This window comes from Gottschalkia purinilytica (assembly GCF_001190785.1).
GTDB classification, from domain to species: Bacteria; Bacillota; Clostridia; order Tissierellales; family Gottschalkiaceae; genus Gottschalkia_A; species Gottschalkia_A purinilytica.
This window is the reverse complement of the sequence record NZ_LGSS01000008.1, coordinates 1-57,671: the sequence shown is the minus strand read 5'-3', so window position 1 is coordinate 57,671 and position 57,671 is coordinate 1. Positions and strand designations below refer to the sequence as shown.

Below are 57,671 nucleotides of genomic sequence, written 5' to 3'. Positions count from 1 at the left end.
TTAATAGTGCAGAATAAATACTTTCCATTAGAAAAACACAGAGCCATGATGATGCAATATTTGGAGTAATGCCTAATATAAAATTCAATATTTGAATACTATTTGCTGTTGTTCCTCTTAAAATAATTGTTCCAGCCCATGAAATTGCACCAATAACACCTAAAGTTTTAGTTGTTAAAAAACTTTTCATATGAATTATATCTTCTTTCACTCAATCAGTAATATATAGTGAACATTAGTTAGTTTATATATTATACATAATTTATGGATAATTAATCTATAAATTATTTTAATAGATCATTATGCTTATGCAAATATTAGTTGCCTGTTCTTAAAATTTCTTATTATAAAAAATATCCTTTTATCAATTCACAGAGGTTATTTTCTTATTATACTATCTTTATATACTGAATAATGATATATTGTGTGTAAACAAATCAAGGGGGTTATGCTATGAAAATAAAATGTAGTAACTCAGTTTTTTGTATGTCATATAAGAATAAACCAGTAGAAACTATAAACTCTGGGGATACAATAACTTTTGAAACTTATGATTGCTTTAATAATCAGATACAAAATGAAAGTCATCTACTTGGAGAGTTAAACTGGGATCTTATAAATCCTGCTACAGGACCGGTTTATGTACAAGATGCAAAAGCAGGAGATATCTTAAAAGTTGAGATTGTAGATATAAAGATTGCAGATAAAGGAGTAATGGTTACTATTCCTAACCTTGGACCTATTGGTGAAGATACGACAAAAGAAAAAACAAAGATTGTACCTATTAGAGATGGTAAGGCAATATTCAATGATAAAATACATATACCTATAAATCCAATGATAGGAGTTATAGGCACAGCACCTAAGGAAGAAGAAATACCTACAGGAACTCCAAAAGAACATGGAGGAAATATGGATTGTAAAAGAATAGTTAAAGGAGCTATTTTGTATTTACCTATAAATGTAGATGGGGCATTACTAGCTATAGGTGATCTCCATGCAGTAATGGGAGATGGAGAAACAGGATGTTGTGGTGTTGAGATACCAGGAGAAGCTACTGTTAAGGTAGAAGTTATCAAAGGAAAAGACTTACCTCTTCCTATGCTTATAGAAGGTAAAGACATTATAACCATAGCTTCAGCAGAAACATTAGATGAGGCATCAGTTATTGCAACTAAAAATATGCATAAATTTTTAATAGATAATCTTAAAATAGAAGCCAATGAAGCAACCATGCTTTTATCAATAATAGGGGATTTAAGAATTTGCCAAATAGTAGATCCTTTAAAAACTGCGAGAATGGAATTACCATTATGGGTAGTTGAAAAATATAATTATAATATAGATTAAAAGAAACTCTTTTCTGTTAAAAATATTAGATTTAACAGAAAAGAGTTTTTTTATATAAACTAATATATTTTGAGATCAAAGTTAACTTTTATAAAAAAATAGTGAATTTTTATAAATAAAAAAATGGTAGTATTATATAATAGTCAAGTGATTGATAATAATTATCAATATCAAAATAAGAAGTATTTGTGTGGGAGGTATAATTAAATGAAAAAAATCTTAGCTTTTATTCTAACAGCAATCTTAGCAATAAGTTTTGTTGGTTGTAGTAGCAAAGAAAGTAATAAAGAGAGTGATGAAGCTACAAAGACAAGTAAAGAAGAAAAGAAAGTAGTTGTTTCAGGAACAGTAGCATTAAGTCAGGTTTTAGAATCACTAAATGTGGAGCTTGCGGGAAGACCTACAACTAAAGAACCTATTTCAGAAAGTCTTAAAAAGTTACCTGAAATAGGCGATCCGATGAATCCAGACATGGAGAAGATAAAGGCTTTAAATCCAGATGTATTTGTATCTACAGGAGCATTGAAGGATTCATTAGGCAAAAATCTTGAAGAAAACGGAATAAAGACAGAGTTCTATGATCTTAACTCTTTTGATGGTGTAAAAAATACTATAAAAGAATTATCACAAAAATTTGATAAAGAAGAAGAAGGTAAAAAGATCTTAGATGATTTTAACACAAGAGAAGAAAAAATATTAAAAAGTATAGAAGGAAAAGAAAAACCAAAAGTTATGATTATATTTGGAACTCCAGGAAACTTTATGTTAGCTACAGAAAAATCGTTTACAGGAGACTTAGCTAAAAAGCTTGGCGGAGAAAATGTAACAAATGCATTTGGTAATGCTCCTTCTCCATATATACCATTTAATATTGAAGAAGCACTAAAACAAAACCCTGATGTTATATTAAGACTTACTCATGTAGAGAGAGAAAAAAGTAAGGCTATGTTTGATAAAGAATTTGAAGGAAACAAACAATGGGGGAATTTTGAAGCAGTAAAAAATAATAAAGTATATGATTTAGATAAAAATTACTTTGGAGTAACAGGAACTTTAAAGTCTATAGATGCTCTTGAAAAAATGAGTGAATATTTATATGAAAAATAGAACTAAAGTATTGATTATTCTATCCTTATTAGTAGTTTTAATATTCTTGTCTTTAATATCAATAAAGATGGGAAGTGTTGATATAGGGCTAAAAGACATTATAGACATTATAAAAGGACAGGGAGATTCTATTAATAGAGGAATCATAATTGATATGAGAATGCCAAGAATTATTCTTGCTATCTTTGTAGGAGCAAACCTAGCTATATCTGGTGCCCTTTTACAGGCAGTAATGAAAAACCCACTTGCTGATCCAGGGGTAACAGGAGTTTCTTCAGGAGCAAGTTTAGCAGCTATTCTTATAATGATGTATTTTCCAGAAATGTATGGTATTTTACCTTTGGTTGCTTTTATAGGAGGAATAATAGCTTGTAGTCTAATATATCTTCTAGCATGGAAAGACGGAATAGATCCTATGAGAATAATCTTATCGGGAGTAGCAGTAAACGCTATGCTTGGAGGAGCTACATCTTTTATATCAATAATGAACAGTGAAAGTATACAAGGAGTATTAATGTGGCTTAATGGAAGTTTAGCTGCAAGAGGATGGAAAGAAGTACAGTTCTTTATACCATATACTATTTTAGGTTTGATACTTTCAATTGTATGTATAAAAGGAGCTAATCTCTTAGGTTTAGGAGATGAAGCTGCATCAAATCTAGGTCTTAGTGTAAACAAGACTAGAGTACTTATTTCGTTAGTAGCGGTATTTTTAGCTGCAATATCGACTTCAGCAGTGGGAGTTATAGGATTTGTTGGGCTTGTAGTTCCTCATATAAGTAGAATGATAATAGGTTCAGACTATAAGTTTTTGATTCCGATGAGTTGTGTTTTAGGAGCTATAGTTCTCTTACTAGCTGATTCCTTTGCTAGAACTTTAATAAGACCTATAGAACTTCCAGTAGGAATAATAATGGCTATTATTGGAGGACCATTTTTCCTTTTCTTATTAAGGAGGAATAAGAGAAATGCTTAAAATAAATGATTTGAGTGTAGGTTATGGAAACAGAACTATTGTTCAAAACTTTAATACAAATATTAAAAAGGGTGACATAGTTACTATAATTGGACCTAATGGATCGGGAAAATCTACTGTTTTAAAAGCAATAGGCAGACTGTTAAAGTGGCAAAACGGATGTATATATTTAGATGGAAAATCAGTTATGGATATGAACAATAAAGAGATAGCAAGAACTATGGCATGTCTTTCTCAACATAATAGTTGTCCTTCTGATATGACAGTGAGACAATTAGTTACATTTGGAAGGCATCCACATAAAGGCTGGTTTCAATCTATAAAAGAAGATGATGAAGATATAATAAATTGGGCTTTAGAAAGTACCAATATACTTAAATTACAAGAAAAGAAATTAATAAATCTTTCTGGTGGAGAAAGACAAAGAGCATGGATAGCTATGGCACTTGCTCAAAAACCTAAAGTGTTACTTTTAGACGAACCTACAACTTATTTAGATGTTAGTAATCAAATAGAAATATTAGAGCTTGTTCAACAGCTAAATAAAAGTATGGATTTAACAGTAGTTATGGTTCTCCATGATTTGAACCAAGCTGCTAAATATAGCCATAGAGTTTTAGTAGTTAAAAATGGTGATATACAAGTAGAAGGCTCACCTAAAGCTGTTTTAAGTAGAGAGCTTATACGACATGTTTATAAAGTAGATATGGATATATTACAAGGAGTAAGTGGAGAAGAATTGATCTTTATACCAAAAAGAGTTTATAAATAGGTTTAATTTAAAAGGAGGAGTAATGATGAAAATATTATTAACATATTCAAGTAAAACAGGAAATACTGAAAAAGTAGCAGAAGCAATAAAAGATATAATACCTGAGGATTTTCACTTCTGTAAAGTTCAAGATGCACCGAGTCCAGAAGAATTTGATGTAATACTTATAGGATTTTGGGTAGATAGAGCTATGCCAGATAGAGATGCTTTAGAATATATGCAAAAGATAAAAGGTAAGAAGGTAGGAATTTTCGCAACATTAGGAGCATATCCAGATTCACCACATGGAAGAGAAAGTATGCAAAATGCAAGAGATATAGTTAAAGAAAATGAAATAATAGGGGATTTCATCTGTCAAGGAAAAATAGATGAGAAGCTAGTAGAAATGTTTAAATCATTACCTGACAATCATCCTCATGCTATAACTGAAGAAAAGCTAAAGAGATATGAAATAGCAAGTCGCCATCCTAATGAGGAAGACTTTGAAAGAGCTAAACATATATTTAAACTAGCTTTTAAAAGTTTAGCTGTGGAAGTGTAAATATGTTTAAAGAAAGAGCAAAATCACATCATGCTTCTCATGGAATGATGATGTCTTATTTTAGAGGTAAAAAAAGTATTGGAGAGCATCTGCAAGAGGCTCAAACTGGTGACAAAGAAAATGCTATATATCTACATGTACCATTTTGTAATAAAATATGTACTTTTTGCACAATGAGAAGAAGCTTATGTAAACCATCAGAAGACTATGCAGATTTAGTTGTAAGAGAAATAGAGTATTATGCAAAACAAGAATATATAAAAAGCTCTAAGTATAAATCTGTATATTTTGGAGGAGGCACCCCAACAACTCTTGATGCAGATGAATTAGAAAAGATATTAAAAGCTCTTAATAACAACCTTAATATTGAAGATAATGCAGAAGTAAGTATAGAAACCACAATAACAGAATTAACAGAGGACAAGCTCAATGTGTTTAAAGAAAATGGAGTTAATAGATTTAGTATAGGAATTCAGACTTTTAATGATAGAGGAAGAATATTTTTAGGTAGAAAAGGTACTGGAAAAACTGCATGTGAAAAGATACAGAATATGAAAGAGATGGGCTTTAAAAATATAAACGTAGACCTTATATATAACTATCCAGATGAGGATACTAGTGAACTATTATATGATTTAGATACAATATTTTCTTTAGATTTAGGTGGATTTTCGTTTTATTCACTAATAATGATGGAAAACTCGCTACTTAAAAATAAAAATGTAAATGAAAATGATAAAGATTTAGAATTTTTCAACACTATATACAATAAATCATTATCTAATGGATTTTCATTATTAGAACTTACTAAGTTAGTCAATCATGATAATTATGAATATATAAGAGCACGTCATAAAGGAGCAGATACACTAGCTATAGGTGCCGCTGCTGGAGGAAATTTTGGAAATTTAGTATATGCAAATCCAGGAGATATAGATAAATATAGAGAGTATGTAGAAAACATTGAGAAAAATAATGCTGAAGGAATGCTTATGGATAGTAAGTATAAAAAAATATCTCAACTAGTTGGATGTATACAAGAATGTTATATTCCTATATGTGAATATGAAGATATATTAAAAGAAGAAGTTAGAGGCTTTTTGGATGAATTATTAGAAAAAGAATATTTAGTAAAGAAAAATAATAAATACAACATGACTCCAAAAGGTGTCTATTGGGGTAATAACATATGTGTTGAAATAATGAAATATATAAAATAGATAATATTTATAAAGACTGATTCTCAAAAATAGTGGATTATTTTTGAAAATCAGTCTTTTTTGTAATAATATTTTCTTATAATGCAAAATACATACAAATTTAACATTATTCTATTTAAAAATTGTATATACGTGCTATAATTACCTTGAGGTGGTAAAGTGGAAAAACTAGCCATACTATTGGTAGAAGATGACAAGGAAATAAATAACTTAATTTTCAAAGCACTACAAGAAGAAGGATATAATGTTATTCAAGCTTTTGATGGGCTAGAAGGATTTAAAATGTTTAATGAAGATGTAAGCTTAGTTTTGCTAGATGTAATGTTACCTTATATAAACGGGATAGAAGTTATGAAAAAAATAAGACAGGAAAGCAATGTTCCTATTATACTTTTATCTGCAAAAGATGAGGAGAGTGATATAGTTCGTGGACTAGAATTCGGAGGAGATGACTATATTTCTAAGCCATTTTCTATATTAGAGTTAAAAGCAAGAGTAAATTCTCGGCTTAGAAGAAATACAAACTATAATATTTCGCTAAATAAAGAGAAACAAATAAAAATAGGTAATGTTATTTTGGATTTAGATAGATATATTTTAATTAGAAATAATGAGAAAATAGGATTAACACCTAAAGAACTCAAAACTCTGAAACTACTAATGAATAATCCTAAAAAAGTTTTTACAAAAACTGAATTATTTGAATTAGTATGGAATGAGCCTTACTACGATAATGATAATATAATAAACGTGCATATAAGAAGATTAAGAAAAAAAATAGAAAATAATCCAGATAATCCAGAAATAATTACTACACTTTGGGGAATAGGATATAGGTTAGGAGATTTGATATGATTTTATTTTTATTTGCATCTATTTGCTTAAACATAATTTTGTTAATAGTAATTACTAGATTAATGGCACAATTTGAAAATATATCACATGATATAGATATATCTAAAAAAGAAGATTTTAAAGGAAGAATTCTCACACAAACACGATCTAAAACAATTAATGAATTGGTAGCAAAAATAAATAATATAATAGATCACTATGGAGAAATGAAGAGTCTGAAGATAGAGTATGAAAGAAACTTAAAAACTCTAATATCAAATATATCACATGACTTAAGAACTCCTTTAACCTCACTTATTGGGTATATGGAGCTAATTAAAACATCTAAAACTATGACAAAAGAGGACTTGAATGAATATTTAAATATTATAGAAGTAAAAGCATTATATCTAAAAAATCTAGTTAACAACTTTTTTATATTATCAAAATTAGAAACTTTGGAGTTACTTATAAATAATAAAGAATTTAACCTATCAGAAGCTATAAGAAAAAATGTAATACTATTTTCAGATAAAATAACTCTTTTAAATTTAACGCCAACAGTTACTTTACCGGAAAAAGATGTATTTATAACTTCTGATAAAGATATTGTTGATAGAATACTTAGTAATCTAATATCTAACAGTATAAAGTATGGTCGTGAAGGAAAAGTTATAGGATTATCATTAGAAGTGGAAGATGGACATGTATTAATAAAGGTATGGGATAAAGGTATAGGGATAGATGAAAAAGATGTTCCATATATATTTGACAAAGGATATAGGGTAGTAAAAGGCTATGACGATCTCGAAAGTAGTGGTATAGGACTTAATATCGTGAAGAAATTGGTAGAACAGGTAGGAGGAGAAATATCTGTTTTTAGTAAGCCTTATGAAAAAACAGTTTTTGAAGTGAAATTAAAAATGTAATTTTAATGTAAGTTTTGGGTAATATAGGTGAAATATTTATATTATACAATGGAACCATAAAATAATAGTAAGGGGTATAAAAATTATGGTTTCTGTACTTAGAACTTTTAATCTTACTAAAGAGTATAGGGGAATAGAGGTCGTCAAGGATTTAAATCTAAGTATAAATCAGGGGGAAATATATAGTTTTGTAGGTCGTAAGGGTTCCGGGAAAACAACAACCCTTAAAATGATATTAGGGTTAACCAAACCTAGTTATGGGGAAGTAGAGATTTTCGGAGAAAAAACTTTTTCAAGTAAAATGTATCCAAAGGTAGGATCTATAATAGAATTTCCAGGGTTTTATCTTAATTTAACAGCACAGGAAAATTTAGAAATACACAGAAGACTTATGGGAATCCCTAACAAAAGCTATGTAAAAGATGCTTTAGATATGGTTGGATTAAAGCTATCAGATATAGAAGATAAGAAAGTAAAGTTTTTTTCTTTAGGAATGAAACAAAGATTGGGAATAGCAAGAGCATTAATTCATAAGCCACAATTTCTAATATTAGATGAACCTACAAATGGACTAGATCCAATAGAAATAATAGAGGTTAGAGAGTTACTATTGAACTTATGTAGGAAAAGAGAAATTACTATACTAGTTTCTAGTCATACGTTGAATGAAATTCAACAGATTTCTTCTAAAATTGGAATTATACATAAAGGAGAGCTTTTAGAAGAGCTAGATTTTGAAACACTTCAAAATGGAAGTAAAGATTACTTAGAATTGAAGGTTAATAATATATATAGGTCTAGCTACATACTAGAGAATAACTTTAGCATAACAGATTATAATGTTTTGGGAAACAATAATATAAGGATCTATGAAAAGTTAGATTTAAGAGAAAAGATAAATAAAGAGTTAGTTTCAAATGATGTTGAAGTAAAAGAGATCTCGCTAAAAAGTAATAACTTAGAAGACTACTTTGTTAGGTTGACTGGGGGTAGTAGTGATGATTAACTTAATATACTCAGAGATATTAAAGTTAAAACGGCTTCACTTAACTATACTACTAGTAATAACAGCTATGCTTAATACGATATTTTTATCTGACGGTATGGGAATATTTTATGGACAAAGTATTAAATTAGAAAAATATTTATATCAAGTTGAGTTCATTTCATTCGCATTAATATTTTCTTTATTATTTATAAACATTTGCTCTTACATATTTTCAAGAGAATTTACTGATGGAACTGTTAATACTTTATATACATATCCTTTTTCTAAATATAAAGTATTTGTAGGAAAGATAATAACTATGTCTTTAATAATATCTATAGTTTACATAGTTCAATTTATCATTATGTTTATATTAATAGCATTATTTTCAAATGATACTATTACTAAAGAAATACTAAGATATCATATTAACGTTAACTTGTTTTCATTAATATTTCAAATTGTGCTAATTCCTATTAGTGCTTTCTTAGGTCTAGTAAGTAAAAACTTAGTTATACCTTTTATTTATTCCATAATAGTTTCAGTATTAAATATATATTTGCAGGTAAAATTACCAGAAAATCTAATCTACTATATTCCAACTCTATTTCCAACATTGAATGTACTAAAAACAGAAGCACTTCATAATAACGTACTATCTAACATTATCTCTGGAATTTTTCCTATATATACTTTGATAATAGCTATATTTACTTTTATATTATCTATGACTATGTGCTTAATATATTTACATAATAGTGATACTTATTAGGCTGTAATTTTATATGATTATTTCAAGTAATACATAAAGAGACAATCTTAATCACAAGGATATGGATTAAAATGGTTAATATGATATAATATACATAATGTGACTTATACTACAATCTAAATTAAAACTACATAGGAGGATATACAGATAATGAAAATTAGGAAGAGATTAGTAGCTGGTATTATATGTTTTATTTTTATATTTTCAACTTTTACTTCTCATACAGTGAGTGCTCAAAATGGAATATCTAGCTTACCAAGGTTAGTTGCTCACGCTGGTGGAGCTATATACGGATTTCAATATACTAACTCGATGGAAGCTCTTAATGAAAGTTATAAAAATGGATTTAGGTTTATAGAACTAGATTTTGATCTAACAACTGATGGCTATCCAGTGCTAATACACGATTGGAGCCATATGTCTGGTAGACTATTTATGGAAAAACCAAAATTATATTCATTACAGGAATTCATGACTAAACCAAAATTTTTGAATTTGACATTAATGAATGTGGACATGCTTGCAGGTTGGTTAGCCAATCATAGTGATGTTTTTATAGTCACAGATATTAAGAATAGTAATCTTAGTGTACTTAAATTAATAAAAGAACGTTATCCAAGTTTACAAAAACAGTTTATACCACAAATATACTCATTTGGTGAGTATAATGAAGTTAGAAAAATGGGATATGAAAATATTATTTTAACACTTTATCTTTCTCATGCAACTGATGATCAGATAGTAGAATTTGCTAGGGCAAACAGATTATTAGGAATTACAATGCCATCAAATAGAGGATTTACTACTTTGCCTAAAAGACTTTCAGAAATAGGGGTTCCAACTTATGTTCATACTATTAACGAATTAGCAACATATGAAAACTTGAGAAAACATAGTGTATACGGAATTTATACAGATTATTTTCAACCAAACCGTTGGGTTGAATAGATAAATTAAACAAGCTATCTTTAAAGTATACTTTTAATATATTTTAGAGATAGCTTATTTAAAATTTCTTAAAACGAAACATATGAGACGAAGATTTATATATAAAAGGAGAGATAGCAGTGCAGTGGGAAATTAAAACATTTCAAGATTTAGAGATATTAGAACTATATAATATCATCAAAGAAAGAATAGATGTATTTGTGGTAGAACAAAACTGTCCTTATACAGAGTGCGACAATAAAGATATTGAAGCTTTTCATCTCATGCTTAAAGATAAGGATAACATAATAGCTTACTTACGTATATTACCAAAGGGAGTATCATATGAAGAAGTTTCTTTAGGAAGAATAATGGTTTCGGATGGTTATCGTGGAGAGGGATATGCAAAAGAAATGATGTTAAAAGCTATAAAGTTTGTAGAAGAGGAAATGGAAGAAACAAAAATAAGGATATCAGCTCAAAATTATCTTGTAGATTTTTATAAGAGCTTTGGATTTAATATTGTATCAGATATTTATCTAGAGGATTCTATACCACATGTTGAAATGTTTTACGAAAAGTAAGAATAACTTAGATTTTTACCAAAATGTAACTTTTTGAATCTAAATTGCATAGATTACCCAGTAGAAGATATATATAAATATGTGATATAGTAAATTAATAAGCTACAAGTAGACTTAGTATTCTATATTAAGTACTATTTGTAGTTTTTTTAATTTAGGACGATTTATAGTATTATACTTTTATCAACATATTGGAGGTCGATATAGTTGAAGAAAACAGTTTTGATTGGAATATTAGGATTATTCTTATGTGGATTAGTGGGAGTAGGTATAGGCTATGGTATTAGTGTCTATATGACAGCTGATGATGAGTCTCAAGACACTATAGCTTCAGAAGCTATAAATAATGAAAGAAAAGCTTATAGTCCTAAAGAAATTGAAAAAATTTATAAGGAAAAACATAAAGATGTCATAGATATAGAAGTATATGGTGATGAGAAAAAGAAAAATAATAATACTTATTATTTATTAGAATACATATTTTTCTCTAAACCTAATAAGCCTAAAATAAATCAAATATGGGTGAATTCTAAAACACTTCAAACGTATAGCTATAAAGATTGGGAGTACTTAGAAAACTTAAAATAAACTAATATAATATGATGTTTTAAAATAAATAATGTTAAGCTTAAAAAACCTTTAGAGTAGATAGATAATGAATTTTTAATCTACTTTAAAGGTTTTTTATATTAGTAATGTTAATGAGATAAATGGTAATTATATACTATGAAAATAAGGCCTAAATCATAGCATGAGACTTTAATACTACTAGTTAATTAGGACAAGCAACTTATTGTCTAAAAATGTAAAAGATTATAAAATTTACATGAGCAACATAAAAATAAATTTTATTAGGGGGTAGTATTGTGAGAAAGAAGATTAGATTAACTTCAATTCTTATGGCTGTTATTTTTTCATTCATCTCTGTTTTTGGGACAACCTCTACAAATTTTGTAGAAGCTACTGGAGATGGAAGTAGTACAGGCTCTAAAAAAGTAGTGGCATATTTTCCTAACTGGGGAACATATAACTCAGCTCACCAAAGCTTTGAAGTTAAAGACATACCATGGGATAGAGTGACTCATATAAACCATGCATTTTTTACAATAGACAGAAACTTCAAACTAACATCATTAGATACATACGCAGATTATGAGAAACAGTTTGCTCATTCAGAAGGATGGGGTAAGTTGTCAGGTCATATGGGAGAATACAAATATTATAAAAACGTATACCCAAATGTAAAAGTATTAATATCTGTAGGTGGATGGACTAGAGGAGAAAACTTCCACGACATGGCTAAGACTAAAGAGACGAGAAAAGTATTTATAGATAGTGCAATACAATTTTTAAAACAATATCCTTTCATGGATGGTATAGACTTAGATTGGGAGTATCCAGGAGTAGATAGACCGAGGGATACTAATGACCAATATGATAGAGGATGTCCTGGAGGTCCAGAAGATAAAGAAAACTTCACACTTCTATTAAAAGAAATGAGAGAAGCATATAACGCAAATGGACTTAAAAATAAATTATTAACTATAGCAGCTCCTTCTGGATATGATAAATTACAATATCAGGAGCCTGATAAGTATCATCAATATTTAGATTTTATAAACGTAATGACTTATGATATGCATGGTGCTTGGGAAAAAGTTACTAATCATCATTCACCTTTATATCAAAATCCAAATGATCCATCTGGAACATCACCAGTAAATATAAAAGAAAAATACAATGTAGATACAGCAATGAAAATATTTGAGAATGAATATAATATTCCTGCTGAAAAACTGAATGTAGGAACTCCTTTCTACTCAAGAGGATGGTCTGGAATAGTAAAAGAAACAGGGGAAAATGGATTATTTGCAAAAGCTAATGGAAATCACTTAGGGGATTGGGATGATCCAGCTAATCCTTATCCTGGAGGACAAGAACCATGGTTTAAGTTGAAAAAATTAGAAACTACATCAGGATGGAAAAAATATAGAGATCCATATGCTAAAGCGCCTTATTTATATAATGAGTCTAAAGGTATAATGCTTACATATGAGGATGAAGAGTCTCTAAGGGAAAAAAGTAATTATGTAAAAGAAAATGGTTATGGTGGTTTGATAATATGGGAAATTTCAGGTGACGATAAATATAGTAATTTTCCTATGACTACTATAGCTTACAAAGAAATGACAAGTGGTAAAGTAGACTCTGTACTTAAAGAAGGTATTTTAAGTGTAGACAACAGTAAAAATACTGGTGAATATAAGTTAAAAGTAGCTATACCAAGATTAAATACAGCAAATAAATTTAAATTGTATGAAAATGATAAAGTTATAGAAGAGAAATCTATACAGCAAGAATCAAAAGAAGATCAAGTATTTGAATTTGACTTTAAAAAGGAAAAAGGAACTTACATATATAAATTAGAAACTTTAGACAATAAATCATCTTTAATAAGTAGAGATTTAAAAGTAGAGGTTACTGATCCATCATCTGGTGGTGGTAACAATGGAGGAGAAGAAGATCCTAATAGGCTTCCATTACATTCGTTTGTACCTTATGTAGATTTTACAGCTTGGCCACTTTTTGATATATCTCAAGTTGAAAAAACAGGTGCAAATAAATACGTTCTAGCTTTCATAGTATCAGAAGGTGGAACAAAACCTGTACCACGTTGGGGTGGATTCAGTGAATATAATTTGAACCATCAAAAAGATGTTATAAACAAGTTAAGAGCAAAAGATGGAGAAGTAATGGTTTCTTTTGGTGGAGCAAATGGAACTCCATTAGCGGTTACAGCTTCTACACCAGAACAACTTAAAGATATATATGCTCAAGTAATAGATGCTTACAATTTAAAATATATAGATTTTGATATAGAAGGAAGTTGGGTAGCTCATAAAGAGTCTATAGAGAGAAGATCAAAGGCACTAGCCCTACTTCAAAAAGATGAAAAATATAAAGATGTAAAAGTATGGTATACACTACCTGTATTGCCTACAGGTCTTACTAATGATGGTATAGAAGTAGTAAAATCAGCTTTAAAACATGGTGTAAAACTTGAGGGTGTAAATGTTATGACTATGGAATTTGGTCCATACTATGTACCATCTAAGCTTCAACCAGGAGAATTAGCTAAACATTCAATTTCAGCAGGAGAAAATCTAGTAAGAAACTTAAAAGATGCTTACAAATCAGTAGGAATAACAAAAACTGATGAAGAACTTTGGCCTATGGTAGGTATAACTCCTATGGTAGGACAGAACTTCAATAAAAATGAAGTATTCTATCAAGAAGATGCAAGAATTTTAACAAAGTTTGCTAGAGAAAAGAAGATAGGGCTTTTATCAATGTGGTCTATCAATAGAGACAAGGAAGATCCTAACGGACCTTGGAATCCTAATCCTTCTCACGACTTTAGTGGAATAGCACAGAAGGAATACGAATTTGCATCTATATTTAAACAATTTGAAGAAAAGGATGATGGTGGAGTAGTAATAGAACCTACACTTAAAGCTCCTAATATAGACGTGTTAAAAGGTCAAAAAGAAGGTGACTATACTATAAATGTAAAAGTGCCTTCTAACAATAAAGGAAACAATGTTAAAATATATGAAAATAACAAAGTTGTAAAAGAAGTAAATATAGAAGAAAATAAAGATGTACTTCAAGAAGTGAAATATTCAGTGGTAGGTAACAAAGTAGGAGAATATGTATATAAAGCTGTTTTAAGTGATGGATTAAGCTCAGTTGAAAGTCAAACTATTACTGTAAATGTAAAAGAAATAGATACTAGTTTACCCCAATGGGACCCAAGTAAAGTTTATCTTGGTGGAGAAAGAGTAATCTATAATGGATTAGAGTATGAGGCTAAATATTGGACACAAGGAAACAATCCAGAAGAATCTGACGCATGGAAACTACTAAGTGATGTGGCTGTAGAATGGAACAAAGATAAAGCTTACAATGGTGGAGATAAAGTAACTTATAAAGGAAATACTTATGAAGCAAAGTATTGGACAAAAGGTAATGTACCAGGGGAATCAGATGTTTGGATATTAATTAAATAAAGTGTAAAAAAAATCTAAACCGTACACCAAGACTTGATTGGTGTACGGTTTTAACATGTTCTTAAAATTCTATTTATAAGATTGTATTAAATCATCTTATATGGTAACTTTATGATAATCTATATAAAAATATATAAGTAGGTGATATGGTGACTAATATCTTATTAGTAGAAGATGATGAGTCTTTAAATAGAGGGATTAGCTTTAGACTGACTAAAGAAGGATTTAAGATATTTACAGCTGAAACAGTGAATAAAGCTAGAGAACTATTTTATAACGAAAACATAGATCTTATAATAATGGATGTAGGATTACCAGATGGTAGTGGTTTTGAACTTTGTAATGAAATAAGAAAAAATAGTGATGTGCTAGTACTTTTTTTAACAGCATGTAATCAAGAAATAGATATAGTTAGAGGATATGATGTAGGTGGAGATGATTATGTTACAAAGCCCTTCAGTCTTATGGTACTCATATCTAAGATAAACGCAATATTAAGAAGAAGTAACAAGGAGATACATGAAACAATAGTTTCTAGGGATATAGTCTTTTATCCTCAAGAAATGAAGGTTACTAAAAATGAAGAAGAAATTTGCTTAAGTAAAACAGAGTTAAAATTGATGAAATATTTAATAGATAATGCCCAACAAATAGTAACAAAAGAGCAGCTTTTATCACAGATTTGGGATAGCGATGGAATATTTATAGATCAAAACACTATTGCAGTTAATATAAGAAGATTAAGAGAAAAGATAGAAGATGACCCCTCAGAAGCTAAGTATATAAAGAATGTTAGAGGACTTGGGTATATATGGGCGGAGAGGTGTATGAATAGATGATTGAATATATTAGAAGGGATCCCCTTTTTAAAAAGATATTACTTATATTAACAATGATTTTATTGATATTAACTATACTTATTTTAGCCGTACACTATTATATAGTAGGAGACATACATAGAGAAAATGCGAGATTAACGTATAGCATTGTAGGTAGACTTACAACTATTTATCCAGAGGCCGAATTAGATATAGTCAAAAATGCAATATATACTCAGAGTGAAGAAGATATTAAAAAAGGTGAAGGAATATTAAATAAATATGGATACGATAAAAGTATAAATATATTTCATGATAATAATTTTAAAAAATACTCTTATAAACTTTTAAATATAGACATAGTACTTATGCTAACCATAATGACAATCAGTTATGTCTTCTACATGAAGTTTGTTAAAGCTTTTGTAGATAAAATAGAAATACTTTCTACTGCTATAGATAATATAGACAACAATAATTTCAAAATAGATATGGATTATGATGAAGAAGGTATATTATCTAGTCTGAATATTAGGTTTAAACAGATGACAAGAAGACTAGAATTAACCTTGAAAGAATTAACAAAGGAAAAAGAAAATATCAAGTCTCTTGTAACAGATATATCACATCAAATAAAAACTCCTTTGTCTTCAATAAAATTATTTAACTTTATATTATTAGAAAATGTTACTAATGAGGAAGAAAGAAGAGAATTCTTGGAAAGAAGTAAAAAAGAAATAAATAAATTACAATGGCTTACAGATTCACTTATGAAAATTTCTGCATTAGAAGCTGGAATGATTACACTTAATATAAAGAAAAGAGATATAAAAGAAACTATACTTGAAGCTATAAATGGAATATATATAAAGGCATTAGACAAGAACATTAGTATTAATACAGATATTAAAAACGTGGAAGTTTGCCATGACATTAAGTGGACTAAAGAAGCCATATTTAATGTTCTAGAAAACTCCATTAAATATACAAATAAAGATGGGCAAGTTAACATATCTACAATAGAAACAGAATTTTATTTACAAATAAATATAGAAGATAACGGTATAGGTATTCCCAGTAAAGAATTCAATGATATCTTTAAAAGATTTTATAGAGGTAAGTCAAAAGAAATCAATCAAATAGAAGGGTCAGGGGTTGGACTCTATCTTACTAGAAAGATACTTGAAGATCAAAAAGGAAGTATATTGGTAGATTCTAAAGAAAGGGTTGGAACAAAGTTTAGCATACTCTTACAAAAGAGTAAGTAGTTTATAAGGTTATAATTAAAGGCTACTCAATATTGAGTAGCCTTGTATATATTATATAGTATTTAGTATACAAGAAAAAGTATAATTAATTTATACGTTAACTTTTAATTCAAGGTTATCTTCAATATCACTTTGTAATGTACTATATTTATGAGAATAAGTAAAATAAACAATTGAACCTAAAGTTAACCAAATACCAAAGTATACCCACGTTATCTTTGATAGATTAAACATCAAAAATAAACATGCAAATGCTGCTATAGCAGGTAATACTGGCACTAATGGAACTCTAAAGCTTCTTTTTAAGTCAGGATGTGTTTTTCTAAGTACAATTACAGATACTGCTACAAGTAAAAATGTTCCTATAAGAACCATATTTGCAAGATCTGCTAACTGTTTTAAATCTACAACTCCTGCCATTAAAGATCCTATAATTCCTATTATCCATGTTGAAATTGTTGGTACATTTGTTTCTTTGTTTACTTTAGAAAAAGCTTTTGGAAGTAATCCATCACGGCTCATTGAGAATAATATACGTGATGCACCAAAACTATATGCGAACATAACAGCCATAATCCCTATTACTGCACCAACTGAAAGAATAGAAGCTGCCCAACCTTGTCCTACCGTACTTAGTGCATATGCCATAGCATCTCCTACATTTAGCTCAGAGTATGGTACAACACCAGTTAAAACTAATGAAACTATAATATATATAATTGTACAAACAACTAATGATGAAACAATTCCTATTGGTAAATTTCTTTGAGGATTTTTCACTTCCTCAGCTGATGTTGAAACTGCGTCAAATCCTGTAAATGCAAAGAATACAGATGCAGCTCCTGAAAATACGCCTTTCCATCCAAATGGCATAAAAGGTGTTAGATTTTTAGGTTTTATATAAAACGCACCTACTGCTAAGAATAAAACTATAACACCAATTTTCACAATAACCATTAAATTATTTATCTTTTTACTTTCCTTTGTTCCTCGGGAAAGTAGATAAGTAACAAATAATACTATAATAACAGCTGGAAGATTGATTATTCCTCCTTGACTAGGAATACTTATAAGTTTATGAGGTAAATGTAGTCCAAACTCATTTAATAGTCCATTAAAGTACGCAGACCATCCTCCAGCAACAGTTGCGGTACTTAATGTGTATCCTATCATAAGAGACCATCCAACTAAATGGGCAATGAATTCCCCTAAGGATACATAAATGTATGCATATGCACTACCTGAACTTGGTATTGAGGATGCGAATTCAGCATAACATAAAGCAACAAGTATACATACAATTGCAGAAGCAATAAAAGATAGTACAACGGCTGGTCCTGCATCTCTTGATGCTACAAGCCCTGCTAAAACCATTACTCCTGTTCCAATTACTGCACCGATACTCATTAGAGTTAGATCAAATGCACCTAAAGTCTTTTCTAGAGATGTAGAGCTACTAGCATTTAAGATTGAAGCCACATCTTTTTTTCTTAATATAGATTTCATTAACAATTTTCCTTTCCATATATGAATTATTTATGAGTAAATTTTTAAGTATATTTCTGAAGACATCATCCCCTTTAATACTGCAAAATTGGTTAAAATCCTAACAAAGTTTAATTAAACTATATTGATATTAGAGGAAATACATACAATCGTCAAACTACCAATTTTATAGATTAGTAAAGAATTCAATGAATTTAACGGAAATTTCCAAGAAATCGTTAACTATCTCACTAATTTAATTAATCTTATATAAAATATGGTAATGTATGTGAAACAAGGTATTTGGTGAACTGTAAAGTTATTGTTAAACTTTTTTAACAGTAGTATAGGAGTAGTATTATATACTTTATATCGTTATAGTAGAATTAGGGTAGAACCTATAATTCTTTGTGAAGAATTTAATAACAGTTTTACAATATTTTATGAAAAAGTAAAAATAAACTAATTAAGTAAAATCATAATTGTATACTTACAAAAGTGTAAGTAACATTGAAAGTCATTTGTAATAAAAAGATGATATTCTCTAAGTATACGGAACAATTTTTGAAATTAGGAGGTAATGATTTGAAAATATTAGAAACAAAGTCATTAAAAAAACACTATGGGAAAAAAACGAATATAGTGAAAGCTATAGATGGAGTTAATATAAGTATAGAAGAAGGAGAGTTTGTAGCTATAGTTGGAACATCAGGATCTGGGAAAAGTACTCTTTTACATATGATAGGAGGTTTGGATAGACCTACAGATGGAGAAGTAATAATTGATGGAAAGAATATATTCGAAATGGATGATAATAAACTAGCTATATTTAGAAGAAGAAAAATAGGATTTATATTTCAATCATATAATCTAGTTCCTGTTTTAAACGTTTGGGAGAATATAACGTTACCTATAGGGCTAGATGAAAAGAAGGTAGATAAAGATTATGTAAAAAACATAATGGATATGCTAGGTATATATGATAAGAGAGATTCACTACCTAGTGAATTATCAGGAGGCCAACAACAAAGAACAGCTATAGCAAGAGCTCTTGCAACAAAGCCCTCAATAATACTTGCAGATGAACCTACAGGAAATCTTGACTCTAAAACAGAACAAGAAGTAATGTCTTTAATAAAACTATCTGTAAAGAACTATCATCAAACTATTATTATGATTACTCATAATGAGAAAATAGCTCAAATGGCAGATAGAGTAATTAGAATTGAAGATGGGCAAGTAAAAGAAAACGGGGGTTTGAAAGATGAACACTATATCAAACCTTGTTAGAAAGAATTTAAAATCATATAAAATTAGAAACACTTTGGTATTGCTGACAATAATATTTGCTACATGTTTAATAACATCTATAGGTATCTTGTCAAAGAGTATTAATCAAATGATGATTAATCAAATTGTAAGACAAACAGGAAGTGCTCATGGTAAGTACAAGAACTTAAATGATAAGCAATTTGGTATCATAAAAAATAATCTTAAATTTGAAAAAGTAGGAGAGTATATAAAGTTAGGAAATAGTAGAATTAAAGAATCTGAAGATGGATATATTAGTTTAATTTATGCTGATAAAAATACAGCACACCTTATGAATATGGACTTAGAAAAAGGTAAATTACCACAGAAAAGCAATGAAGTGGCTTTAGAAAAATGGGTTATTAAAGAACTTAATTTAAAACCCAAAATTGGAGAAACTATTAAATTAAAATATGGAAAGTCTTTAAATGATGATAGTGATAGAAAGATAAGTGATGAAAAGGAATTAACATTTATTTTAACTGGGATTTTAAAAGATAATATAAATTCAAAACAATCATATAATTCACTTGGAATTGTTTCGAGGGATTTAGTTTTAAGAGAAAATCGTAATGAGGATATAAAAAGTACTGCTTATGTCAAGTTGAAAAGTAATAAAAACATTGAAGAAAATATAAATATGATAGGTCGTAGTATAGCGCTTGATAAAAAAAATATAAGTGTTAATACCGACTATATAAATATATTAAAAACAGATTTTGAAAGTCTTATTCCTTTTATAATAGTAGGGGTTATAGTGATATTTGCAACAATTATAGTTATATATAATATATTCAATATTTCCATAGTAGAAAGAGTTAATCAGCTAGGACTATTATCAGCTCTAGGATCAACTAAAGGGCAACTTAGGAAAATTATTTTCAAAGAAGGAATAATACTTTCAGTAATAAGTATACCAATAGGAATCATACTAGGTCATGTTATAAGTTTTTTATTAATTCCTTTATTAAATCTAGATGAACTAAAAGGAACATTTTCACCATATATTATTTTAGTATCAGCTTTGGTAAGCTTCATAACAGTATTTTTGGCTTTAATAAAGCCAAGTAAAATTGCTTCTAGAATATCTCCAATAGAATCTATAAGATATAATAATGTTGATATAAAAAGAAAAAGAAAAAAAGGATACGATAAAGTTAGTATAAAAAATATAGCTTATCTAAACTTATGGAGAAATAAAAAACGTACTATAATAACTATTCTATCACTTACAATGAGTGGGGTATTATTCATATTATTTTCAACTGTTCTTAATAGTATGAATGTGGACAGCTTGACTAAAGGCTATATAAATAATGATTTTCATCTAACATCAGATAGAGTACATTTAGATGATAAAAGTGATCCATTAAATGAGACTTTGATAAATTATATAAAAGGATTAGAAGGAATAAAAAAGATGGAAACACTGAAATATTATTGGGTATATGTTAAAAACAATAAAGGGTTAATTAAATTATCAGACGGCAGCACTACGGATAAATTAAATAGTGTTTTATATGGATATGAAGAATCAGCATTGAAAGAGTTAAGAGATTATCTTATAGAAGGTGAAATTTCTATAGAAAATCTAAAAAGTAAAAATGAGGTTTTAGCTGTAGCTAGAAGTGAAGGAGAAAGTAGTTATAAAGTAGGAGATAAAGTTATTCTAGAAATTACTGAAAGAGATGAGAAAGGAACAATTATTAAAGAAATAAAAAAAGAAGTCCTAATAAGTGGTATAGTTAACTCAAATGTAAGATGGATAGGATATAGCGGACTTGGTGATGATTTCATAACACATCAAGATACATTCGGTAAAATTACAGAGGACGAGAGAGTAGGCAGATTATATATAGATGTTAATAAAGATAAATATGAAGAAGTAAATAATGCTTTAAAAAGTATTGTAGATAAAAATGATAAAATTAAATACATGTCTTATAAGGAATATAGAGAAGAACGTGAAAAAGAGTTAAGAGGTGTAAAAGTAATTTCTATGAGTCTCGTATCTATAATAGGTTTGATAGGTATGTTTAATCTTGTAAACACTATGATAACTAGTATTTTTACAAGAAGAAAAGAGCTAGGAATGCTACAAGCAGTTGGACTCTCAAATACTCAAATGAGAAAGATGCTACAGATAGAAGGACTTTACTATGCAGCTATAAGTACTATATTGTCAGTGCCTACAGGAATAGGATTAGGATATGCATTTTATATATTATTTAAAAAGTCAGCAACGTATGCTACGTATAAGTTTCCACTAATACAAACTATATTAGTTATTATTATGTTTACTCTAACTCAGATTCTAGTTACTTATATAATAGAAAAGAATATTAGAAAAGACTCTATAGTAGATAGAATTAGATACAATGAATAACTAATACTAATGCCCTCATGTTTAACATGAGGGCATTAAATATATAATATTTAAATGATAAGACCTTGTAGTGCTCCTAATAGTTTTACATAACCTATATTTTTACTACTAAATAATAAAATATTGAGCTTTACTAGAATTGTAAAGATTAATATGTCCCTTATATGATAAAATTAATTCTATATATTTTTATTCAAAGCTTATATTAAAAATAAAAGTAATATCGAACTTATATTATATTACTAATTTTTATGATTATTAGATTAATAAATTAAGTGACTATACAAAAAGTAGCTAAGATAAGGAGAAGTATTATGAAATGGTATATTAAAAAATTTAATGAATTAAACTCAATAGAACTATATAATATTTTGAAAGAAAGAGTAGATACTTTTGTAGTTGGACAAAATCATTTATTCCAAGATTGTGATGATAAAGATATAGAGGCTTTTCATGTTATGCTTAAAGAAGGTGATAATGTATTAGCTTACTTGAGAATTTTACCACCAGGAATTTCTTATGAAGAATGTTCTTTTGGAAGGGTACTCGTTTCTAAAGACTATCGTGGTAGAGGATTTGCAAAAGAGCTGATATCTAAAACTATGGAATTCATTGATAAAGAAATTAAATTGAATAAAGTTAGAATTTCAGCACAAGAGTATCTTATTGATTTTTATAAAAATTTTGGATTCAAGGTAACTTCAGAGTTATACTATATAGATAATATTCCACATGTAGATATGTTATATAAGAGATAAATAGAAAAAATGTACTTATGACAATTATACTATTACAGCGCATAATTTTATAATCATAATATGCGTATCACTTTTAAATATAATCAAGCCTCATAAAGTAAATTTAATATACTTTTAATTTTGTATGATACTTTATGAGGTTTGATATTTAAACTTTATTTCAAATATAATGACTATGAAGTTAAACTAAAGGATAACTTTAAATTAACTATAAAATAGGTGAAAAGAGTCTTGAAAAAGATTCTTTAAATTTCATACCATTTGACCTAGAAATATATTCATCAAAGGTAATCCTTTTACAATAATTTAAATCATTTTCAAAAATATCTTTTAGCTTTAAAGAGATATCTTTATTATAAATAAATGCATTGACTTCAAAATTTAATTTGAAGCTCCTAACATCAAAGTTTGCAGTACCAACAGAAGATATACTGCTATCAACAACTATTGATTTAGCATGTAAAAAACCTTTTTTATACACATAGACTTTAGCTCCATACCCTAACAATTCTCCTGCATATGAATAAGTACTCCAATCTACAAAGGCACTGTCAGATTTGAAAGGTATCATTATCTTAACGTCGACTCCTGATATGGCAGCTATTTTAAGACATTCTAAGCTAGTTTTATCAGGTATAAAGTAAGGAGTTTGAATATATATATATTTCTTTGCAGAGTTTATCATTTTAAGAAGACCGTTTCTTACATGTTTTTCATCAGAATCAGGACCACTAGTAACAATCTGAATTCCTATGTTCTTATCTACATCTATTTTGGGATAATACCTTTTCTGATAGTTAACTTGTTCATCTGATACAAATCTCCAATCAAGTAAGAACCTTATTTGCATATCATGTACCGCATCTCCTGTTATTTTAAGGTGTGTATCTCTCCAATAACCGTTTTTTTCGTCTATACCAATACATTGATTTTCAATATTGAAACCACCAATAAATCCATAGGTACCATCAACTATGACTAATTTTCTATGATTTCTATAGTTAAGTCTAAGGCTAAAAGAATGAATTTTTGAAGGAAAGAAAGGCATAGCTTTTCCACCTGCTTCTATTAGGCTTTTAAAAAATTCTTTATTTAAATTTTTACTTCCTATAGAGTCATAAAGTAATCTTACTTTAACACCACTTTTAGCTTTTCTAGTTAAAATATCCACTATTTTTTTGGCCAAATCGTCGTTTTCTATTATGTAGTACATTAAGTGAATATGATCTTTTGCTTTTTCCAATGTATCAATAAGACTTTTAAACTTTTCCTTACCATCAACAAATATCTCAACTTCATTGTTTTGTGTAAGTATAGAATCACTACTATTTAAATGCATATTTATTATATCTTCATAGTTAATAATATCTTTATCATCGTAATTAACTTTGTTATCTTTACTATAACCTATTTGTTCTAAAGTAGAGTTATATAGAGTTTCATCTTTTTTAATTTTTGTATCAAAGGCTTTTTTTCTAGTTATATTTTGACCAAATGCAATATATAAGATAAAACCTATAACAGGAAGAAAAGTTAGAACCAGTATCCAAGCCCATGCTGTAACCGGATCTTTTCTTTCTAAAAATACTAGTATTATGCTAAATATCATATTTAAGATAAAAATACCTAGAATAATAAAAGAGAATAGATACATTATTACCTCTCCTTTTTTATATAATATTCCTATGTTTATTTTTTATATTAAACAATTTTAAATCATTTTTTGATGCTTAATATTATCTTTACTAATTTAAATTTTCCCTATAAGTCGTTATTTAATACACAATGTGAAAATATAATTAATTGGATAGATAGCAGGATATGAATAATTTTTTTTAATAATAGTAAATAGTTGGGTTACTTAAGTGTTAGACTAACTATTAATAAAAAATTAAAAGAGAAGAATAAGTTCCTAGACTAATTAGATTGATATATTTGAGATTGATTCATTTGTAACTATAAAAAATATATAAAAAGGATCAGTAATATTAAAGGAGTCTAAATTTAGTATTAATTTAAACTCCTTTAAAGTGTGTACTTATTAAAATTGTTTTAGTAGATTTGCCATTTCTATTGCAGTAACAGCAGCTTCAAATCCTTTGTTTCCAGACTTTGTACCTGCTCTTTCTATAGCTTGCTCTATAGTATCAGTAGTTAAGACTCCAAAAATTATAGGTTTTTCAGTTTCTAAAGATACACTAGCAATTCCTTTTGATACTTCACTTGAAACATAGTCAAAATGAGGAGTAGAACCTCTAATAATAGCTCCTAGACATATGATACCATCATACTTATTTGATTTTATCATTTTTTTAGAAACAAGAGGTATTTCGAAAGCTCCAGGAACCCATGAAATTTCTATGTTTTCTTGATCTACACCGTGGCGAGTTAAAGCATCAATGGCTCCCGATAGTAACTTGCTACTTATGAACTCATTGAATCTTCCAATTACTATTCCAAATTTTAAATCTTTAGCAATTAATTTACCTTCAAATACTTTCATACTATTTTGCCTCCTCAAAATCTAATATATGTCCCATTTTTTCTTTTTTTGTTTTTAGATAATATTCATTTCTCTCATTATGATTCGTTTGGATAGGAATTCTACTAACAATTTCTATACCATAGTCAGAGAGACCGCTAATTTTTCTAGGGTTGTTAGTCATTAGTTTGATTTTATTAATCCCAAGATTATTTAATATTTGAGCACTTACACTATAGTCCCTCATATCTTCAGGAAATCCTAAAGCTAAATTAGCCTCTACAGTATCCATTCCTTTGTCTTGAAGGGAATAAGCTTTTATTTTATTTATTAATCCTATGCCTCTTCCTTCTTGGCGCATGTATATTAAAACTCCTGTACCTTCATTTGCAATTTTTTGCATAGCAGAGTCAAACTGTTCACCACAATCACATCTTAAAGAACCAAAAGCGTCACCAGTAAGACATTCGGAATGAATTCTTACTAATACAGGACTATTACTGGATATATTACCTTTTACTAAAGCAACATGGTGTTCTTCATTTAGAGTATTTTCATAACCGATCATTTTGAAGTTCCCATATCTTGTAGGTAGATTGGATGTTGCTACTTTTTTTACAAGCATTTCTCTTTTTCTTCTATACGATATTAAATCAGCTATAGTAATAATTTTTAAATTATGTTTATTAACATATTTCATTAGGTCTGGAACTCTAGCCATAGATCCATCTTCATTCATAATCTCACATATAACGCCAGAGGGATAAAGACCAGATAGTTTCACCAAATCAATAGCTGCTTCTGTATGCCCGGCTCTTTCTAAGACACCACCTTTTTTAGCTTCTAAAGGAAATATATGACCAGGCTTTTTAAAGTCATTTTTATTAGAGTTTGGATCGAGAACTTTTAAAATAGTAGTAGCTCTCTCATGAGCAGATATACCAGTAGTTGTGTTTATAGCGTCAATAGATACGGTAAAAGCTGTATGATGTGAGTCAGTATTTTTATATACCATTGGTTGTATATTAAGCTCTTCTAATCTCTCTTTTATAATAGGCATACATATAAGTCCCCTACCGTATTTAGCCATGAAATTTATAGCTTCTGGAGTAACTTTCTCAGCAGACATAACTAAGTCTCCTTCATTTTCTCTATCTTCATCATCAATAACTACTACCATTTTTCCTTGTTTAATATCTTCTATTGCTTCTTCAATAGTATTAAACTTATACATTGTACTCCTCCTTTTAAAATAGAAGTTTAAAAAACTTTAGAAAATACTTTTATCTGAGAAAAACATTACTTTAGATAAATCCATATCTATTTAGAAATTCAAAGTTAATATTCTCGTTATCACTTGATTGATGTTTAATACCTAGTAGTTTTTCAACATATTTTCCAATCATGTCACATTCTAAGTTAACTTCATCACCTATTTTTCTATTAATTAAAGTAGTTATTTCTTTGGTATGAGGTATTATAGATACTTTAAATACATTTTTATCTACATAAGCTACAGTTAGACTAATACCATCAATAGCTATAGAACCTTTTTCAACAACATATTTTAATAAATTATAAGGAGCACTTATAGTAAGCCATATTGCATTACTTTCAATTTCATATCCTGATATGATTCCAGTTCCGTCAATATGTCCACTGACTAAATGCCCACCTAGTCTGTCACTAAGTTTTAAGGCTCTTTCTAAGTTGACTTTAGTTCCAATAGATAAGTGCTTTAAATTACTTCTTCTCATACTTTCAGGCATGACATCTACAGAAAGCGTACTATTGCTAAAGTCCACTACTGTTAAACACACCCCATTAGTGCTTATACTGTCTCCTAGTTTAATATCTTCAAGTATTTTTTTTGCTTTTATTATAATTTTCGAAGACTTAGAGTTACTGATTATAGATTGTATAGTACCGACTTCTTCTACAAGTCCTGTAAACATAAATATTACCCCTCCTTTTTCAGATAACCTTCTATCATGACATCACTTTCAAATGTATGCACTTTAGTGTTATATAGATTGAATGAATCTTTAATAAGATTTACACCAAAGCCACCTACAGGAGTTTTAGAACTTGATCCTCCTATAATTTTAGGAGCAATAAACATATTGACTTTATCAACTATATTTTCTTCTAATGCACTGAAGTTTAATTCACCACCACCTTCTAATAAAACACTATCAATTTTCTTATCACCTAAGGCCTTCATAAGGTAGTTTAAATCAACACGATTATTTTTTAGTGGTGCTATAATGACCTCACATCCAATATTTTCAAGGAGTTTTAACTTGTCTTTAGGAATAAGAGTTGTAGTTGCTATAATAGTTTTGGCACTAGATTTAATATTAAGTACATTTGAATCTAGGGGAATTCTTCCTTTAGTATCAATAACTATTCTTACTGGATCGGTACCTTGTTTGTTATTAAGTCTTGTATTTAAAAAGGGATTATCTTTTAAAATGGTTTCAATACCAACCATGATTCCAGAGACCTTATGCCTCAATTCATGAACATAATTTCTAGAAATACTATTTGTTATCCATTTTGAATCTCCAGTATAGGTGGCAATTTTTCCATCTAAAGTCATAGCAGATTTTAATATACAAAAGGGAGTTTTTGTAGTTATATATTTTAAGAATATTTCATTTAGTTTTTTACACTCTTCTTCCATAATGCCTGTGGTTACTTCTATCTCATTATTCTTAAGAACATTTATACCTTTTCCAGATACCAAAGGATTTGGATCTTTCATACCTATTACTACTTTTTTTATACCGCTTTTAATAATCGTATTTACACAAGGTGGAGTTTTACCATAGTGAGAACAAGGCTCAAGATTGACATACATAGTTGAACCACGAACATTTTCTGTAGCACTTGTTAATGCATTTATTTCAGCATGATAATCTCCATAGATCTTGTGATATCCTTCACCTATAATTCTATTGTCTTTAACAATAACAGCACCTACTAAAGGATTAGGATTAACATATCCTATACCTTTTTTTGCTAACTCTATAGCCTTTTTCATGTATATATTATCCATAGTTAATGCACCTCAGATTTAATAAGATATTGTAAAATAAACAATTATACCTATAATATTTGAAAATAAAAAATAGCCTTAAAGTTAAACTTCAAGGCTATTGATTACATGTTAAATATATTTACTTAGCATATTTTAATAGAATTTAGTCTATGCTAATTCAGAATATAAATAAAAAGCACATGATATATCTTCTTCCATCCAGACTGTGACTGTCGGCTTCGGAATTTCACCGAATCAACCTTACGGTTCGCGGGCTTTACCGCCGGTGGGGACTTTCACCCCGCCCTGAAGATTAAACTTATTTTATTGTTATTCTTAAAATACCATTATTTATAATAAGTGTCAATATAAATATGTTTATTATATTTCTAAAGAATATAATATAAACTAGAATTGTATTTTAACTATAAGAGGTATTTTTTACTTTTAATTTTATTTTTATTAAAATATATTCGTTTAATAAATATATTTGTGCTAAAATATTCATAATCAAAATGCTTTATATCATGAAAAAGAGAGGTAAAGTTTATGATGAGTTCTATTATAGGTCAATATAGCTTCACGAATGTATTTGGTGGACTTATGATTTTATCAATAATTACGTCTGGACTAATTATATTCTTAGAGAACAGAGATCCATCTAGAACATTAGCGTGGCTTTTATTAATATATATCCAACCAATAATAGGTATAATTATATATCTTATATTTGGACAAAACATTAGAAAAAATAAAATTAGAAGGATAGATAAAGTATATAAAGAGTATTTAGAAATTTCTAAAACAAAAGATATAGGGATAAAGATTAGAAATGAAATAAAAAATCAATTAAAGTTATTGAAAGAGAATAAAAGTTTAATAGACGGTTTTTATCATAGTGAAGTTAGTAGAAAGATTATGAAGATTAACTTAAATACATCTTTTGCCCCTATAACTTTAAAGAATGATTTAACATTATTTCATGAAGGAATAAGTAAATTCGAAAGTTTAATTAAAGATATAGAAAATGCAAAGAGATCTATAAATATAGAATATTTTATAATAAAAAAAGGTGAGATAGGAGAAAGATTAAAAAATGCTTTAATAAAAAAAGCTAAAGAAAATGTAAGAGTAAGGGTGCTTTATGATGAAGGAGGATGTTGGAGATTAGTTCTACTACATCAGAAATATTTCAGAGATATGATAAAAGCAGGAATTGAAGTAAAGCCATTTTTACCCTCAAGATTACCTTTTATGGCGAGAAAACTTAACTATAGAAATCACAGAAAAATAGCTGTAATAGATGGCAACATAGGATATGTTGGTGGTATAAACGTAGGAGATGAATATTGTCATAAGAGTCCTAGATTTGGTTTCTGGAGAGATACACATATGAGGATATATGGTAAAGCATCCGAAGGACTTAATACTATATTTATTACAGACTGGTATATTGCTACAGGAGAAGTTATAACGGAAAGGGAAGTAGACTTAGACATAAACGATATAAAGGGAACAATACCAATCCAAATAATATCAAGTGGACCAGATACGAAATGGGAAAGTATAAAACAAGCATTTTTTACGGCTATAACTAATGCTAAAAAATGTGTGTATATATACACACCTTATTTTGTACCAGATGAAGCTATGCTTTCAGCTTTAAAAAATGCAATACTTTCTGGTGTAGATGTAAAAATAATGTTTCCTTCAATATCTGATCATAGAATAGTTCATAAAGCCTCATATACTTATTTTGAAGATATATTAAGATCAGGTGGAAAAATTTATTTATATAAAAAAGGCTTTTTACATTCTAAAACTGTGATTGTAGACGATGATATGGCATCTGTTGGAACTACTAATATGGATGTAAGAAGTTTTAACATTAACTTTGAAGTTAATGGATTTATATATGATACTAGAACTGTAGATGAACTTAAAGTACAGTATTTAAAAGATCTTCAAGACTGTGTAGAATTTACTTATCAAGACTATAAAGATAGATCAATATTGGAAAAAATTCAAGGTTCAGCTGCTAGGCTATTTTCACCTATACTATAGAAAATTATGAAAATACTAATATATTAAATATTTTTTTATTAATTACAGATCACATAAATGTATAATTAAGTAATTTGTTATTTACTTTTGATTTGTTTATATATATAATATATTTAATTAACAAATTTTATTTTGAAGGAGATGGAGTCTATCATGAGTAATATTGTAGTTTTTTTAATTGGCTAGCTATTAACATAGGGAGAAGTGCGTCCTTTTTTAGCTACTAATTAAATAAAAACTACAATGTGAATGATAAGACTCTTTTTTGTTGCAATTAATTCCTATAAGCTTATTAAATTATAGAACTTTTTTTATATAAATTTAGTTTTATAATGTTGATTTGTTGCAAGTATAAAGTCTTTCTTTATACTTTTATTTTTTATATGAGCTTTATAGGAACTTTTATGCACTTTAATAATAATATTGATAAATATTTTTAGGAAAGAGGAGTTTTTAACATCCTCTTTCCTTTTTTTATTTCAAGGAGGTATATATATATGAGTATTTTAAATGTTGAAAATCTAAGTTTTGGATTTGGAGATAAAGTATTATTAAGAAATGCATCTTTTCGTATGGTGAAAGGAGAACATGCAGGACTTGTAGGAGCTAATGGTGCAGGAAAAACCACACTTTTCAATATTTTGACAGGTAAACTTATTCCTGATGAAGGAAGAGTATATCGGCAGCCATCTATTAACATAGGATATCTTGATCAGCTTTCAGGACTTGAAAAGGGCTATACTATTAGAGAAACTCTTAAGTCTGCATTTGATGAACTTTTTCAAATAGAAAAAGAAATGCTAGAAGTAGCTGATAAACTTTCTAATGTCAATGGTAGTGAAAGTGAAAAACTTTTAAATAGATTTGGAAGACTTCAAGATATTTTATATGCAAGTGATTTTTATAGAATAGATAGTCTTGTAGATAATACGGCTAATGGACTTGGTTTAGATATACTAGGGATGGATACTTCTGTTGATAAGTTAAGTGGTGGTCAAAGGACTAAGGTAAAGCTTGCAAAGCTTCTTCTTAGAAGTCCTGATATTTTATTTTTAGATGAACCTACTAACTATTTGGATAAAGAACACATAGAGTGGTTATCCAACTATTTAAAGGATTATCCTAAAAATTTTATGGTTATATCTCATGATACAGAATTTCTAAATAATATAACAAATGTAATTTATAATATTGAATTTGCTAATTTGAAACGATATCCTGGAAACTATAATGAATTTTTAAAGCTTAAAGATAGTGAATCTAAAAGGTATATTGAGCAGTACAATAAACAACAACAAGAAATTGCACGTCTAGAAGATTTCATAAGTAAGAATATTGTGAGAGCTTCCACGAGTAAAAGAGCTAAAAGTAGAAGGAAACAGCTGGATAAAATAGAGAGACTTGAAAAGCCAAAAACACTTTCAAAACCTTCATTTTCATTTTTGCAATCTAGAGAGTCAGGAAAGCTTATATTTAAAAGTTCAGGCATGGATATAGGATATAACTATCCTATAATAAGCAATCTAAACTTGAATCTTATGAAAGGAGAAAAAATTGCTATTACAGGTTGTAATGGTATTGGAAAATCGACTTTATTGAAAACTATTCTAGGTATTATTCCTTCACTAAAAGGAAAAGTTGAGCTGGGGGATTACCTTTATCCGATATATTTTGAACAAGAATCAGCTACAAGTAATAATACTCCTGTTGAAGAAATATGGAATGAATTTCCTCAAAAAAGCCAGAAAGAAATAAGAGAGGCTCTTGCAAAATGTGGACTTAGTCAGAAACACGTCCTTCAAAAGATGTCCACATTAAGTGGGGGAGAGCAAGCTAAAGTGAGAATATGTAAGCTCATGATGAAACCAAGTAACTGGATTATTTTCGATGAACCTACAAATCATCTAGATGTAGATGCAAAATCAGCCTTAAAAGAAGCACTTATAAATTATGATGGAACGATACTTCTTGTTTGCCATGAGAAAGAATTTTATCAAGATTGGATAACAGGATTATGGAATATAGAAGAACATATTATTAGCTCACTATAATCAAAAAAATATAAAATATATATAAATATGATAAATAAATCTAAACTCACTTATAAAATTATAAGTGAGTTTTTTATAAGTATTATAAGATTATTAAATGAAGAAAGAATAATATTTTACACTTAATTATATATTTTACCTTTTAAAAACATTTTTGGATGTGGGATGTTAGACATTTTTGTTTTATTTTGTATTATAATACTTATAGATATATATTAAGAGCATAAGAGTAATGGAGGAAAACTTTATGACATCAGCAGTAGGTACTTCTGTGGAGAAGTATACAATTAAATTCCCAGTTTTATTTTTAACTAATTTCCAAAAAAAGGTCCCTATATATGATGAAGACAAGAAGGTAGTTGGATATGTAGAACGATTTTATCATAAATTAAAACATAAAATTTTATCTTATTATTTTTTTATGGATAAGCTTTATATAAATGTTCAGGCTCTAGATAAGGAATTAAACAAAATAATGGATTTAGTTTTAGATAACACTACAGATGTAAAAGAAAATAACAGATGGAATCTAACTATTTATGATGATAAGGAGGAGCATAAGTACGTTTTTAGAGATAAGTCTCAAAGAATAGATCCTAATAGATATTTTGAATATGAAAATAAAAAAACACCAATTAAAATAGTAAATGATAGTGCAGCAGTACAACCTTACTTTTATGGAAGATATAATCATCTTCTTGCAAAATGTATACATGATGGCTTCAGTAGGTATGTAGAAATAGAAGTATATGAACCAGACTATATAAGTGTGTATGAAGTAGCTACAGTATGGTTCTTACTTGGATCATGTTTAAGAGCTTAAAATAAAATATTACTAATAAAGAATATATCAAAGAAGATAACAATATGTTAGATAAAAGGGGTTTTAATGAATGGGCAGGGGAGTATAATGAATTAATAGATAGATTTAGTAAAGGATATCCTTTTGAAGGGTATTATAGTGTGTTAGAGTATGTTCAAAGCTTAATAGATATTAAATAGATACGAAAGTATTAGATATAGAAATTTAGTTAGGAGTTATTTAAAGATATTTTTAAATTTAGGGGGAGAGGAATGGAGGAAGTTTTTAGGAGCATAAAGCTAAGAAGAATGGTAGGAGTATATATTCTAATAAATATAGCAGTGGCGATAATTTCTACTTTTCCTTATTTTAAAAAATATAAAATATTAGATTTTAGTTTTTGGAATTTAATTATTAATATTTTACTTTTTATTTGGATATGTTCTAAAATAATAAAAAATAAGGTTAAATTAATGCCGTTAATAAAAAATTTTAAGAGTAATTTAAAGTGGAAAGAAATAATAACTATTCTTAGTTCAAATATGATATTGTCTATGGGATTTTCTTTTGTAATACTATATTTGGTCTTTCTATTAGCACCTAATAGTATAGAAGGTCTTTTAAATGATCAGTCATTTTATGACGAAAAAAGCCTAAGCTCAATAATGTTTGCATCTATATCTGGAACATTTATAGCTCCAATAATTGAAGAGTTTATGTTTAGAGGAGTTATGTTAAATAGATTAAGTATAAGATGGAGTGTAGCTAGTTCAATAATAGCTTCATCCATATTGTTTGGAATACTTCATAATTCATTAGGAGCTATTGGAGCAATTGTATTTGGAATAATGGTTTCTTTAATATATTTAAAATATAAAAATATATTGATTGTAATGTTTATACATTTTTTAAATAATCTAATAGTATTTTCTTTTGAGATAATAACATATTTTATGAAGGATCAATCTAGGAGTGCAGATATTACAAATCCTGAGGAATTTAAGTCATTAGGAATTATGGGTATAGCAATAATTCTCATATCAGGATTTTTTACAATTAGATATATTATTAAGAATTGGCCTAAAAAAATTGATACATTTCGTATATAATGATTAAATTTAATTTATTAAGTTAAATAACTAAATAAAGAAGTTATTGAACTTTAATAAAAATTGTGATAAAATAATGGTAGATATTGTAACATATCCCTTGCTAATATATTAAGACATTCGGAGGTACAGTTAAATGACAATGATGACAAACACAAAAAATAATAGAACTGAATATAATTATTTTGTTTGTCGTTTAAATACGCAAGTACCGGGTTTGTCATTTAATCTATATGCTTAATGTATAGATTTTTACATTACTATAAAATATAATTTTATGTAAAGGTTGCTATGGTGCGTGGTCCATAGCTTTTTTATTTATATAGTTTTATTAAAAAGGACTTCAGTATTTAATGCTGAGGTCTTTTTTTGTTATTTAGAGGAGGAATTGTTATGATAAGTATTAATCATATTACAAAATATATTAATGAGAAAAAGATTATAGATGATGTGTCATTTAACATATATGAAGGTGATAAGACTGGATTGATAGGAATAAATGGAGTTGGAAAAAGTACGCTCTTAAATATGATAATAGGTAAAGATTCATATTATAGTGGAAGTATAAGGGTAAAAGGACAAATAGGATATTTACCGCAGGATTTGTCTAGTGATAAAGAAAAAACAGTAGAAGAATTTCTTGAGAAATATACTAATGATAAAGGAATATCTACAATATTGAAAAACTTAAATATTAAAAGTAAGTATAATCAACAATTAAAATCTTTAAGTGGAGGGGAAAAGACGAGAGTATATTTAGCCAAAGCTATTCTCTCTAAAGCTAATATATTAATACTTGATGAACCAACTAATCATTTAGATAGTGATGGTATACAGTGGCTTAGCGAATTTATATCAAAGTTTCATGGATGTGTTCTTATAGTTAGTCATGATAGGTATTTCTTAGATCAAACAGTTACGAATATATTAGAGTTAGACGAAGGAAATATAAAGGAATACAAAGGTAATTATTCTAATTATAAGAGAACTAAGGATAAAGAACTTGAAAAACAAGCTATAGAGTATGAAAAATATAAAAAAGAAAGAAAAAGATTAGAAATAGCGGCTAGAAAGCAAATGGAAAGGGCTAATAAATATAATAATATGTCTCAGAATGATTTTTATAGAGGAAAAGCTGCTACTATAGCAAAGAAGTCTAAAGCCATAGCATCAAGAATAGAAAAGTTAGATAAAGTAGAAAAGCCAAAAGAAGTAACAGGGTTAAATATATCATTTGACAATCAAAAAAATAAAGTAGGAAATATATTAATAAAAGGTGAGAATATTAAAAAGACATATAATGATCTACTATTTAAAAATGTTAATTTTGAAATAACTAGAGGAAAAAGGATAGGGATTATTGGTAAAAATGGAGTAGGTAAAACAACTCTTCTAAAGGGTATTATAGGAAGTGAGGAGCTGGAAGGCAATTTATATATTTCCCCTAGCACTAAAATGGGATACTTTTCTCAAGAACTAAAAAACTTAAATGAAAATTTATCAATATTAGATGAAATGAGGAAACATTGTAGCAATCAGAGTTATATAAGGACTCTTTTAGGGTGTATGCTTTTTAAAGGAGAAGATATATTTAAGAAAATAGGAGATCTGAGTTTTGGGGAAAGGGTAAGAGTAGCTTTTTTAAAGCTTGTTTTAGAGGGAAATAATCTTTTAGTATTAGATGAACCTACGAACTTTTTAGATATTACTTCCAGAGAAAAGATTGAAGAAATTCTCATAGACTATGAGGGTGCTATTTTATTTGTTTCACATGATCAGTATTTTGTAGAAAAAATGGCAGAAGAAATATGGGAGATAGAAGACAATAAGCTTAATAGGTATTTAGGGGATTATGAATACTACCTAAGTAAAAAAATAGATAGAAATGAAAATCAAAATTTAAAAAAAGAGCAAATATTAAACTTAGAGATGGAGCTTTCCAGCATATCTTTTAAACTTAATTTGTGTAAGGAAGAAGAAAAGGAAGAACTAGAAAAAAGATATTTTGAAATATCAAAGAAATTAAATCAATTAAAAAGATAAATTAGCATATAATATATTTTCTATTAACAGCTTCTTGAATAATATATCTTATATATTATTCAAGAAGCTATTTTAATTATAAATTATTCTTGAAAATTTTAACTTTTAAGTATCACATAGCATTGAATATTATATTAATCTACAAATTATTGTAAAGTAACTTAGTTTACAACTTAAATGAGTTATATATTAAAAAATTAATATAATCTTATAAAATTATGTGAACATGAAGAAAAAATGACTAAAACATGTTATCATGAAATATGTAATAGTAATCAGCTTTTATAAGAAATGTAGTAATCCTGTAAGAAAAATAAATATAGTTACTTTAATCAAAAAACAAAAGCATAATTAAAAAACTTATATTAAATGTCTTACTAGTAACTCTAAAACTACATAACTGTATAGTTTTTATTACACATATAGTTCAACTATCATAATCTCATTTTAATTAAAATTAATAAAGTAAAATTTAATTTATATGGAGTTTTTATCTAGATGAATTGGCAATGTGTATAAAAGGTCAGTATCAGATAAAATAAAACATATTAAGGGGGAAAATATGGGAAGATCATTGATAGGAATAATAGTTTCTATAATATTTGTATTCTTGATTATAGGAATTTCAACAGTTTTAACTAATTTAAAAATAATTTCAGGTGAATGGAGTAGAAAGTTTATCCATATAGCAGTTTGTAATTGGTGGATTGCGGCTATGTATTTCTTTGATAGCCCACTAGAAGCATCAATAGTTCCAGCTTTATTTGTATTTGTAAACTATATTTCTTATAAAAAGCAATTGTTCAAAGCTATGGAAAGAGATGGATCTAAGAATGATTTAGGATCAGTGTATTATGCAATATCGTTACTTATACTATCAATACTTACTTTTAGAGATAGTTCATATGCATATGTTGGAGGAATTGGAATATTCACGTTAGGATACGGAGACGGATTTGCAGCAGCTGTAGGTAGTAGATACGGTAAGAGAAGATATAAGGTAGGAAATGTAACTAAAAGTGTAGAAGGAACTTTAGCTATGTTTATATTTTCTTTTCTAGCTATCTTTATAACGCTATCTATATATAATCCTAATAATACTATAGTAATTAGTTTAATACTTGCTTTATTTGCTACATTAGTTGAGGCGATAACACCTTTCGGACTCGATAATCTTACGGTACCTCTTTTGACACCGATTGTGTATTTAGGCTTACTTAAAATATTTTAGGAGGTGAATGCTTATTGAGACAAGTTTTTATAGGATTACTACTTTCTTTTTTAGTTTCTTTTGTATCTTTTAAAAAGAAGGCATTGTCTACTAGTGGATTTATAGCCGGGATTTTTATGGGGACTTTAGTATACTTTTTTGGAGGAATAATAATCTTTGTATCAATGTTTAGTGCGTTTGCATCTTCAAGTGTACTTTCAAAATTTAAAAAAGATAGAAAAAGACATTTAGAGCTTATTCATGAGAAAAATGATACAAGGGATCATATACAAATAATTGTTAATTGTATAACTGGGCTGATATTTTCTATTTTATATTATTTTTATAATCAAGTAGAATTCTTAGTAATATCTGCTACGTCCTTTGCAGTACTTAATTCAGATACATGGGCATCTGAAATAGGAGTTTTAAGTAAAAAATCACCAATATCTATACTCACAGGGAAAAAAATAGAGAAGGGTATGTCTGGTGGAGTAAGTCTTTTAGGAACAATATCATCACTTTTAGGAGCTATGTTTGTTGCACTATCATTTTTATTAACTTGGGTAGTAATTTATAAGTATGATAATAATTTAATATATTATTTTCTAGTTTGCACATTATTTGGATTCTTAGGATCATTAATTGATAGTTTATTTGGGTTACTATTACAGGCTCAATATTTTTCAGAAGAACTAAATATATTTACTGAAAAAAGTGTTTCAAATGGAAAAGCTAATAAGCTTGTAAGAGGATTTAGGATTTTCAACAATGATATGGTTAATTTAACTAGTAGTATAACATCATGTCTAATAGCAATGATAATAATATAATTAGATGATAGAGAATCACTAATTTAGGAATATAAAGACCTAACATTAGTGATTTTTTATTAAAGATATTAATTCATATCTTAACAACAAATTTTTTACATGGGATTTAATCTAAACTAGTAAGACTTTTTTCATTTTCCATTAAGTAGTGATAGTTCACAAAATAAAATAGTAAAGATTATAGTGAGTTCTAATAACGGCTATGGTTATATATATATGTTAAGAGTAATGTAGTTGTTGATATATATTAGATTGTAGTATACTAAAATTAATAATCACATGAAAGGATGAAAATTAATATGGATAATACAGAAGAACAAATAGTTTCTCCAGAAGAAATGAGAGCAAATATTGAAATTATAAAAGGACATTTACCTATATTTAAAAATAACTTTACTAAGTTTGCTAAACAAAAAAATGGAGATATAACTTCGGGAGAAATTGATAAGATTATAAATGAATCTTTAAAGCAAGGTAACTTGAGTGAAAAAGGACTAAGAATAGTAAATAGCTTTTATGAGACATGGATGGCTGTATTTATGATGGTTGGAAATGATAAAGAAGCTTTAGAGATAGTTTTTAGAATGTTAGGATTATAAAAAATAGTAAATGTAAAATTTTTACTTTATCTTGATATAATTAGAAATATAATATATACTAGATATAGGACTAGAGCACTAGTAATTATAAAAAAAACTAATAAAATAGACCTAGAAATTATACGAAAGTATATACTACATTAATATATTTTTTTATATCTGGGGGGAGTAACTTGGAGATTTTCAAAACGGGGAATAAAGTTATATTGGGGAGAAAGTTTAGAGATGATGAAGAATACACTAGCAGGATAGAGAAGTTTGATAATGGGGATATAAGAATTTTAACACCTATATCTAAAAGTAAACTAGTAGGTTTTAGAGAAGGTGCAGAGATAAAGCTAGTCGTATTTGATAAAGACAAAATGTATAAACTAAATGGGATAGTACAAAGGAATATAGAAGATAATACGCTTCACTATACTGATATAAAGCCAGTATCTGAAATTAATAAAATTGAGAGAAGAAATTATTTTAGAGTAAGTATGTCTAAAAAAATAAAAGTTATATCACATAGTATAGGAAGAAAAACTTTTTATGCTGACACTATAGATATAAGTGGTGGGGGAATGCAGTTTATAACAGACAAAGTTCTTAATGATGATGATGAGTTATTAATTGAATTGAATATAGATGATGAAATAATATTATTAAATGGAAAAGTAATAAATATAATAACATCACAATATACACAGAAATTAAGATACTGTGTTAAATTTGTAGATATGGATTTTAGGACACAGGATAAGATTATAAAGTACTTGTTTAAAGTACAAAGAGAGAGATTAAGAGTACAGTAGCATATGCTACTGTATTATTATTTTTTGAAAAATAATAATACAGTATTAACAAGTTAAAGATGCTTAAACTTATAATTAAAGATAAAACCGTACAAAATATAACTGATAATTTAAATGTTATGTTTTCACTATTTTTTATTTATTAAGGTATTAAATATGTGATTTATCTTATATGATGAAAAAAGAATTTAAAGTTTATTAACTATCAATAATATATTTACTTTAAATTTGAAATGATAACTATCTAAACAAATAATTATAAAAGATATTATGTTCAGAATTTATGGGGTAAGTATGATCTATATATAAATTAAAAAATACTAGAAAGTAGGGATAAGACGTGAGTGAAAGTATAGAAAAGATAAAACAATGTAGAAAGCCTACAGGAGAAAAAGGAAAAGAAATAGTCGATTATATGAACGAAAGACACTTACCACTTATAGAGTGGGGTTTAAAATCTATTGATATGAAAGATAATTACATAACCTTAGATATAGGTTGTGGTGGAGGAAAAACTGTTAATATCATAGCTAATAAAGTAGATAAGGCTTATGGACTTGACTACTCTGAAGTTAGTGTAGATAGTGCAAAAGAATATAATGAGGAATTCATTGAAGAAGACAAGGTTGAAATAATACAAGGAAGTGTGGAAACTTTACCTTTTGAAGAAAATAGTATCGATATAGTAACAGCTATAGAAACGGTTTATTTTTGGCCTGATCTTCAGCAAAACTTTAAAGAAGTATATAGAGTTTTAAATAAAGATGGAAAATTTATTGTTATAAATGAAGCCTACATGGACGATAAGAATAAGGATAAGAATAAAGAGTTAGAGAATGTCGGAAATATGAAGATACTTTCTCCAGATGAGTTAGAAGCTTTAATGAAAAATGCAGGATTTAAAAAAGTTGAATATAATTTAGATGAAGATAAAAACTGGGTACGTTGTATTGGTGAAAAATAATATATAAATTAAAAGTTAATTCAAATGATTGTTATTTATATTAAAATTTCTATTTGTAAGAGATTATTATAAACTAAAGATTTGATAAGTTATCTAAATTAAGGACTGTTAAAATTCTATATAACAGTCCTTTTAGTTTAATATAATAAATAAGCATAGATATAAAATAACTAAGTTTACTATATATACAATTGTAGGAAAGGTTAAGAAATGAAGACAAGATTGTAATATGTAAATAAATTAATATTTTAAAAATAAATTAGTTTTATTACATAAATGAAAGATAAATGTAATGTTAATAAATAGTTTTTACATAGGACTATATATATAATTTAGATATAAAGAATAACAAAAGAAAAGAAAGGAGGAATATCTTAATGAGAATAGATGCATTTAAATTAAAAATAATAGGTATTATATTTATGGTTATGGATCATGTATTAGCATATATTCCAGGAACACCAATATGGTTCGGATATTTTGGAAGGATTGTTGCACCTATATTTTTCTACTTTATAGTAGAAGGATTTTTCTATACAAGGAGTAGAGTAAAATATGCAACAAGGCTATTTGGTTGGGCTGCACTTATGCAGTTAGTATCTTTTGCATTAATGAAACTATTCCCAGGAGAGAGAATGATAAGCAATAATATATTTTTATCCCTAGCATTTGGAGTAGTATTAATGGGAGCTATAGAATGGACTAAAAACAATAAAACTGATAAACTAAAGATCATTTTAGGTATAATAGGCTCAGTCTTAGCAACTGTAGGACTTTTATTTACAGAAGCTAGTGTATACGGAATAGCTATGACATTAGTATTCTACTTCTTTAGAGATAAGAAAAACTTAATGGCTTTTATGTATGTGGTAGTTTCATTACTTATTACTATAGGTCTTGGTGGATTTCGAATTAGTTATAATGCTTTATTTTTAGATGATTATCAATGGATGATGGTATTTGCAATAATACCAATATTGATGTATAACGGAGAACGTGGAATAAATAATAAGTTTACTAAATATTTATTTTATGTTTTCTATCCAGTACACATATGGATATTGTATCTTATAAACATATTTATTTTTAATGGAAAATAGAAATAATTTAATATATTAAAAGTCATCCCAGACTATATATTCTAAACTCGCTATTATTTTAAATAAAAAAGACTATTAAAGTATAACTTTAATGGTCTTTTTGTTGTCTTGCAAGATTGAAAGATAATTGTAAGACAAATCAATATATAATATGTTCAACATTAAATATAATAGATAATAAAGAATTACTTAATTTTAATACAGTTAATAGTTATAAGATCACCATTTACTAATTAAATTAAAAATACTTATTAACAGAGAAGGGGTATTTTAATGAAAATATATACTTTTAAGTTAAAGGTATTATCACTTATACTTATGTTTATAGAACATATCTATAACTTTATACCTAATAGGATACCAGTATGGATCACTTATCCTGGAAGGATAGTAGCTCCTATATTCTTTTACTTTATGGTAGAAGGATTTTTTTATGCAAGAAGTAGATTTTGGTATGCAAAGAGAATATTTTCATGGGCCATAGTTATGTTATTAGGAACCAAATTAATACTATTATTAATAAATGTTAAAACTATCGATACAATGATTAACAGCATATATCTAAATATATTTTTATCATTAGGTTGTGGTGTAGTTTTGCTAAGTGTGATTGAATGGATCAAAGATAATAAGTTTGATAAGTTAAATATATTATTAGGGCTAGTCTTACTAATTGCTATATCTAGAGTAATGATGTTTTTAGGGACTAATATATTTGGAGTGTTTATGACTTTAATATTCTACTTTTTTAGAGACAAAAAGAAATTGATGGTTGTTGCATATTTAGGGTCTTTTTTAACTTTAAAACTAGGATATATGTTTATATATAATATACCTTTTACGTACAAAGCTTTGTTTATAGATGACTTTCAGTGGATGATGGTATTTGGAATAATACCAATATTGATATATAGTAGAGAACGTGAATTAAATAATATATTTTCTAAATAATTATTTATTATACGTATAGACAATGTATGCTATAAGTGTAAAAGAGTTTAATTAAATTAAATAAGCAATGAATGATATAAGACTATCTTTAGAGATAGTTTTTTTATTTTATGATTTCAGTTACTTTTTAAATTCTAGTAAAGGTTAATAGCTATTTCATACAAGGATTGTTAACTAAAAAAATACATGAAATTGACAATAACTAAAAAAATATATATAATTTGGTTAACTAAAATGACGATGAAGGTTTATGATGTTATCTTTATAAGCTTAGCTTTAGAGACTCATACTTTTTACAATTATTACTTAGGGATTAGCTATAGGATAGATCTATAAACAACTTCTATTTTAAGGGGTATTATGGATATTACAGATGAAATTAGTTGCTTAAGAATATAACTATTTAATAACTTACAAAAAAAAGTGACCTAGGGTTCATATTGGACAAGTTATATAAAATAGGTATAAAGTTAGGAATTTTATAAGGAGGAGAAAAGATTGTCTAAGTCTATTTTTATAGTTGGTACTGATACAGATGTAGGAAAGACTTTTGTATCAGGGGGAATAGTTTATACGTTAAAAAAGAATGAATATAGTTCTTGTTACTTTAAGCCTATACAAAGTGGTGGAGAAACTAATGATGGGAAGTGTACACATATAGATGTTGATTTTGTAAAAAAAGTAGCAAATATAAGTGAAGATAAAGATTATATGAATTCTTATTGCTTAAAAGAACCTTTATCACCTCACTTAGCATTTAAAGTAGATAAAATTAACTTTAAAAAAAATAAAATAATGCAGGACTTACAAAATCTTAAGAATAAGTATGAATATGTGATTATAGAAGGGGCTGGTGGAGTTGTAGTACCTCTTATTAGAGATAATTATTATATATACGATTTAATAAGAGATATAGATAGTTCTGTTGTAATAGTCACAAAGTCAAAAGTTGGAACAATTAATCATACAGTTCTTACTGTAGAATTTTTAAAAAATAAAGGGATAAATATAAAAGGAATAATAGTGAATGATTATAAGGGAAACTTTTATGAAGATGATAACATTGAAACTATAAAGAATATTACAGGGCTTGAGATCATCTCCATAATAAGAAATGTAAAGTCTAAGGATAATGATTTTTATGAAAACATAAAAAAAGAATATGATAGAAGCTTTGATGTAAATAAAATACTAAAGGTATTTTAGTATTAAGCTTATTGTTTTTAATTGTCTTTAGTTATAATTGATTATATTATGATGGTAATTCATATTAATGTTTTTGAAAATAACTAATATTTTTATTTAAATTAAATTTTAATTTATTAAAGATTATAAAGAAGAGGGATACTATGAGTAATATGAAAGATCTTCAAGAAAGAGATTTAAAATACATATGGCATCCATGTTCACAGATGAAAGACTATGAAAAGTTTCCTCCCATAGTTATTAAAAAAGGTGAAGGTGTATTTTTAGAAGATATGGAAGGAAAAAGATATTTAGATGCAGTTTCATCTTGGTGGGTTAACTTATTTGGACATTCTAATAAAAGAATAAATGAAGCATTATATAGACAAGTCAATAAACTTGAACACGCTATATTTTCAAATTTTTCACATGAGCCAGCTATAGAGTTATCGGAAAAAATAATAAGTATAGTACCAAAGGGACTTAATAAAGTTTTTTTTAGCGATAATGGATCATCAGCAATAGAAGTTGCACTTAAACTTAGCTTTCAATATCATCAACAGATAGGTAAAACTAAGAAAAAAAGATTTGTAGCTATTACAGATGCTTACCATGGAGAAACTATAGGGGCATTGTCTGTTGGTGGAGTTGACTTATATAGCAAGATATACAAACCACTTCTTTTAGATGTAATAAAAGTAGAAGGACCAGATTGTTATAGATGTAAATTTGAAGAAAATAGGCATAATTGTAATACATCATGTTTTAAGTATATGAAAAAAGTCATAGAAGAAAAACATGAAGAAATAACAGCCATTATAATAGAGCCTATGGTACAATGTGCGGCAGGCATGAAAATATATTCAAAAGATTATCTTAAAAAACTAAGAAAGCTATGTGACCAGTATGACATAAATTTAATAGCTGATGAAATAGCAGTTGGATTTGGAAGAACTGGACAGATGTTCGGATGTAATCACTCACAAATAACTCCAGATATAATGTGTCTTTCAAAGGGATTAACTGCTGGATATATGCCAATGTCTTTAACTATAATGACAGATAAAATATATGATGCTTTTTATGATGACTACAATACTATGAAAGCTTTTCTTCATAGTCATAGTTATACAGGTAATCCTCTTGGATGTGCTATAGCATTAGAATGTTTAAACATATTCAAAGATGAAAATGTTATTGAGAAGAATAAAACAAAATCTAAAATACTTAAAAACAAGATAGAGTCAAGACTTGAAGAGATACCGTATATAGGAGAATATAGACAATTAGGAATGATAGGAGCAATAGAGCTTGTGAAGGATAGAGTCTCTAAAGAATCATTTCACTGGAAAGATAGAGTGGGATATGAAATTTATAAAATAGCTCTTAAGAAAGGAGTTCTCCTAAGACCATTAGGAAATGTTATATACTTTATGCCACCATATATAATAAATGAGGAACAGATAGATTATATGTCTGATGTTGCTATAAGTTCTATAAAAGATTATTTTAATATTTACTAAATAATCTTTGATAAAACTCTTAGTGAAGATACTATTAGCAAAGATGATAAAAGGAATTTAAAAGGATTAGATATAGTTATAATAAGATAAAACAAAATTCTAAGATCTTTTGTAAAATATCATGTAAGACTTAGAACTTTGTTTATTTATAATCTAGTTTTAGTTATATAGAAACTTTATTAATTACTTCTTTTAACTTCTCACTAGATTCTTGTAAAAATTTTAACTCATCTTCATCTAATGGAAGTTCTAGAATTTTACCTACACCATTTCTATTAACTACAGTAGGTACACTTAAAGATACATCTTTTATGCCGTACTCGCCTTTTAGCTGACTAGATATAGTTAAAACTGCATTTTCATTTTTTAATATAGCTTCGACGATTCTTCTAAGTGCAAAAGCTATACCATAAGATGTTTCTCCTTTCCTGCTTATAATTTCATAGGCTGCATTTTTAACATCACCAAATATTTCATCCTTTGGCAGACCTGTGCAATCTGTCTTATACGTTTGACACATTTCGCATAGATGATCTACTCTAGTACCTGCTATATTTGTAATACTCCATGCAGCAACTTCACTATCACCGTGTTCACCTAATATATATGCATGGATACTTCTAGGATTGATACCACAGTGTTTACTTAAAAGATATTTAAATCTAGAACTATCAAGAACAGTTCCAGAACCAATAACTTTAGTTTCATCATATCCTACACTTTTAGCAGCTATATAAGTTAGAATATCTGGAGGATTGGTTGCTACTAATATAATCGCAGTACGAGTATACTCAACGATACTTTTCATAATACCTTTTATAATCTTACTGTTTTTATTAGCAAGATCTAGTCTAGTTTCGTCAGAATCTATTCCTACTCCAGCACTTATTATTATAATATCTGCATTAGCACAATCAGAATAATCTCCTGCTTTTATATTAATAGGACTTAAAAATGATATACCATGATTTAAATCCATAACTTCCCCTTCAGCCTTCTTTTTATTTAAATCTATAAGAATAAGATCGTCTACCATTCCACTTTCTACAAGAGTAAAAGCTGTTGCCGTACCAACAAATCCAGCACCAATTACTACGACTTTATTACCTATATCTTTTCTCATACTAAAGTTCTCCTTTAAAAAAATTTAATACACATATTTGTATAACTATTATTTGTAACTTACAGTATTTATATTTAATATTTAGAAATGAATTTTTACAAAGAGCAATTTTTAAAAAAGCATATACAGTATTTTGTATACAATAGTTACTTATAATATTTAATATCCAATTTACTAATAATTAAAACAACTTTTACAATTTAATAACAATATCTAAAACAAATTTTATTACTATTAAAGTGTAATAATAATATAAAGGAGGATAATTAATGTCTAATAAACGACTTTTTAAGAAGGTATTATCATTCTTATTTATCACTTTATTACTTGTTTCTATAACTTTTCCTAATGCTATAAGAGCATCAGGAAAAAATACACTTAAGGTAAAAGAAAATCCAAAATATATTTTTTATTTTATAGGAGATGGAATGGGAGCTGCTCAAAGACAACTAGCAGAGTATTATTCTAAACAAAATACAGGTAAGAAGTTAACAATGAATACTTTACCTATAGCTGGAATAAATACTACTCATTCAGAAAATAGCTTGATAACTGATTCAGCAGCTGCGGGAACGGCTTTAGCAACGGGACATAAAACTAAAAATGGAATGTTATCAAAACTACCTAACGGAAAAGATGTAAAAACTTTAATAGAAGTAGCTGAGGAAAAAGATATGTCTACAGGAATTATTACAACTACACGTTTAACTCATGCTACACCAGCAGCATTTGCATCTCATAATGTTAATAGAAGTAATGAAAATGAAATAGCTGTTGATTATTTAGATAGTGGTGTTGATTTTTTTGCAGGTGGAGGGTTAAGGCATTTCATTCCTAATAATTGGACAAATGATGAAAAAGATGCAGCTGATAGAACTATAAAGTCTAAAAGAGAAGATGATAGAAACTTACTAGAAGAATTCAAAGACAATGGATATATTACTTTCTATGGTAAAAAAGGAGTTAAAGATTTCAGGGATTATAAGCCTAAAAAAGATGATAAAATATTCGCATCATTTACAGACAGTCATATGCCTTATGAAGTAGATAGATTAAACAGCCTATACAAAAATAATGTTCCTACTTTATCACAAATGACACAAAAGGGTATAGAAACTCTTTCACAAAACAAAAAAGGCTTTTTTCTAATGGTTGAAGGTGGAAGAATAGATCATGCTTCTCATACTAATGATGCAGTTGGTGTTATTAAAGAAACTATAGAATTTGATAATTCTGTAAAAATAGCATATGAGTTTTTGAAAAAATACCCTAAAGATACCCTAATAGTGGTTACAGCAGATCATGAAACAGGAGGCTTATCGTTAGGATATGATTCAAACTACTTTTTAAAGCTAGATTCATTAGAAAATGTAAAGGTTTCAGTTGAGGATAATTTATTAAACTCTTATAAAGGAGATAAGGAAAAGTTCTTAAACTATATAGGAGAAAATTTTGGATTATCTAATATAACAGAACAAGAAAAAAGAGAAATACAAGATTCTATTGATCTTCATAATAAAGGAGTAACTTGGGGAGGATATTCTCCATTAGCTATGTCAGTAACACATATACTTTCTAGAAAAGCAAATATTAATTGGGGGACTTATGCACATACTGCCACACAAGTTCCTTTATCAGCAATTGGCTCAGGAGCTGAGCATTTGGGAGGATATAAAGACAACACTGAAGTATCTCAAGTATTATTTAAATTTTTAGATAAAAAGTAAATATACTAAATTTATTATTTTCATTTAAGAAGATAGTTAGCATTTTTGCTAGCTATTTTTTATTATAAATATTCTATTTAAACTAATAGAGATAATAATACATGTATAAAAATATTACTAATTGAAAATATATATCAATTCATATAGAGTTATTTACATTATTTATAATAATTCAACTTATTTTGACAATTAAGGATTTATACTATAACATAAAGATATAGTAATGTAAAATAATAGTATTATTTGTAAAAAAATATAACTTATATACATTATTAATAGACCTTTAAGACGTATTTTGACATATGAGACTAGGGGGAATGGGAGTTTATGAGAAAGAGAGAAGTCAAGATATTACTGTTATTGTTGTTTATATTAGTAATTGCTTTTTCATTTAAAAAATCTTCTGGTAAGGAGGTAGTTTATAATTTATTAGAATCTTGTATTGATAAAGATATAAAAAGATTTAATAAATTATTTAGGCATAATAAATTTGGAGCTACAACTAATACTAAAGAAATTATGGAAAGCTTATCTAAAAAAGTTTCAGAAATGGGTGGAATAGAGAACATAGAGTTAAAAGAATATGATATGGAAGATATAGAAAGACAAGCAGCACAAGAGATGAAGGATATAGTAGAAGGTGACTTTGTAGTGGTAGAAATAAGTGGAAATAATAAATCTTACATATGGCTTATTAGAAAGGAAAACGAGAGTTACTATATTGTAAGTGGTGATGATGGAAAAATAAATGATATATTGGCTAAGTAATTGAAAAGCGATATGTTTGTTAGATTAGATATAAATAGCATTTAATATTATTGATAGAGTATAAGATAAATAAAAGAGAAAATGGTATATCTAATGATTAAAGGAAATATTTAGAAAAATGGAACTATCATAATAGCACTATAGATGAAAAGTCAATGAACAAGCTTTGAATGTTTAACATATAAATATACTGGGAAGAGAAAAAGATTTCCCTAAGAATTGTATTTAGAAAGGAACTGATTGTTAGTGAGTGAAGCTTATTACAAAGGTCACTATAACAATGGAAAAATTATACCAAATTGCAATCAATATAGCTTAAAACAAAATAAGACTTTTCAAAATAAAATAACTGAAGAAGTTAGTATATTTTATGCAACTTTTCAATCTATAAAGGGAAGATACTTTATAGGTAAATCTCCAACAGTGACATTAGGGAATGGAACAAATGCTTGGGTAGGATTGATAAATCATCCTAATTCAGGAGTAAATTTGCATGTTGATGTAATAACAATAAACAACTTCTCCTCAGTAGACTATATCTTAGCAGGATTATGGCTTAACACAAATCCACCAGGAATAGGAACTGTATCAAACAATGTTACACCAGCTAATACGTCTATAGTACCCACACCTACTCCTAAAGTGCAAATTCAATATGTAAGCTCTACTACAGGAACTCCTACAGGAGGAGTAAATCCATTTGAGAGAATTGTACCAGCATTAAATACTGCAGTAATTGAAGATGAAGGTAAGATTATTATTCCTCCTGGAGGAAACCTCATAGTATTTCTAACAACCCCATCAACAACAGACATAACTGCTAGTGTAGCATTGGGATGGTGGGAAGAAAGAATAATTTATTGTCCTCCAAGACCAGTTTGCTAGAAAATTGATATGTTTTAAAATTAGTGTAAACATTATTGGCTTTAAGCATAATATGTAGTGCTTAGTAATATAAGCATAAGTTTAAAATTAAAAAGGGGTTGTTTTTTTTGAGCGATAGATTTGATCATAGAGAACATCACAAGAGAAGATGTAAAGAAGATTGTCCAAAGAAAATTTTATTAATTTGTGGAAATAGTGTATCTTCAGGAGTTACGACAGATAAGCGTGGAGATAAAGTAAGGTTAGCTAATGTTTTTGTAGATACTAGTTGTGTATGTAGACCTATAGTTAAAATAGAATTCTCTAATAATATTAGATTTGAAACTAAATTCGATGATAAAGATAGATGTAGATATGATGATAGTGATAAAGAAGGTAGTAAATATAGACGTGAAGAAGAATCTCAAATCAGAATAAGATATGACTTATTTAGAAAATGTAAGCATGAATTTACTCCACAATTGTTAGATACGTGGATTTTTGAAAGAGAGATAGAGTCAAAGAAGGATAAAATTGAATTAACTACAACTGATACAGTATCTTTCCATTTCTGTTCAAATAACGAATCAGATTTTGATGATCGCTGTGAGTATTTTGTAGTGGCAACTACTGAAGAGGCAAAAAATGCTAAGGCAACTTTTCTTAAATCTGCTATAAGTGCTTTCGTTCAAGATGATTTTGAAGACGATGACAGAGATAGAAGAGACAGAAGAGATGACAGAGATAGAAGAGATGATAAGGATCACTGTAGAAGATAAGAAAGGAAAAAATATAAAAAAAATTTCGAGTGGGAATGTTACTTCTAACAAACGTTACAATTAAAAAGAAAAGAGGAGTGATGGTATACCATCACTTCTTTTTGTATAAAGAAAACCACCAGCTAATGAATTGAACCCTGTTTATTAGACATAGAAAACAACCACCTAATGTATCAGCTCAGTTTTTAAAATACTAAAAAGTTTTCTGCACAAGCATTATCAATAGGATTGCCTGCTATTGACATTGATGACGTTAGATCATATGCTTTAGTTAGGTTGAAATATTGTTCAGATGCGTATTGAAAACCTTGATCGCTATGGAGTACCAGTCCATTAGCGATCTCTTTTTTTGCAAGCTTAATTGTTTCTATAACGAGACTGACATTTTGGTCTCTACCTACTTTATATGCAACAATAAAATTATCATATAAATCTTTTATTGCTGATAGATATAATACACCTTGCTTTGTAAATATATAACTAATATCTGTAACCCATTTTAAATTTGGTTTATTAGCCATAAATCTCCTATTAAGTATATTTTCATATTTATGTATATGATTACCGTATTGAATATACCTTCTTCGTTTTCTTATCCCAGATAATAGTCCATCATATTTGTTCATTATCCTTAAGATAGCTTTATAGTTAATAACTAAACCATGTTCTTTTAATAACCATATTTTGATTCGCCTATATCCATATGTATTTTTTGTGCTATTCTAACACTCTTTTATAAGGTCAGCAATAACTATATCTTTATCACATCTACTTTGTCTATTTATCCAAGCATAATATCCACTACGAAAAACTTTGAAAAAATTACACATTTCTTTTATTGTGTATTTATCTTTAAAACGATAGATTACTCTGAATATTAGTTGTTTACATCCCTCCTTTCTACCTCGGAGAGAAAATTTCTAAGTAACTCATTTTCCATCTTCAAACGTTCATTTTTTTTGTTAACTTACTAATATTAGTTATTGGCTTTGTATTTTTTCTACCCTTTTTCTTAGGTATATAAGTTTGAGAAAGGATATTATGTTCTTTTTTCTTAGTCTTTCAAAGAATTCTTTTACAACATATTTATTTTTAAATCCCAATGCTTGTGATATTTGTCTAAATGATTTACCCTCTTCATGCATCTTAATGATTTGTTGTTTATGAATTTTAATAAATGTATAGTTTCTCTTATTACTTACAAAAAACACCTCCAATTGCATTTACTTTACAATATGAGGTGTTTTTTCTTAATGTCTATTTTCTTAGGTTTAGTTCATTAGCTGGTGTATATTTATTTATAAATAGATGGTGGGAAGAAAGAATAACTTATTGTCCTCCAAGACCAGTTTGCTAGAAAATTGATATGTTTTAAAATCAATGTCAACATTATTGGATTCAAGCATAATATGTAGTGCTTAGTAATATAATCATAAGTTTAAAATTAAAAAGGAGTTGTTTTTTTTGAGCGATAGATTTGACTATAGAGAACATCATAGAAGGAAATGTAGAAGAGATTGCCCAAAGAAAATTTTATTAATTTGTGGAAATAGTGTATCTTCAGGAGTTACGACACATAAGCGTGGAGATAGAATAAGATTAGCTAGTGTTTTTGTAGATACTAGTTGTGTATGTAGACCTATAGTTAAAATAGAGTTCTCTAATAATATTAGATTTGAAACTGACTTCGATGATAAATGTAAAAAAGAAGAAGCTCAGATTAGAATAAGATATGACTTATTTAGAAAGTGTAAGCGTGAATTTACTCCACAATTATTAGATACATGGATTTTTGAAAGAGAGATAGAGTCAGAGAAAGGTAAAATTGAATTAACTACAACTGATACAGTATCTTTCCATTTCTGTTCAAATAACGAAGCACATTTTGATGAACGTTGTGAGTATTTTGTGGTGGCAACTACTGAAGAGGCAGAAAATGCTAAGGCAACTTTTCTTAAATCTGCTATAAGTGCTTTCGTTCAAGATGATTTTGAAGAAGATGAGAAAGAAGAGAAAGAACATCACCACAGAAGAGAAGAGGAGGAACACCGTAGAAGAAAAGAGAGAGAACACTGTAGAAGAGAAGAGGAAGAGCGCTGTAGAAGAGAGGAGGAGGAACATCGTAGAAGAAAAGAGAGAGAACACTATAGAAGAGAAGAGGAAGAACGCTGTAGAAGAGAGGAGGAATATCGTAGAAGAAAAGAGAGAGAACACCATAGAAGAGAAGAGGAAGAGCGCTGTAGAAGAGAGGAGGAGGAACACCGTAGAAGAAAAGAGAGAGAACACCGTAGAAAAGAAGGGAGAAGAGAAAGAAAGAGAAATCACATAGATGATTTTTATTGGGAATTTGATTTCAACATCTAATAAGTTAGAATAAAGGTTAAGGATAAAAAAAGGAATGGTGTAAACGCATCATTCCTCTTTATTTATAGATAAAAATTATTACAACTATAGTAAAATATATAATACACAAGAAAAGATGATAATATAAATAAGAAATCTATAGTCTTAAAAAGCTCAATAATCTATGCTATATCTTCTTTAGTTTTAAGAACAATAGTTTATTAAAGGATATAAAATTCCAGATAAGAACGAATAGAATATATTACATAAGGTAACATCATAATATAAATGTGTTATGGTATTTTCCCGAGACAAAAAAGCGCAAAGCTGATATAATATTTTGGGAAACAGAGGTGATAAAATGAGTGATGAAAAAGAGAGCAGTATTGCTGGAAGCGGCTGTGAAATACTAGTACCATTTAATGAGAGAAAACCATTAAAAGAGATAGAGCGTAAAATAGTTAAAACATATAGAAAAACTATATGGTCAAAATTTATTAAAGCTATAAATGATTATAAGTTAGTAGAAGAGGGCGATAAAATAGCGGTAGCCATATCAGGAGGAAAAGATAGTTTACTTATGGCAAAGTTGTTCCAAGAGTTAAAAAGACATGGAAAAGTTAATTTTGAATTAGAGTTTTTAGCAATGGACCCTGGATATCATTCAGATATAAAGCAATTATTGATTGATAACTGTGAATATCTAAACATACCTATCAAAATATTTGATTCAGGAATATTTAGAATAGTAGATAATATAGCTAAAGACTATCCATGTTATATGTGTGCTAGAATGCGTAGAGGGGCGCTTTACTCAAAAGCACAAGAGCTAGGATGTAATAAGTTAGCATTAGGACATCACTTTAATGATGTTATAGAAACTACATTGCTGAATGTTTTATATTCTGGTAATTTTAAAACTATGCTTCCGAAATTAAGAGCAAGTAATTTTGAAGGTATGGAACTAATAAGACCAATGTATCATATAGAAGAAATATATATTCAGAGATTTATACAAAGTAGTGGAATATGGCCATTAAATTGTGCATGTATGGTAGCGGCTAAAAAAATAGGAAATAAAAGATACGAGATAAAAGAGTTAATTAAGAACTTAAAGAAAGACTTTAATAATGTAGATATATCTATATTTAGAGCGGCTCAAAATGTAAATATGGATGCTATATTGGGTTGGCAAAAAGATAATCAAAACTATTCATATTTAGATTTTTATGATGATACTGAATAGACTTACAAGGTGAATTTATAAAAAAATCCTGTACTATCTTAATATCTTAAGATGGTACAGGATTAATACTTTATTCTATATATAATTAGTGAGGTATGTCAGATAGATCTAGAGTAAGTAGATATTGAAAGGCACTAGGAGCCATGAAATGGACTGCTGCTCGTTGTTTATTTTTAATCATCCATTTTGGTGTATACAAATGGTCAGTGGTTTCTGCATACCAGTTTACAAATTCATATCCATTTGTTGTAGTATTCCATATAAAGTCACCTCGTAAAGTTAAAACTCCGCGTATGGTTTGCTGTTGTCTTTTCAGTACTCCATTATAAATAATAAATGGACTTGCTTTATCTTCTGTTATTTTATTATTTATAGTTTCTTGTGAAAGTGGTCCTTGTGATTTTATAATAATTTCTGTTTCAGGCTCTGGTTGTCCTACTATTTCTTGTGCTTGAACTATACCAGAGGAGATAATTAATAATATTGATAATACCAAAGATGAAACTAATCTTTTCATTTTTTATCATCCCTTTCTTAAAATATTATTTTACTTATATTTACATATTATACAATAAAAACTAAATACCTTCTTTTTTATAAATTTAATTAAAGATATTCAATTAAGATGGCATTAGAGTGTTGTAATAAAGATTAATAGGTAATGTTTATAAATCTTATTTGGAATAACAATGTAGTATAGAAAATGTGTAATAGCTAAATTATTAATATACTAGTCAATAAAGGAGATGAGTAATATTGAAATAAGAAATGGTACTATACTAAAGAATGATCTTATAATTTTTATTATAGACAATCTTTTAGTTAGCACCATTTTTCATATGAAATGAATAGTTATTATTTAATAAGCTGTGTTAAATTAAATAAATTCCAAGGATACTCATTATGAGGTAAGGAAGTAAATGATAAATAGCTTCTTTTAATAGGATGACTAAAAGAAAGTCTATATGCCCAAAGAGCTATTTGAGTCCATTCTTTTTTCTTTACAAAATCCTTATTATATTTATTATCACCCCATATAGGAAATCCCCAATTAGATAATTGGACTCTTATCTGATGATGTCTACCTGTTTTAAGCTTAATCTTAACAAGACTTAAATTTCCGTATTCTTGTGTATTAAGAGTATCAATAACTTCATATTCTAATATAGCTTCTTTTGCACCTTTGGTATCTTTTGATACAACTTTACTCATATTTATGGTGCTAAGTTTTTTTAGATAATTTTTGAGTTCTCCTTTAGTCTCATCTGGCTTACCACATACTATAGTAAGATATTCCTTTTTCATATATCTATTTGACACTTGTTTAGACAAATTCGAGTTTGATTCTTGAGTTTTAGCTAAAACCATGACTCCTCCAACAGGTCTGTCTAATCTATGTATAAGTCCTAAATATACATTTTTTAACTTATCATTTCTTTCTTTAATATCTTTATATAATATACTCATTAAATCCTCATCATTAGTTTTGTCACTTTGACAAGGTAATTTAGGTGGCTTTTCAACTACTAATATATTTTTATCTTCAAATATAGTTTTTATTTCCATATAATCCTCCAATTAAAATTAAAACAAAATGTTATTTATCATTATACTATTATATATTAATATGATAATAAATAATAAGAATTATAGATAATGAATAAAGAAAACATATAAAAATAATACGTTATGAACAAACGTTTACAACCTGTTATTTTTAAGATAAATGGATATGATAAAATATTTTGTAAGTTTGAGTATTATTTATACTAATCTAATTTTATATATTTTCTGTTAATCAGAATATATATCTGAAAATTCTACGTTAATTCTTTCTATTCTAGTATCTACAAATTCATCATTAGTAATCTCATCTTCTTCTTGCTGTTCAATAATAGTTTTAGGCAATTCTATGATAAATTTAGTCCATTTTTTATATTCACTTTGAACTAATATGTTTCCATCATGAAGTTCTACTATAGATTTTACAAGAGTTAAACCTAAACCATTACCTTCTACACTTTTTCTAAGAGATGGATCTACTTGTATGAAAGGGTTTAGTATATTATCAATCATGTCCTCTGGTATGCCTATGCCAGTGTCTTTAACAGAAATCTCTACTTTGTTTTCTTTATCATATACTGATACATATATTTTTCCACCAGAAGAAGTAAACTTGATTGCATTTGATAATAAATTGAGCATAACTCTTTCTATTTTTTCTTCATCAAATGCCATTGAAATATTTTCACAGTTTGTATCAAATATTACTTCTATTCCCTTCATGTTTGTGTACTCCACTATAGATAAGGTAATATCTTCTATAGTTTTTACAATATTTTTATTTTTAAGTTCTATTGTGAAAAAACCTACATCCATTTTATTTAAATCTATAAAATTATTTATTAATCTCAATAATCTATAGCTATTTTGTTTCATAACTTTCATATATCTAGAAATTGATTTACAGTTATCACAATTTGTAGATTTGCTAAGGGTTGTTTCAAGTAATTGTATAGTTCCTGAAATAATGTTAAGTGGAGTTTTTAATTCATGAGATATAGTAGAAAATATTTGAGATTTAAATTTTGAATTTTCTTCTTTTTCTTTAACTTGAGATTTTAATTTATCTAAGTTATTTTTTTCTGTTAAATCCCTTACTACACTTACTAGATAATCATCATTTTTATAATGAAAAGAGAATCCACTAATTTCAATATTTGATGGTGTGCAATTCTCTTCGAGAAATAATTTTTTTTTAGACCATTCTAAATGATCTAGGTTTTCTAAACTTTTTTTAAGTTTATTTATGAAGTCTTTATGACAACTGGATGTAGAGCATTTTTTTATTAGATCTTCTTGATTCTTACAACGTAATAAGGTTATTGCCGAGTTGTTAGCAAATTCTATATTATTGTATGTAGAAAACCACCTGCTATGCAGGTGGTTCCAAAAAGCTTGTAGCTATG

General features: G+C 27.8%; 50 protein-coding genes, 2 pseudogenes and 1 riboswitch (1 of these 53 running past the window's edge). Of the genes and pseudogenes, 40 read left to right on the top strand and 12 right to left on the bottom strand.

Features of this window, described 5'->3' with window-relative positions:
* Positions 1–190, bottom strand: the 5' end (the start) of a protein-coding gene (locus CLPU_RS09330; RefSeq protein ID WP_050355388.1) for a hypothetical protein. Its footprint begins 209 nt before the window's first position; only the first 190 of its 399 coding nucleotides appear in the window; it begins with the start codon at positions 188–190; its stop codon lies off the left edge, out of view.
* Positions 191–453: 263 nt separating this feature from the next.
* Here CLPU_RS09330 and CLPU_RS09325 point away from each other — a divergent pair, with 263 nt between their 5' ends.
* The 16 genes from CLPU_RS09325 to CLPU_RS09250 all read left to right on the top strand — a co-directional run bounded on the left by CLPU_RS09325 (position 454) and on the right by CLPU_RS09250 (position 17,156).
* The gene (locus CLPU_RS09325; protein ID WP_050355387.1) at positions 454–1,350 is read left to right on the top strand and encodes an acetamidase/formamidase family protein; all 897 of its coding nucleotides are present in this window, start codon (positions 454–456) and stop codon (positions 1,348–1,350) included.
* Positions 1,351–1,557: 207 nt separating this feature from the next.
* Positions 1,558–2,457: a heme ABC transporter substrate-binding protein IsdE gene (isdE, locus tag CLPU_RS09320; RefSeq protein WP_050355386.1), complete on the top strand. Its 900-nt coding sequence runs from the start codon at positions 1,558–1,560 to the stop codon at positions 2,455–2,457.
* Positions 2,447–3,433 (top strand): FecCD family ABC transporter permease, encoded by a 987-nt coding sequence (locus CLPU_RS09315; protein ID WP_050355385.1) that lies wholly within the window; start codon positions 2,447–2,449, stop codon positions 3,431–3,433. The genes isdE and CLPU_RS09315 overlap by 11 nt, the downstream gene beginning before the upstream one ends.
* Entirely contained in the window at positions 3,426–4,205 is a 780-nt protein-coding gene (locus tag CLPU_RS09310; RefSeq protein WP_050355384.1) for an ABC transporter ATP-binding protein, read from the top strand. Before CLPU_RS09315 ends, CLPU_RS09310 begins: the two co-directional genes overlap by 8 nt.
* A 25-nt stretch (positions 4,206–4,230) precedes the next feature.
* The gene (locus CLPU_RS09305) at positions 4,231–4,746 is read left to right on the top strand and encodes a flavodoxin family protein (RefSeq protein ID WP_050355383.1); all 516 of its coding nucleotides are present in this window, start codon (positions 4,231–4,233) and stop codon (positions 4,744–4,746) included.
* Between the two features lie 2 nt (positions 4,747–4,748).
* On the top strand, positions 4,749–5,966 hold the full coding sequence (locus CLPU_RS09300) for a coproporphyrinogen-III oxidase family protein (RefSeq protein WP_050355382.1): 1,218 nt from the start codon (positions 4,749–4,751) through the stop codon (positions 5,964–5,966).
* 159 nt (positions 5,967–6,125) lie between these two features.
* Positions 6,126–6,821, top strand: a complete 696-nt coding sequence (locus tag CLPU_RS09295; protein WP_050355381.1) for a response regulator transcription factor — start codon at positions 6,126–6,128, stop codon at positions 6,819–6,821.
* Entirely contained in the window at positions 6,818–7,729 is a 912-nt protein-coding gene (locus tag CLPU_RS09290) for a sensor histidine kinase (protein WP_050355380.1), read from the top strand. The genes CLPU_RS09295 and CLPU_RS09290 overlap by 4 nt, the downstream gene beginning before the upstream one ends.
* Before the next feature lie 85 nt (positions 7,730–7,814).
* Complete coding sequence (locus tag CLPU_RS09285) at positions 7,815–8,735, top strand: ATP-binding cassette domain-containing protein (protein ID WP_050355379.1); 921 nt, start codon at positions 7,815–7,817, stop codon at positions 8,733–8,735.
* Entirely contained in the window at positions 8,728–9,489 is a 762-nt protein-coding gene (locus tag CLPU_RS09280) for an ABC transporter permease (RefSeq protein WP_050355378.1), read from the top strand. The genes CLPU_RS09285 and CLPU_RS09280 overlap by 8 nt, the downstream gene beginning before the upstream one ends.
* 150 nt (positions 9,490–9,639) lie before the next feature.
* Complete coding sequence (locus CLPU_RS09275; RefSeq protein WP_050355377.1) at positions 9,640–10,437, top strand: glycerophosphodiester phosphodiesterase family protein; 798 nt, start codon at positions 9,640–9,642, stop codon at positions 10,435–10,437.
* A gap of 119 nt (positions 10,438–10,556) precedes the next feature.
* A complete protein-coding gene (locus tag CLPU_RS09270) occupies positions 10,557–11,000 on the top strand; it encodes a GNAT family N-acetyltransferase (RefSeq protein ID WP_050355376.1) in 444 nt (147 codons plus the stop codon).
* Positions 11,001–11,207: 207 nt separating this feature from the next.
* Complete coding sequence (locus tag CLPU_RS09265) at positions 11,208–11,588, top strand: hypothetical protein (protein WP_050355375.1); 381 nt, start codon at positions 11,208–11,210, stop codon at positions 11,586–11,588.
* A gap of 278 nt (positions 11,589–11,866) precedes the next feature.
* A complete protein-coding gene (locus CLPU_RS09260; RefSeq protein ID WP_050355374.1) occupies positions 11,867–15,070 on the top strand; it encodes a glycosyl hydrolase family 18 protein in 3,204 nt (1,067 codons plus the stop codon).
* Positions 15,071–15,219: 149 nt separating this feature from the next.
* Entirely contained in the window at positions 15,220–15,909 is a 690-nt protein-coding gene (locus CLPU_RS09255; protein WP_050355373.1) for a response regulator transcription factor, read from the top strand.
* Positions 15,906–17,156: a sensor histidine kinase gene (locus CLPU_RS09250; protein ID WP_050355372.1), complete on the top strand. Its 1,251-nt coding sequence runs from the start codon at positions 15,906–15,908 to the stop codon at positions 17,154–17,156. Before CLPU_RS09255 ends, CLPU_RS09250 begins: the two co-directional genes overlap by 4 nt.
* A gap of 90 nt (positions 17,157–17,246) precedes the next feature.
* Here the strand turns inward: CLPU_RS09250 and CLPU_RS09245 are convergent, their stop codons facing one another.
* Positions 17,247–18,662, bottom strand: a complete 1,416-nt coding sequence (locus tag CLPU_RS09245) for an amino acid permease (protein WP_050355371.1) — start codon at positions 18,660–18,662, stop codon at positions 17,247–17,249.
* 564 nt (positions 18,663–19,226) lie between these two features.
* Between CLPU_RS09245 and CLPU_RS09240 the strand changes: the two genes are divergently transcribed.
* From CLPU_RS09240 to CLPU_RS09230, 3 genes are all read left to right on the top strand, one after another.
* A complete protein-coding gene (locus CLPU_RS09240; protein ID WP_050355370.1) occupies positions 19,227–19,931 on the top strand; it encodes an ABC transporter ATP-binding protein in 705 nt (234 codons plus the stop codon).
* Complete coding sequence (locus CLPU_RS09235; RefSeq protein ID WP_050355369.1) at positions 19,906–22,338, top strand: ABC transporter permease; 2,433 nt, start codon at positions 19,906–19,908, stop codon at positions 22,336–22,338. The genes CLPU_RS09240 and CLPU_RS09235 overlap by 26 nt, the downstream gene beginning before the upstream one ends.
* Before the next feature lie 314 nt (positions 22,339–22,652).
* A complete protein-coding gene (locus tag CLPU_RS09230; protein ID WP_050355368.1) occupies positions 22,653–23,096 on the top strand; it encodes a GNAT family N-acetyltransferase in 444 nt (147 codons plus the stop codon).
* A gap of 208 nt (positions 23,097–23,304) precedes the next feature.
* Here the strand turns inward: CLPU_RS09230 and cls (CLPU_RS09225) are convergent, their stop codons facing one another.
* From cls (CLPU_RS09225) to ribD, 5 genes are all read right to left on the bottom strand, one after another.
* On the bottom strand, positions 23,305–24,750 hold the full coding sequence (gene cls / locus CLPU_RS09225) for a cardiolipin synthase (protein ID WP_050355367.1): 1,446 nt from the start codon (positions 24,748–24,750) through the stop codon (positions 23,305–23,307).
* A 387-nt stretch (positions 24,751–25,137) separates the two neighbouring features.
* A complete protein-coding gene (gene ribH, locus CLPU_RS09220) occupies positions 25,138–25,599 on the bottom strand; it encodes a 6,7-dimethyl-8-ribityllumazine synthase (RefSeq protein WP_050355366.1) in 462 nt (153 codons plus the stop codon).
* 1 nt (position 25,600) lies between these two features.
* Entirely contained in the window at positions 25,601–26,812 is a 1,212-nt protein-coding gene (locus CLPU_RS09215) for a bifunctional 3,4-dihydroxy-2-butanone-4-phosphate synthase/GTP cyclohydrolase II (protein ID WP_050355365.1), read from the bottom strand.
* 70 nt (positions 26,813–26,882) lie between these two features.
* Positions 26,883–27,533 carry a riboflavin synthase gene (locus CLPU_RS09210; protein WP_050355364.1) on the bottom strand — a complete coding sequence of 217 codons (651 nt, stop codon included), beginning with the start codon at positions 27,531–27,533 and terminating at the stop codon, positions 26,883–26,885.
* A 5-nt stretch (positions 27,534–27,538) separates the two neighbouring features.
* Positions 27,539–28,639, bottom strand: coding sequence for a bifunctional diaminohydroxyphosphoribosylaminopyrimidine deaminase/5-amino-6-(5-phosphoribosylamino)uracil reductase RibD (gene ribD, locus CLPU_RS09205; protein ID WP_050355363.1), 1,101 nt, complete (start codon positions 28,637–28,639; stop codon positions 27,539–27,541).
* A gap of 185 nt (positions 28,640–28,824) precedes the next feature.
* A riboswitch (FMN riboswitch) is annotated at positions 28,825–28,939 on the bottom strand.
* A 231-nt stretch (positions 28,940–29,170) separates the two neighbouring features.
* Here ribD and cls (CLPU_RS09200) point away from each other — a divergent pair.
* The 15 genes from cls (CLPU_RS09200) to bioA all read left to right on the top strand — a co-directional run bounded on the left by cls (CLPU_RS09200) (position 29,171) and on the right by bioA (position 45,852).
* The gene (gene cls, locus CLPU_RS09200; RefSeq protein ID WP_050355362.1) at positions 29,171–30,685 is read left to right on the top strand and encodes a cardiolipin synthase; all 1,515 of its coding nucleotides are present in this window, start codon (positions 29,171–29,173) and stop codon (positions 30,683–30,685) included.
* 497 nt (positions 30,686–31,182) lie between these two features.
* Positions 31,183–32,736 carry an ABC-F family ATP-binding cassette domain-containing protein gene (locus CLPU_RS09195; RefSeq protein ID WP_050355361.1) on the top strand — a complete coding sequence of 518 codons (1,554 nt, stop codon included), beginning with the start codon at positions 31,183–31,185 and terminating at the stop codon, positions 32,734–32,736.
* 247 nt (positions 32,737–32,983) lie between these two features.
* Complete coding sequence (locus CLPU_RS09190; protein ID WP_050355360.1) at positions 32,984–33,559, top strand: tubby C-terminal domain-like protein; 576 nt, start codon at positions 32,984–32,986, stop codon at positions 33,557–33,559.
* A 44-nt stretch (positions 33,560–33,603) separates the two neighbouring features.
* Complete coding sequence (locus CLPU_RS18020; protein ID WP_268760463.1) at positions 33,604–33,738, top strand: hypothetical protein; 135 nt, start codon at positions 33,604–33,606, stop codon at positions 33,736–33,738.
* Positions 33,739–33,810: 72 nt separating this feature from the next.
* Positions 33,811–34,647, top strand: coding sequence for a CPBP family intramembrane glutamic endopeptidase (locus CLPU_RS09185; protein ID WP_050355359.1), 837 nt, complete (start codon positions 33,811–33,813; stop codon positions 34,645–34,647).
* Positions 34,648–35,040: 393 nt separating this feature from the next.
* Positions 35,041–36,690 (top strand): ribosomal protection-like ABC-F family protein, encoded by a 1,650-nt coding sequence (abc-f, locus tag CLPU_RS09180; RefSeq protein WP_050355358.1) that lies wholly within the window; start codon positions 35,041–35,043, stop codon positions 36,688–36,690.
* A gap of 562 nt (positions 36,691–37,252) precedes the next feature.
* On the top strand, positions 37,253–37,921 hold the full coding sequence (locus CLPU_RS09175) for a diacylglycerol/polyprenol kinase family protein (RefSeq protein WP_050355357.1): 669 nt from the start codon (positions 37,253–37,255) through the stop codon (positions 37,919–37,921).
* A gap of 14 nt (positions 37,922–37,935) precedes the next feature.
* Entirely contained in the window at positions 37,936–38,733 is a 798-nt protein-coding gene (locus tag CLPU_RS09170) for a DUF92 domain-containing protein (protein ID WP_050355356.1), read from the top strand.
* Between the two features lie 299 nt (positions 38,734–39,032).
* Positions 39,033–39,332, top strand: a complete 300-nt coding sequence (locus tag CLPU_RS09165; protein WP_050355355.1) for a hypothetical protein — start codon at positions 39,033–39,035, stop codon at positions 39,330–39,332.
* A 173-nt stretch (positions 39,333–39,505) separates the two neighbouring features.
* Positions 39,506–40,129, top strand: coding sequence for a flagellar brake protein (locus CLPU_RS09160; RefSeq protein WP_050355354.1), 624 nt, complete (start codon positions 39,506–39,508; stop codon positions 40,127–40,129).
* 340 nt (positions 40,130–40,469) lie between these two features.
* Positions 40,470–41,093: a class I SAM-dependent methyltransferase gene (locus CLPU_RS09155; RefSeq protein ID WP_050355353.1), complete on the top strand. Its 624-nt coding sequence runs from the start codon at positions 40,470–40,472 to the stop codon at positions 41,091–41,093.
* Positions 41,094–41,470: 377 nt separating this feature from the next.
* Positions 41,471–42,193 (top strand): TraX family protein, encoded by a 723-nt coding sequence (locus CLPU_RS09150; protein WP_050355352.1) that lies wholly within the window; start codon positions 41,471–41,473, stop codon positions 42,191–42,193.
* Positions 42,194–42,466: 273 nt separating this feature from the next.
* Positions 42,467–43,144, top strand: a complete 678-nt coding sequence (locus CLPU_RS09145) for a TraX family protein (protein WP_082154163.1) — start codon at positions 42,467–42,469, stop codon at positions 43,142–43,144.
* 498 nt (positions 43,145–43,642) lie between these two features.
* Entirely contained in the window at positions 43,643–44,350 is a 708-nt protein-coding gene (gene bioD, locus CLPU_RS09140; RefSeq protein ID WP_050355351.1) for a dethiobiotin synthase, read from the top strand.
* A gap of 143 nt (positions 44,351–44,493) precedes the next feature.
* Positions 44,494–45,852 carry an adenosylmethionine--8-amino-7-oxononanoate transaminase gene (gene bioA / locus CLPU_RS09135; RefSeq protein WP_200898555.1) on the top strand — a complete coding sequence of 453 codons (1,359 nt, stop codon included), beginning with the start codon at positions 44,494–44,496 and terminating at the stop codon, positions 45,850–45,852.
* Positions 45,853–46,015: 163 nt separating this feature from the next.
* Here the strand turns inward: bioA and CLPU_RS09130 are convergent, their stop codons facing one another.
* Positions 46,016–46,975 carry an L-lactate dehydrogenase gene (locus CLPU_RS09130; protein ID WP_050355350.1) on the bottom strand — a complete coding sequence of 320 codons (960 nt, stop codon included), beginning with the start codon at positions 46,973–46,975 and terminating at the stop codon, positions 46,016–46,018.
* Between the two features lie 269 nt (positions 46,976–47,244).
* Between CLPU_RS09130 and CLPU_RS09125 the strand changes: the two genes are divergently transcribed.
* The 4 genes from CLPU_RS09125 (at position 47,245) to CLPU_RS09110 (ending at position 51,113) form a co-directional block, all read left to right on the top strand.
* Positions 47,245–48,702, top strand: a complete 1,458-nt coding sequence (locus CLPU_RS09125) for an alkaline phosphatase (protein WP_050355349.1) — start codon at positions 47,245–47,247, stop codon at positions 48,700–48,702.
* A gap of 327 nt (positions 48,703–49,029) precedes the next feature.
* Positions 49,030–49,470, top strand: coding sequence for a hypothetical protein (locus CLPU_RS09120; protein ID WP_050355348.1), 441 nt, complete (start codon positions 49,030–49,032; stop codon positions 49,468–49,470).
* Positions 49,471–49,716: 246 nt separating this feature from the next.
* Positions 49,717–50,355 (top strand): DUF6143 family protein, encoded by a 639-nt coding sequence (locus CLPU_RS09115; protein WP_050355347.1) that lies wholly within the window; start codon positions 49,717–49,719, stop codon positions 50,353–50,355.
* Between the two features lie 107 nt (positions 50,356–50,462).
* Positions 50,463–51,113 carry a DUF4489 domain-containing protein gene (locus CLPU_RS09110; protein ID WP_050355346.1) on the top strand — a complete coding sequence of 217 codons (651 nt, stop codon included), beginning with the start codon at positions 50,463–50,465 and terminating at the stop codon, positions 51,111–51,113.
* Between the two features lie 185 nt (positions 51,114–51,298).
* Here CLPU_RS09110 and CLPU_RS09105 read toward each other — a convergent pair.
* Positions 51,299–51,814 (bottom strand): annotated as a pseudogene (locus tag CLPU_RS09105) (IS3 family transposase); the annotation flags it as partial.
* A gap of 754 nt (positions 51,815–52,568) precedes the next feature.
* On the opposite strand from CLPU_RS09105, the pseudogene CLPU_RS18250 reads away from it, so the two are divergent.
* Positions 52,569–53,039: pseudogene (locus CLPU_RS18250) on the top strand (DUF4489 domain-containing protein); the annotation flags it as partial.
* Positions 53,040–53,817: 778 nt separating this feature from the next.
* Positions 53,818–54,702 (top strand): tRNA 2-thiocytidine biosynthesis TtcA family protein, encoded by an 885-nt coding sequence (locus tag CLPU_RS09095; protein ID WP_050355343.1) that lies wholly within the window; start codon positions 53,818–53,820, stop codon positions 54,700–54,702.
* Between the two features lie 85 nt (positions 54,703–54,787).
* Here the strand turns inward: CLPU_RS09095 and CLPU_RS09090 are convergent, their stop codons facing one another.
* The 3 genes from CLPU_RS09090 to CLPU_RS09080 form a co-directional block, all read right to left on the bottom strand.
* Positions 54,788–55,219, bottom strand: a complete 432-nt coding sequence (locus tag CLPU_RS09090) for a hypothetical protein (RefSeq protein ID WP_050355342.1) — start codon at positions 55,217–55,219, stop codon at positions 54,788–54,790.
* A gap of 338 nt (positions 55,220–55,557) precedes the next feature.
* Entirely contained in the window at positions 55,558–56,268 is a 711-nt protein-coding gene (locus CLPU_RS09085; RefSeq protein ID WP_050355341.1) for an RluA family pseudouridine synthase, read from the bottom strand.
* 228 nt (positions 56,269–56,496) lie between these two features.
* Entirely contained in the window at positions 56,497–57,276 is a 780-nt protein-coding gene (locus tag CLPU_RS09080; RefSeq protein ID WP_268760464.1) for a sensor histidine kinase, read from the bottom strand.
* Between the last annotated feature and the right edge of the window lie 395 nt (positions 57,277–57,671).

Coding starts and splice junctions, on each gene's coding strand:
- CLPU_RS09325 (WP_050355387.1), top strand. CDS start 454: ATGAAAATAAAATGTAGTAACTCAGTTTTTTGTATGTCATATAAGAAT.
- isdE (WP_050355386.1), top strand. CDS start 1,558: ATGAAAAAAATCTTAGCTTTTATTCTAACAGCAATCTTAGCAATAAGT.
- CLPU_RS09315 (WP_050355385.1), top strand. CDS start 2,447: ATGAAAAATAGAACTAAAGTATTGATTATTCTATCCTTATTAGTAGTT.
- CLPU_RS09310 (WP_050355384.1), top strand. CDS start 3,426: ATGCTTAAAATAAATGATTTGAGTGTAGGTTATGGAAACAGAACTATT.
- CLPU_RS09305 (WP_050355383.1), top strand. CDS start 4,231: ATGAAAATATTATTAACATATTCAAGTAAAACAGGAAATACTGAAAAA.
- CLPU_RS09300 (WP_050355382.1), top strand. CDS start 4,749: ATGTTTAAAGAAAGAGCAAAATCACATCATGCTTCTCATGGAATGATG.
- CLPU_RS09290 (WP_050355380.1), top strand. CDS start 6,818: ATGATTTTATTTTTATTTGCATCTATTTGCTTAAACATAATTTTGTTA.
- CLPU_RS09285 (WP_050355379.1), top strand. CDS start 7,815: ATGGTTTCTGTACTTAGAACTTTTAATCTTACTAAAGAGTATAGGGGA.
- CLPU_RS09280 (WP_050355378.1), top strand. CDS start 8,728: ATGATTAACTTAATATACTCAGAGATATTAAAGTTAAAACGGCTTCAC.
- CLPU_RS09275 (WP_050355377.1), top strand. CDS start 9,640: ATGAAAATTAGGAAGAGATTAGTAGCTGGTATTATATGTTTTATTTTT.
- CLPU_RS09250 (WP_050355372.1), top strand. CDS start 15,906: ATGATTGAATATATTAGAAGGGATCCCCTTTTTAAAAAGATATTACTT.
- CLPU_RS09245 (WP_050355371.1), bottom strand. CDS start 18,662: ATGAAATCTATATTAAGAAAAAAAGATGTGGCTTCAATCTTAAATGCT.
- CLPU_RS09235 (WP_050355369.1), top strand. CDS start 19,906: ATGAACACTATATCAAACCTTGTTAGAAAGAATTTAAAATCATATAAA.
- CLPU_RS09230 (WP_050355368.1), top strand. CDS start 22,653: ATGAAATGGTATATTAAAAAATTTAATGAATTAAACTCAATAGAACTA.
- cls (WP_050355367.1), bottom strand. CDS start 24,750: ATGTATCTATTCTCTTTTATTATTCTAGGTATTTTTATCTTAAATATG.
- ribH (WP_050355366.1), bottom strand. CDS start 25,599: ATGAAAGTATTTGAAGGTAAATTAATTGCTAAAGATTTAAAATTTGGA.
- CLPU_RS09215 (WP_050355365.1), bottom strand. CDS start 26,812: ATGTATAAGTTTAATACTATTGAAGAAGCAATAGAAGATATTAAACAA.
- CLPU_RS09210 (WP_050355364.1), bottom strand. CDS start 27,533: ATGTTTACAGGACTTGTAGAAGAAGTCGGTACTATACAATCTATAATC.
- ribD (WP_050355363.1), bottom strand. CDS start 28,639: ATGGATAATATATACATGAAAAAGGCTATAGAGTTAGCAAAAAAAGGT.
- cls (WP_050355362.1), top strand. CDS start 29,171: ATGATGAGTTCTATTATAGGTCAATATAGCTTCACGAATGTATTTGGT.
- CLPU_RS09195 (WP_050355361.1), top strand. CDS start 31,183: ATGAGTATTTTAAATGTTGAAAATCTAAGTTTTGGATTTGGAGATAAA.
- CLPU_RS09190 (WP_050355360.1), top strand. CDS start 32,984: ATGACATCAGCAGTAGGTACTTCTGTGGAGAAGTATACAATTAAATTC.
- CLPU_RS18020 (WP_268760463.1), top strand. CDS start 33,604: ATGTTAGATAAAAGGGGTTTTAATGAATGGGCAGGGGAGTATAATGAA.
- CLPU_RS09185 (WP_050355359.1), top strand. CDS start 33,811: ATGGAGGAAGTTTTTAGGAGCATAAAGCTAAGAAGAATGGTAGGAGTA.
- abc-f (WP_050355358.1), top strand. CDS start 35,041: ATGATAAGTATTAATCATATTACAAAATATATTAATGAGAAAAAGATT.
- CLPU_RS09175 (WP_050355357.1), top strand. CDS start 37,253: ATGGGAAGATCATTGATAGGAATAATAGTTTCTATAATATTTGTATTC.
- CLPU_RS09165 (WP_050355355.1), top strand. CDS start 39,033: ATGGATAATACAGAAGAACAAATAGTTTCTCCAGAAGAAATGAGAGCA.
- CLPU_RS09150 (WP_050355352.1), top strand. CDS start 41,471: ATGAGAATAGATGCATTTAAATTAAAAATAATAGGTATTATATTTATG.
- CLPU_RS09145 (WP_082154163.1), top strand. CDS start 42,467: ATGAAAATATATACTTTTAAGTTAAAGGTATTATCACTTATACTTATG.
- bioA (WP_200898555.1), top strand. CDS start 44,494: ATGAGTAATATGAAAGATCTTCAAGAAAGAGATTTAAAATACATATGG.
- CLPU_RS09130 (WP_050355350.1), bottom strand. CDS start 46,975: ATGAGAAAAGATATAGGTAATAAAGTCGTAGTAATTGGTGCTGGATTT.
- CLPU_RS09125 (WP_050355349.1), top strand. CDS start 47,245: ATGTCTAATAAACGACTTTTTAAGAAGGTATTATCATTCTTATTTATC.
- CLPU_RS09120 (WP_050355348.1), top strand. CDS start 49,030: ATGAGAAAGAGAGAAGTCAAGATATTACTGTTATTGTTGTTTATATTA.
- CLPU_RS09095 (WP_050355343.1), top strand. CDS start 53,818: ATGAGTGATGAAAAAGAGAGCAGTATTGCTGGAAGCGGCTGTGAAATA.
- CLPU_RS09090 (WP_050355342.1), bottom strand. CDS start 55,219: ATGAAAAGATTAGTTTCATCTTTGGTATTATCAATATTATTAATTATC.
- CLPU_RS09085 (WP_050355341.1), bottom strand. CDS start 56,268: ATGGAAATAAAAACTATATTTGAAGATAAAAATATATTAGTAGTTGAA.